Raw genomic sequence first — 51,663 nt, 5'->3', positions numbered from 1 at the left:
GTCCCCGAGACCCGGTCCCCGCGCCGCGGAGCGCGTACACGAAAAGGGGCCCGGGACCGCCACTGGCGGCTTGGGTTCCAGGGGTCCTTGCAACACTGCCTGGTTTCAGGTGGTGAGTAGATCACGTAGACGCTCGGCTGGAGTATCCCAGCCGAGCGTCTTGCGTGGGCGGCCGTTGGGTTCCTGGGAGACGTGTTCGAGGTCTTCAGGACTGAAGACACTCAGGTCGGTGCCCTTGGGGAAGTGCTGACGGAGCAGGCCGTTGGTGTTTTCGTTGGTGCCGCGTTGCCAGGGTGAGGCGGGGTCGCAGAAGTAGACCAGGGTGTAGCGGGTGCTGCGCTCGACGAGGGTCGCGATCGCGGAGCGGCTGTTGGCGCCGATGATCAGGTCGCCTTCCCAGTGACCGGGCACGGCCCGGTCCTCGATATCGGCGGGGCGCTCGCTGATCATCACCATCGGGTCGATGAACCGTGGTGTGCGCCGGTCTGGGTCCCGGCGTGGTTTGCGGCGGGTGCGGCCGGTCCGGATCGCTGCCTGCACTTCCCGTTTCAGGCCGCCACGGGCCTGGAAATACAGTGCCTGGTAGATCGTTTCCACGCTCACCCGCATGCTCCGGTCGTCAGGATGTTCCCTGCGTAGAGCGTGGCAGATCTGCTCCGGTGACCACCGTCCGCGCAGTCCGTCCTGCACGACTTCTTGACGCCCTGGTCCCAGTCCCTGGCCGTACGCTCGTTCACCCCGACACGCCTGGCCGCCACGGACTGCGGAACACCCCTGGCCCTCAGCGCTCGTACTCATCGCGCCGCAGATGCCGTCGCGGCAGGCGCACCGACCCACGACCGGCTTTCCGGGCCCAACCGAACGCCGTGTTCTGGTTGACGCCCAGCTCGCGCGCCACCACCGTCACGCTCCCCACGACATCCAGCCGCGCAAGGAAACGCTCCCTCAACCCCGCAAGACCAGCCCTTCCAACGCCCACGGTCCTCGCAACTCCCACAGATCGCGGGTGTTGCGAGGACCGTTAGAACCCAAGGAACCCAAGCGGTCCCGGGCCCCTTTTCGTGTCCGCTCAGTTCTCCGGGTCTCCCCGGCGCACCGACAACAGGTCCTCCAACTGCTCCTCGCGCGCCTGGGCCGCCACGAACAGCAGCTCGTCACCGGCCTCCAGGCTCTCCTCCGTGCTCGGCGTCAGAACCCGCTGTCCGCGGATGATCGTCACCAGCGAGGTGTCCTCGGGCCACGCCACCTCGCCGACCCGGGTACCGGCCAGCGCCGACTCCGGGGGCAGCGTCAGCTCGACCAGGTTGGCGTCGCCGTGGCTGAAGCGCAGCAGCCGGACCAGATCGCCGACGCTCACCGCCTCCTCGACCAGGGCCGACATCAGCCGCGGCGTGGAGACCGCCACATCGACGCCCCAGGACTCGTTGAACAGCCACTCGTTCTTCGGGTTGTTCACCCGGGCGACGACCCGCGGCACGCCGTACTCCGTCTTGGCGAGCAGCGAGACGACCAGGTTCACCTTGTCGTCGCCGGTCGCGGCGATCACGACGTTGCAGCGCTGAAGCGCCGCCTCGTCCAGCGAGGTGATCTCGCAGGCGTCCGCCAGCAGCCACTCGGCCATCGGCACCCGCTCCACCGAGATGGCGGTCGGCGCCTTGTCGACGAGCAGCACCTCGTGGCCGTTCTCCAGCAGTTCGGCCGCGATGGAACGGCCCACCGCACCGGCCCCGGCAATCGCGACACGCATCAGTGACCGCCCTCCTCAGGGCCCTCGGCGAAGGCCGCCTCGACCTTCGCGATCTCGTCCGTACGCATCATCACGTGGACCAGGTCACCCTCCTGCAGCACCGTCTGCGACGACGGCAGTATGGCTTCGCCCAACCGGGTGAGGAACGCCACGCGGACGCCCGTCTCCTCCTGCAGCGTGCTGATCTTGTGGCCGATCCAGGACGGCGTGGTGTGCACCTCGGCGAGCTGGACACCGCCGCTCGGGTCCCGCCACAGCGGCTCGGCGCCCGAGGGCAGCAGCCGGCGCAGCATCTGGTCCGCGGTCCAGCGCACGGTGGCGACCGTGGGGATGCCGAGGCGCTGGTAGACCTCGGCACGCCGGGGGTCGTAGATCCTGGCCGCGACGTTCTCGATGCCGAACATCTCGCGCGCCACCCGGGCCGCGATGATGTTCGAGTTGTCGCCGCTGCTCACCGCCGCGAACGCACCGGCCTCCTCGATCCCCGCCTCGCGGAGGGTGTCCTGGTCGAAACCGACGCCGGTGACCCGACGGCCGCCGAATCCGGAGCCGAGGCGCCGGAACGCGGTGGGGTCCTGATCGATGACGGCGACCGTGTGCCCCTGCTGCTCCAGGGTCTGCGCGAGAGCGGCTCCCACTCGCCCGCAGCCCATGATGACGATGTGCACCTTGCGCCTACCTCGCAGTTCTGGTCGTCCGGCTGACCTGCGAAAACACCCTGCTCACACTCTTTTCTCGGCTGGCCGGGCAAACAATGGGGCAACGGTTCGTCCCCGTTGCCCAGGATGAGCTTATGCGGCGCCGGCTGCGTTGCCTCATTCGAGTGTCCTTTCGCCGGGGCCGCGATGGCAAAGGGGCCGCCGACCGAAGTGTTCCGGTGCCATTCGGGGGGCCGCGGTGCAAGGATTCCGTTAAGGATTTCGTGGCTTTTCCGTCCGAGTGCAGGAGATTCAAGTGATACGGGGGTGGTGCGTGGGCGGGCTCCATACGGAACCCTTACGATCCTCAGCGTGTCCAAACTGACCGACGTGCCCAAACGGATCCTGATCGGACGGGCCCTGCGCAGCGACAAGCTGGGGGAGACACTCCTCCCCAAACGCATCGCCCTGCCCGTCTTCGCATCCGATCCGCTGTCCTCGGTGGCGTACGCCCCCGGAGAAGTCCTCCTGGTGCTGTCCATCGCAGGCGTGTCGGCGTACCACTTCAGCCCGTGGATCGCAGTCGCTGTCGTGGTCCTGATGTTCACCGTCGTCGCCTCCTACCGGCAGAACGTGCACGCGTACCCGAGCGGCGGCGGCGACTACGAGGTCGCGACCACCAACCTCGGCCCGAAGGCCGGTCTGACCGTCGCCAGCGCCCTGCTGGTCGACTACGTCCTCACCGTCGCCGTGTCGATCGCCTCCGGGGTGGAGAACCTCGGCTCCGCGATCCCGTTCGTCGTCGAGCACAAGACGGCCTGTGCCGTCGCGGCCATCGTGCTGCTGACGGTGATGAACCTGCGTGGCGTGAAGGAGTCGGGGAAGCTCTTCGCCATCCCCACGTACCTCTTCGTGGCCGGCGTCTTCATCATGATCGCGTGGGGTGCCTTCCGCGGGCTGGTCCTCGGCGACACCATGCACGCCCCGACCTCGGACTACACGATCAAGGCCGAGCACGAGGGCCTGTCGGGCTTCGCCCTGGTCTTCCTGCTGCTGCGGGCGTTCTCCTCCGGCTGCGCCGCCCTCACCGGCGTCGAGGCGATCAGCAACGGCGTCCCCGCCTTCCGCAAGCCGAAGAGCAAGAACGCCGCCACCACCCTCGCGGCGATGGGCCTGCTGGCCGTCACGATGTTCTGCGGCATCATCGGGCTGGCCATGGCCACCGATGTGAAGATGGCCGAGAACCCGGCGAAGGACCTGATCAACAACGGCACCCCGGTCGGTTCGAGCTTCGTCCAGGACCCGGTGATCTCCCAGGTCGCGGCCGCCGTGTTCGGTGACGGGACGTTCTTCTTCGTCATCCTCGCCGGGGCCACCGCACTCGTCCTCTTCCTGGCCGCGAACACCGCGTACAACGGCTTCCCGCTGCTCGGCTCGATCCTGGCCCAGGACCGCTACCTGCCGCGCCAGCTGCACACCCGCGGCGACCGCCTCGCCTTCTCCAACGGCATCGTGCTGCTGGCCGGCGCCGCGATCCTGCTGGTCGTCATCTACGGGGCGGACTCGACCCGGCTGATCCAGCTCTACATCGTCGGTGTGTTCGTCTCCTTCACCCTCAGCCAGACCGGCATGGTCCGGCACTGGAACCGCCACCTGCGGGCCGAGAAGGACCCGCTCAAGCGCCGTCACATGATCCGCTCCCGCGCGATCAACACCTTCGGCGCCTTCTTCACCGGCCTGGTGCTCGTCGTCGTCCTGGCCACCAAGTTCACCCACGGCGCCTGGGTCGCGCTGCTCGGCATGGTGATCTTCTACGGCACGATGACCGCGATCCGTAAGCACTACGACCGGGTCGCCGAGGAGATCGCCGCCGACGAGACCCCGTCCGACGAGAGCGTCCGGCCCTCCCGGGTCCACTCGATCGTCCTGGTCTCCAAGCTCCACCGCCCCACCCTGCGCGCGCTCGCGTACGCGAAGCTGATCCGCTCGGACCAGCTGGAGGCGCTCTCCATCAGCGTCGACCCGGCCGAGACGAAGGCGCTCAGGGAGGACTGGGAGCGGCGCGGCATCAACGTGCCGCTGAAGATCCTCGACTCGCCGTACCGCGAAGTGACCCGCCCGGTCATCGAGTACGTCAAGGGCCTGCGCCGGGAGAGCCCGCGCGACGTCGTGAGCGTCTACATCCCGGAGTACGTCGTCGGCCACTGGTACGAGCACCTGCTGCACAACCAGAGCGCCCTGCGGCTCAAGGGCCGGCTGCTCTTCACCCCCGGCGTGATGGTCACCTCCGTGCCGTACCAGCTGGAGTCCTCCGAGGCGGCCAAGAAGCGGGCCAGGAAGCGCGCGGACTGGAGCGCCCCGGGCATGGTGCGACGCGGCCCGGTGGAGCGCAGGCCCAAGGAGCCCACCCACAAGAGCTGACACACGGCAGCGGTCCATTCCGCAGCCCGGTCCCGCTCGTGGTAAGCGGCCGGACGACACCCACGTACACTCGTAGGTTGTTGTCCGGCCGCTTTCACGTCGCGTTCGTTCCCCCTGTTTCCCCTGATCTCTGGAGCCACCCCCTCATGCAGAACGAATCCACGTCGCCGCAGACCGGGGAAACGCAGGCCGCAGACCCGCAGGCGGAAGAAACGCAGGCCGTGGAATCGCTGGTGGGGCAGGAGTACGAGGTCGAGGTCGGCCCCGTCGCACACGGCGGCCACTGCATCGCCCGGACCTCGCAGGGCCAGGTCCTGTTCGTACGCCACACGCTCCCCGGCGAGACGGTTGTCGCCCGGGTCACCGACGGCGCGGCCGACTCCCGCTTCCTGCGCGCCGACGCGGTGCGGATCATCGAGGCGTCCAAGGACCGCGTGAAGGCCCCCTGCCCGTTCGCGGGTCCCGGCAAGTGCGGCGGCTGCGACTGGCAGCACGCCAAGCCCGGCGCCCAGCGACGGCTCAAGGGCGAAGTGATCGCCGAACAGCTCCAGCACCTCGCGGGCCTCACCCCGGAGGAGGCCGGCTGGGACGGCACCGTCATGCCGGCCGAGGGCGACAAGCTCCCGCCGGGCGAGGTGCCCGCCTGGCGCACCCGGGTCCAGTACGCCATCGACGAGGACGGCCGGGTCGGCCTGCGCAAGCACCGCTCGCACGACATCGAGATCATCGACCACTGCCTGATCGCCGCCCCCGGCGTCACCGAACTCGGCATCGAGAAGCAGGACTGGCCCCAGATGGCCACGGTGGAGGCCATCGCCGCCACCGGTTCCAACGACCGTCAGGTCATCCTCACCCCCCGCTCCGGCGGCCGCCTCCCGCTGGTCGAGCTCGACAAGCCCGTCTCGGTCCTGCGCGTCGACGAGCACGACGGCGGAGTGCACCGCGTCCACGGCCGCGGCTTCGTCCGCGAACGCGCCGATGACCGCACCTACCGCGTGGGCTCCGGCGGCTTCTGGCAGGTCCACCCCCAGGCCGCCTACACCCTGGTCAAGGCCGTCATGCAGGGCCTTATGCCGCGCAAGGGCGAAATGGCCCTCGACCTGTACTGCGGCGTCGGCCTGTTCGCCGGCTCCCTCGCCGAACGCCTCGGCGACAAGGGCGCGGTCCTCGGCATCGAGTCCGGCAAGCGCGCGGTGGAGGACGCCCGCCACAACCTCAAGGACCTGGAGCGGGTCCGCATCGAGCACGGCAAGGTCGACCAGATCCTGCCCCGCACCGGCATCACCGAGGCCGACCTGATCGTCCTCGACCCGCCCCGCGCCGGAGCCGGCAAGCAGACGGTCAAGCGCCTCGCCGCCCTCGGCGCCCGCCGCATCGCCTACGTGGCATGCGACCCGGCGGCGCTGGCGCGGGACCTGGCGTACTTCCGCGAGGGCGGGTACAAGGTGCGGACGCTGCGGGCGTTCGATCTGTTCCCGATGACGTCGCACGTGGAGTGCGTGGCGATTTTGGAGCCTACTGCAAAGGGGCTCTGACCTGCGGCTTTCTTGTGTTTTTCAGATGTGGCCGGTGGTGCTCGACCTGTTTCCCGAAGTGCAGTGGGTCGAGCAGACGGATCGACTGAAGGCTTCCTGACCTGCGAATTTATGAGGGAGGCGCTGGCATCGTCGACGCCTTCAGGGTCGCGTTCGGAGAGTCCTGACGCGCGTATGACGCTCGAATTGGGACTCTCAACCTCGTGGACCTCTCCTGCTGGGGTCGTGTGGGCCGGATCCTCGGCACGGGGCAACGGACTCCGGTACGGGGGTCCGTTGCACCCGGCCTTGGGTCAAGGCCCCTTCGACGTCCCACCGCTAATCGTGCACGAGCTCGTTAGGGCCCGCAGAAGAACAACACGCGGGCGAGCGGCGGCTTGACCTGCGAGGTCAAGCACCAAAACCACCAAGTTAATTCTCTGCGGGCCCTAGGCCTGATGCGTCCGGTTTTACTGGGGTCGGACGCATCAGCCTGACTCACCCGTCCGTCCCGGGCGCGCGGTCGGTCGTTCGCATGTCGCCGTCGCCGTCGCCGTCCGGGAAAGGGTGCAGATCCAGGGCTCTTCCGGGACGGCTTCAGCCGGTGTGTCAGCGGAGTGTGGCGAACTTGTGGGGGCCGATGGGCGTGAGTTCGTTGGTGCGTCCGTGCAGGATCTTGTCGGCCCAGAGGGGGTCGTTGAGCAGGGCGCGGCCGATCGCGATGAGATCGAACTCGTCGCGCTCCATCCGCTCCAATAGGCCCGTGATGTCGGAGACGCGGCCGGTTCTGCCCTGGAAGACCTCAATGAACTCGTTGTCCAGGCCGACCGAACCGACGCTGATGGTGGCCTTGCCCGTGAGCTTCTTGGCCCAGCCCGCGAGGTTGAGTTCGGAGCCCTCGAACTCCGGCAGCCAGAAGCGGCGTGTGGAGCAGTGGAAGGCGTCGACGCCGGCCGCCGCGAGGGGCGTCAGGAACGCTTCGAGTTCCGCGGGCGATTCGGCGAGCCTGGCCTGGTAGTGGTCGGACTTCCACTGGGACATACGGAAGAGGATCGGGAAGTCGGGCGAGACGGCCTTGCGGCATGCCGCCACGATCTCGGTGGCGAACCGGGTGCGCGAGGTGATGTCACCGCCGTAGGAGTCGTCGCGCCGGTTCGTGTGCGACCAGAGGAACTGGTCGATGAGATAGCCGTGGGCGCCGTGAAGCTCGATGCCGTCGAATCCGCAGGCCTCGGCGGCGGCCGCGGCGGTCGTGAAGGCCGCGATGACGTCATCGATGTCCGAGAGCGTCATGGTGTGGCCCTGCGCCGAGCCGCTCAGGGGGATGCCGGAGGGGCCGACGCGGGGTGCGTCGGCGATTGGCGGCGCACCTGCGGCGCGCGTCATGCCCACATGCCACAGCTGCGGCATGATGGCGCCGTCCGCCGCGTGGACCGCTTCCGCCACCGCGGTCCAGCCGGCGAGCGCGTCCGCACCGTGGAACCGGGGGACACGGTCGCTCGTACCCGCCGAGGCGTGGTCGACATAGGTGCCCTCGGTGATGATCAGTCCCACGCCGCCCGCCGCCCGCCGGGCGTAGTACGCCGCCACATCGGCGCCGGGGACGCCGCCGGGCGAGAACTCACGCGTCATCGGAGCCATGACGATGCGGTTGGGGAGGTCGAGGCCGCCCAGGGAGAAGGGCCGGACGAGGACGTCCGAGGCGCGCGTGGAGGCATTACTGCTGGTCAAGGCTGCACCTTTGATCGATGGTTGCGTGCGCCGGGCGGGTACAGGACGAGCGGGGCCTGGCGACCACCGACAGCTTACCTGCCGGTTAGTTGGTTTGTTCAGGTTAAGGAGATCTCTCGTTCGTCGTCAAGCGGGCGACCGTCGTCGGCGGAATCGGCACGCCCGATGACGTCCGATCGGCCGGGGAGGTCACAATCTTTGGATCGGCGTACGACAGATTCAGGTCAACTTCCTTTGGGTGGACGGATCTTGCTGGTTGCGTGTCGCTGTTCCCGGAGTCCGCAGGGTCAGGCCCTGGGGGCGGGGCCGCACTTCAGACAGATTGGTATCCGGAATGATGACAACGACGCGACGTAGATTCCTCGGTTCCGTGGTGGTCGTGGCGGGGGCCGCGGCAGGCCTGACCCAGGGGGCGCCGACCGCGTGGGCGCAGACGGCCGAGGGCCGGGCCGGCCGGGTGGCCCCCGAGGTGATCGTGCGCCCCGGTGACGCGCGGTACGCCGCCCTTGCCGCGCGCGGCAACAACACCCGCTTCGTTTCCACGCCCGACGAGATATGGCTGGTCCACTCGCCGGCTCAGGTGGAGAAGGCGGTGAACCAGGCGGTCGCCGAGGGCCAGCGGATCACGGTGCGCGGGGGCGGGCACTGCTTCGACGGCCTGGTCGGCGATCCGGAGTACCGCCTCCTGGTCGACACCTCGGAGATGAAGGCGGTCTACTTCGATCCCGCCATGAACGCGTTCGCCGTCGAATCGGGCGCACTCCTCGGCGAGGTGTACCGCACGCTGTACGAAGGCTGGGGCGTGACGGTGCCCGGCGGTGTCTGCCCCGAGGTCGGCGTCGGAGGGCATGTGGTCGGCGGCGGATACGGTCCGCTTTCTCGTCGCTACGGTCTGTCGGTCGACCACCTGTGCGCGGTCGAGGTGGTCGTCCCGGGATCGTGCGGCGAGGCCAGGACCGTGGTGGCCACGAGCCGCCGGGACGACCCGAACCGTGAACTGTGGTGGGCGCACACGGGCGCCGGAGGCGGCCAGTTCGGCATTATCACGAAGTACTGGTTCAGGACGCCCGGTGCCGCGGGCGGCCCCTCTTCGCTCCTGCCGAAGCCTCCGCAGACGGTGCGCAAGGCGTTGGTGACCTGGCCCTGGCCGCAGTTCAACGAAACCAACTTCACCCGCCTCGTGATGAATCACGGTGCCTGGCACGCGGCCAACAGCGCCGCCGACTCGCCGTACGCCACCATGCACAGCTCGTTGCAAATCAGCTCGTGGTTCGCCGGCACCATCGTGCTCGACGTGACCATGGACGCGACGCGGGCCGACACCCAGCAGCTCCTCGACGACTACGTCAGCGCGCTGTCGGCGGGCGTCGGCGTCGAACCGACGGTCGAGAGCAAGGACGTGCCCTTCCTTGAGGCCGCCCTGACGCCCACGATCGGATACGGCAAGTACTCCCGTCACAAGTCCATGGGCGGACACCTCCGCAAGCCATTCGACGCGAACCAGGTCAGCACGCTCTACCGGGCGTTGAGCGACCCCGAGCACTGGGGGATCGGCCTCGTGTACCTGGCGGCGTACGGCGGGAAGATCAACACCGTCTCGCCGCAGGCGACCGCGGTGGCGGCGCGCGACTCCGTCATCAAGTTCTGGTTCTCGTGCAACTGGGAGCTGCCGGAGCAGGACGAGGCCGAGGTGAACTGGGTGCGCAAGCTCCACGGTGACGTCTGGGCGGAGACGGGCGGCTATCCGGTGCCGAACGACAAGTACGACGGCTGCTACATCAACTATCCGGACGCCGACGCCGAGAACCCGTATGTGAACACGTCCGGTGTGCCCTGGTCGACGCTGTACCACAAGGCGAACTACCCGAGGCTTCAGCGGGTCAAGGCCACGTACGACCCGAAGAACGTCTTCCGGCACGCGCTGTCGGTGAAGCCCGCCTGACGGTGAAGCAGCCCGCCTGACGGCCTGACGGCATCGCTCGACTGCCTGTGGCCCGGCCCCGATGAACGAGGGGCGGGGCCACAGGCAGTAGCGTTTTTGCCGGGCGTGTCGGGCGTGTCAGGCGGGCCGGGCGGGCCTGTCGAGAGTCTCCCGCACGTCGGCGTCGTGGTAAAAGGTGCGGCCCGACCGGCTCCGCCGGCGCCAGCTCTGCTGGCTGGCGTGGCGGTAGACGCTGCCGGGCGCGATCCCCCACAGGCGGGCGATGTCGGCCGCGCTCAGCCAGCGCGTGTCCTCCCGGGCGAGGCGGCGGCTCAACCGCAGCCAGTCGTGGCCGAGCCACTGGTGGGCCGGGTCGGCGGAGCAGACGATCTCCGCGGGACGGTGCGCCTGCCGGGACCGGACCATGGCGGTCAGCTCGCCGGAGCAGGCAGCCTCGACGCACTCGCCGATCGCCACCCGACTCAGAGGCTCGGGGTCGATCACCCGGCGGGTCCTGCGCACCAGGCCGGTGAACTCCTCGCAGATATCGGCCGCCGCCGGGTGCGCCGCCAGCCAGTCCACGTGCCGGACGAGGAAACCGGCGAGCACTGGAACCGTGTCCCGTGCTGTGCCCGCGCGCCTGGCGTCGACGACCACCCCCGCCCATGAGCGCAGTACGCCGAAGATTGCCGAACGCGCCTCGGAAGCCGTCGTGTTGAAGAGCATGCCGGGCAGCGGGCCCCCGGACGTGCGTTCGCGCGGCTGGTCGGTGCCGCCGAGCAGGAGGCCGCACTCCTCGTAGAGCTGCGGAAGCAGACGAAGCTCCCCCGCCAGCCGGTCCCGGCACACCGGGCACAGCCTCGATCTCCGCGCCGCGACCCGGACGGGCCGGCTGTCGGCCGCCCCGGCGCGGCAGGCGCTCCCCTCGCACGAGACCGCCACTGGCGACCCGCGCATGCCGTCCTGGCCCATGCTCATCCCCCTTGCCTCTGCTGCTTCTCCGAGCACCGAGAAGCTATTTCGGGGCTTCGGGCCGGGGCAAGGAGAACCGTGCCATTTGTAGCTCCCCTGACGGTGCGATGTCGTCGTTCTGTCGCCGTGCACGACGGCTGACACAAGTTGACGGAAGCCTGGACGGGAGGGGGTTGACTCTGCTTGGCCCGGCGAAGAAGCTATTCATTAGCTTCCGCCGAACTGTGTTGCAGTCCAGTCGGCTTGACGGGGGAGCCGCCATTGAGTGCCATTGAATTTCCCTCGTCGGATTCGCAGGACCCATGGAATTCCCGGATTCTCTCCCGGTCTTTCCTCCGACCTATCCAAGGAGTGGAAAATGGACGCTGCGGTGATCATCGCGGGCGCCGGTCCCGCCGGGCTCATGCTGGCCGGTGAACTGCGGCTCGCGGGGGTCGGCGTCATCGTGCTGGAGCGCCTCGCGGAGCGGACCGGCGAGTCCCGCGGTCTCGGATTCACCGCGCGCACGATGGAGGTGTTCGACCAGCGGGGCCTGCTGCCGCGCTTCGGTGACATCGAGACCAGCGCGCTGGGGCACTTCGGCGGCATCCCCCTGGACTTTGGGTTGCTGGAGGGCGCCTGGAAGGCCGCCAAGACCGTGCCCCAGGGGGTGACGGAGGCCAGGCTGGAGGAGTGGGCGGCCGATCTGGGCGCGGACATCCGGCGCGGCCACGAACTGCTCGCTCTGCGGGAGGACGCGGACGGGGTCGAGGTCGAGGTTCGCGGTCCCGAAGGCCCGCGCCCGCTGCGCGCCGCCTATCTTGTCGGCTGCGACGGCGGTCGCAGCACGGTCCGCAAGGCCGCGGGATTCGCCTTCCCCGGCACGGAGGCCACGCTGGAGATGTTCCTCGCCGATGTGAAGGGGCTCGACCTGGAGCCGCGCATGATCGGCGAGAAGCTGCCCGGCGGCATGGTGATGGTCGCCAAGCTGCCCGGCGGCATCACCCGCATCATCGCGGGAGAGTACGGGACCACGCCCCGGAGGCGCCCGGCTCCACCGGCGTACGAGGAGGTCGCGGCCGTCTGGAGGAGGCTGACCGGGGGCGACATCACACACGGCGAACCGGTGTGGCTGAGCGCCTTCGGCGACGCCGCGCGCCAGGCGTCCGAGTACCGCAGGGGCCGCGTGCTGCTGGCCGGCGACTCCGCGCACATCCATCTGCCGGCCGGTGGCCAGGGCATGAACACCAGCATCCAGGACTCGGTGAACCTCGGCTGGAAGCTGGCCGCCGTCATCAACGGCTGGGCGGGGCCCGGATTGCTGGACACCTACCACAGCGAACGGCATCCGGTCGGCGAGCGGCTCCTGATGAACACCCGCGCGCAGGGGCTGCTCCTGCTCAGCGGCCCGGAGGTGCAGCCCCTGCGCGAGGTGCTCGCCGAGCTGGTCGGCTTCGAGGAGGTCAACCGCCACCTCGCCGGCATGGTCAGTGGTCTGCTGATCACGTATGACGTGGGCGCCGGGACCAACCCGCTCCTCGGCAAGCGCATGCCCCACCTCGAACTGGTCGGCGAGCGCGCCAAGTCCAGCAGCACCGAGCTGCTGCACCCCGGCCGGGGCGTGCTGCTCGACCTGGCGGACAACGCACGGCTGCGCGAGCGCGCCGCGCCCTGGTCGGCGCATGTGGACATCGTCACGGCACAGCCGCACGCGGTGCCCGAGGACAGCGCGCTGCACGGCACGTCTGCCGTGCTGATCCGGCCCGACGGCCATGTCGCCTGGGCCGCCCCGGGCAGCTGTCACGACCTGCCCATGGCCCTGACGCGCTGGTTCGGCACACCGCGGGCCGGACGCGTCTTCTGAGGCCGTGGCGGGCCCCTCCGCGCCCGCGTGGTGGCGCGGCCCCGAATCCACTCAACTTCTGTCTTCCTGAGGAGAGAAACGGAATGCACAGCACGCTGATCGTGGCGAAGATGGACCCCGCATCGATTTCCGATGTGGCTAAGCTCTTCGGTGATTTCGACGGTACCGAAATGCCCCATCGCATGGGCACGAGGCGCCGCCAGCTCTTTTCGTTCCGGGGCCTGTATTTCCATCTGCAGGACTTCGACGAGAACAACGGCGGTGAACTCATAGAGGAAGCGAAGACCGATCCGCGATTCATTGGCATCAGCCAGGAGCTGAAGCCGTTCATTCAGGCGTACGACCCGAAGACCTGGCGCTCCCCGGCCGACGCCATGGCCACCCGCTTCTACGACTGGACCGCTTCCTCGTGACCGCGTTGACCGACAGGAAGGGAGGTGGCCTCGGATGGCACGTCGTGTAGTGGTCACCGGAATCGGAGTCCTCGCTCCGGGGGGCATAGGGGCCAAGAACTTCTGGAGTCTGCTCAGCGAGGGCCGTACGGCGACGCGGGGGATCACCTTCTTCGATCCCTCCTCGTTCCGTTCGCAGATCGCCGCCGAGGCGGACTTCGACGCCGAGCTGGCCGGCCTGAGCCCGCAGGAGATCCGGCGGATGGACCGTGCCGCGCAGTTCGGGGTCGTCACCGCGCGCGAGGCGCTGGCCGACAGCGGCCTGGACCTGGCCGGGACGGACCCGCACCGCACCGGGGTCACCATCGGAAGCGCGGTCGGCGCGACCATGGGCCTCGACGAGGAGTACCGGGTGGTCAGCGACGGCGGCCGACTCGACCTCGTCGACCACACGTATACGCCGCAGCACCTGTACAACCACTTCGTGCCGAGCTCCTTCTCGGTCGAGGTGGCCTGGGCCGTGGGCGCGGAGGGACCCAACAGCGTGGTGTCCACCGGCTGCACCTCGGGGATCGACTCGGTCGGCCATGCCGTCGAGCTGATCCGTGAGGGCACCGTCGACGTGATGATCGCCGGTGCGACGGACGCGCCGATCTCGCCGATCACCATGGCGTGCTTCGACGCGATCAAGGCGACCACGCCCCGCAACGACGAGCCCGAGAGTGCCTCGCGGCCCTTCGATGGCACCCGCAACGGCTTCGTGCTCGGCGAGGGCTCGGCGGTCTTCGTCCTGGAGGAGATGTCCGCCGCCCGCGCCCGAGGGGCACACATCTACGCGGAGATCGCGGGCTACGCCTCGCGGTGCAACGCCTTCCACATGACCGGACTGCGCCCTGACGGACGTGAGATGGGGGAGGCGATCCGGGCCGCGCTGGACGAGGCCCGGATCAACCCCGAGGCCATCGACTACATCAACGCTCATGGTTCGGGCACCAAGCAGAACGACCGGCACGAGACGGCGGCGTTCAAGCTGAGTCTCGGCGACCACGCGTACCGCGTCCCGGTCAGCTCCATCAAGTCGATGGTGGGCCACTCACTGGGGGCGATCGGCTCGATCGAGATCGCGGCCTCCCTGCTCGCCATGGAGAACCACGTGGTGCCGCCCACTGCGAACCTGCACACCCCGGACCCGGAGTGCGACCTCGACTACGTCCCGCTCGTTTCCCGGGAGCACACCACGGACACGGTTCTGACGGTCGGCAGCGGATTCGGCGGATTCCAGAGCGCGATGGTGCTGGCCCGTCCGGAGAGGAGCAGGGAATGACCGCCCGAGTCGTCATCACCGGCATCGGTATCGCCGCGCCCAACGGGTTCGGCGTGGAGGACTACTGGGCCGCGACCCGGGTCGGCAAGAGCGCGATCGGCCGCATCACTCGATTCGACGCCACGCAGTACCCGGCCCGGCTGGCCGGTGAGATCCAGGGCTTCGAGGCACGGGACCACTTGCCGGGCCGGTTGATCCCGCAGACCGACCGGATGACCCAGCTCGCTCTGGCCGCCACCGACTCGGCGTTCGCGGATGCCGGGGTCCGTCCCGGTGACATCCCTGAGTACGACATGGGTGTCGTCACCGCCAGCACGGCGGGTGGCTTCGAGTTCGGCCAGAACGAGCTTCAGGCGCTGTGGAGCAAGGGCAGCCGCTATGTGAGCGCGTACCAGTCGTTCGCCTGGTTCTACGCGGTCAACAGCGGACAGATCTCCATCCGCAACGGCATGCGCGGGCACAGTGCGGTGGTCGTCAGCGAGCAGGCCGGAGGACTCGACGCGATCGCCCAGGCGCGCCGGCAGATCCGCAAGGGCAGCAAGCTGATCTGCTCCGGCGGCTTCGACGCCTCGATCTGCCCGTGGGGCTGGGTGGCACAGCTCAGCAACGGCCGCATCAGCACCAGCGACAACCCCGAGCGGGCCTATGTGCCCTTCGACGCGGAAGCCTCGGGCTACGTTCCGGGCGAGGGCGGCGCGCTGCTCATCCTGGAGGACGCCGAAGCCGCACGGCGGCGCGGAGCGGAGAACGTCTACGGTGAGCTCGCCGGGTACGGCTCGACCTTCGACCCGAAGCCCGGCAGCGGACGCGAACCCGGGCTGCGGCGCGCGATCGAGCTGGCCCTCACCGACGCCGGCGTCGACGCCGGTGGCATCGACGTGGTGTTCGCGGACGCCGCGGGCACCCGCGCACTCGACCGTGCCGAGGCCGAGGCGCTCATCGGGGTCTTCGGAGCGGCCGGCGTGCCGGTCACAGCGCCCAAGACGACGACCGGGCGGCTGTACTCGGGAGCCGCTCCGGTGGATGTGGCTGCCGCGCTCCTCGCGATGCGTGAGGGCCTGATTCCGCCCACCGTGAACGTCACGCTCTCCTCCGAGTACGCCATCGACCTGGTCACCGGGCAGCCGCGCCCGGCGCCCCTGCGCCACGCGCTTGTCGTGGCCCGCGGCTACGGCGGCTTCAACTCCGCGGTGGTCGTACGCGGCACGGACTGACGCCGCCGGTCACCCGCACCGAGAACCACATACCCCTGTCGACCACCATGAAAGGCATGAACATGTCCAAGACCGAGTGCACCGTCGAGGACCTCAAGCGCATCCTGCTGGAGGGTGCGGGGGCCGACGAGGACGTGGACCTCGACGCCGACATCCTCGACACCGACTTCGAGAGCCTCGGCTACGAGTCGCTGGCCCTTCTGGAGACCGCGGGGCGGATCGAGCGGGAGTTCGGCATCACCCTCGACGACGAGGTCTTCGTCGACAACCCCACCCCGCGTGCGCTGGTGGCCGCCGTCAATGCGCAGCTGCTCGGCTCCGTCGCCGCCTGACCTCCACCTTTCCTTTCGTCTGGAGAAGAGATACAGATGTCGCAGCAGGACCAGCGGGTCGCCCTCGTCACCGGAGCCACCAGCGGGATCGGCCTCGCGGCCGCCCGGCTGCTCGCCACCCAGGGACACCGGGTGTTCATCGGAGCGCGGAGCGCGGAGAACGTCGCGGAAACCGTCGAGCAGCTCCAGGCCGAAGGCCTCGATGTCGACGGCGCCACGCTGGACGTGCGCTCCCCGGACGGCGTGCGTGCCTTCGTGGCGGCGGCGGTGGACCGGTTCGGGACGGTTGACGTGCTGGTGAACAACGCGGGCCGGTCCGGTGGCGGGGTCACCGCGGACATTGAGGACGAGCTGTGGGACGACGTGATCGCCACCAACCTCACCAGCGTCTTCCGGATCACCCGCGAGGTGCTCAACACCGGTGGGATGCGCGGGAAGTCCCGCGGCCGGATCATCAACATCGCCTCCACGGCGGGTAAGCAGGGCGTCGTGCTCGGCGCCCCGTACTCGGCCTCCAAGCACGGCGTCGTCGGCTTCACCAAGGCCCTGGGCAACGAGCTCGCGCCGACCGGCATCACCGTCAACGCCGTCTGCCCCGGCTATGTCGAGACACCGATGGCCCAGCGGGTGCGCCAGGGATACGCGGCCGCCTACAACGTCACCGAGGAAGCGATCCTGGAGAAGTTCCAGGCGAAGATCCCGCTCGGCCGCTACTCCGCGCCCGAGGAGGTCGCCGGCCTGGTCGGCTACCTGGCCTCGGACACCGCCGCCTCCATCACCGCGCAGGCGCTCAACGTCTGCGGCGGACTCGGCAACTTCTGATCCCCGCCCCCACCCGTACTCCCGCAACTGTGAATGGAGATCATCATGACGGTCCGTGAGGTCGAGCACGAGATCACCGTGCAGGCCCCCGCCGCCGAGGTCTACCGCCTGATCGCCGAGGTGGAGAACTGGCCCCGCATCTTCCCGCCGACCATCTACGTCGACCAGGTCGAGCGGGGTGTACCGGGCGCCGACGGCGTGAGCGAGGAACGCATCCGCATCTGGGCCACCGCCAACAGCACGGCCAAGAGCTGGTCCTCGCGCCGCACCCTCGACCCGAAGGCCCTGCGCATAACCTTCCGGCAGGAGGCGTCCGCGCCGCCGGTCGCTGCTATGGGCGGCACCTGGATCATCGACCCGATCTCCGCCGACGAGTCCAGGGTCCGGCTGCTGCACGACTACCGGGCCGTCGACGACGACCCCGAGTCCCTGAAGTGGATCGACGAGGCCGTCGACCGCAACTCCCGGTCGGAGCTCGCCGCTCTGAAGACCAACGTCGAACTCGTCCACGCCACCGCGGAAGTGACGTTCTCCTTCGACGACACGGTACGGATCAACGGCTTGGCGAAGGACGTCTACGACTTCATCAACGAGGGGGAGAAGTGGGAGGAGCGGCTGCCCCACGTGGCGTCCGTACGCCTTGAGGAGGTCTCCCCGGGCCTGCAGATCCTGGAGATGGACACCCGCACCAAGGACGGCCACACGCACACCACTAAGTCTTACCGCGTGTGCTTCCCGCACCGGAGGATCGCGTACAAGCAGGTCACTCTGCCCGCGCTGATGACCCTGCACGCCGGCTACTGGACGTTCACGGAGGACGAGGGCGGCGTCCTCGCCTCCTCGCAGCACACCGTCGTGCTGAACACCGAGAACATCACCAAGTACCTAGGCCCGGACGCCGGGATCCCCGAGGCCAAGGAGCACGTCCGGTCGGCCCTGAGCACCAACAGCCGGGCGACCCTGGAGCTGGCCAAGGACCACGCCGAGCGATCGCCGCGCTGACCATGGCAGCGACCCCCACGGAATCCCAGGTGATCGTGGTCGGGGCGGGTCCGGTCGGGCTGATGCTCGCCGGCGAGCTGCGGCTCGGCGGGGCCCGGGTGCTGGTCGTCGAGCGTCTGGCCACCCCCACCACGGAGTCCAGGGCGTCCACCCTGCACGCCCGCACCATGGAGATCCTCGACAGCAGGGGCCTGCTCGACGGCCTGGTCCCCGTGCCGAACGACGTCATGGGCCACTTCGGCGGGATTCCGCTCGATCTCACTCTTCCCTCAGCCCACCCGGGCCAGTGGAAGGTCCCGCAGACTCGCGTTGAGGAACTGCTCCAGGACTGGGCGACGGGCCTCGGCGCCGTCGTCCTGCGCGGTCACGAACTGCGCGGCATCACCGTCGGCGAGGACCATGTCGCGGCGGACGTGCTCGGCCCGAACGGGCCGGTGCGGATGCGCGCGCGGTACGTCGTCGGGTGCGACGGCGAGCAGAGCGCGGTGCGCCGCCTCGGCGGCATCGCCTTCCCCGGCGAGGACGCCTCCCGCGAGCTCATCCGCGCGGACGTGGCGGGTCTCGATATCCCGCCGCGCCGCTTCCAGCGCCTGGAACACGGACTCGCCATCTCCGCGCGCCGTCCCGACGGAGTGACCCGCGTGATGGTGCACGAGTTCGGCCGCATCGCGAAACCCCGTTCCTCGGAACCGGAGTTCAATGAGGTCGCCGAGGGCTGGAAGCGCGTCACCGGCGAGGACATCAGCGGCGGCGACCCGCTGTGGGTCAATGCCTTCGGCAATGCGTCACGGCTGGCCGAGCGGTACCGCGACGGCCGGATCCTGCTCGCGGGCGACGCTGCCCACCAGCAGATGCCGGTCGGCGGCCAGGCACTCAACCTGGGCCTGCAGGACGCCGTCAACCTCGGCTGGAAGCTGGCCGCGCAGGTCGCCGGCCGGTCGCCGGACAGGCTCCTGGACAGCTATCACGCCGAGCGGCACGCCGTGGGACGGCGCACGCTGAACAACATCAGAGCGCAATCCCTCCTGCTGCTCGGCGGCGGCGAAGTGGAGGGCTTCCGGCGGGTGTTCGGCGAGCTCGTCGCCGGGGAGGGCGTCCGTGCCCGGCTGGCTGGCATGATCTCCGGTCTGGAGGTCCGCCACGACGTGGGACCGAGCGGCCATTTCCTTCTCGGCGGCCGTGTCCCGCACGTGGAACTCGCCGGGGAGGAGGGCACGGTCACCACCACCGCCCTCCTCAGGCCGGGGCACGCTGTTCTGATCGGTCTCTCCGGTGATCCGCGCCACGGGGCGCGACTGCGCGCCCTGGCCGGGGCGTGGCACCCGCGGGTCGGCGTGACCCTCGCCGCACCCGTCCACGACGGCACCGCGTTGGCCGGCCTCGACGCCGTACTCGTACGACCGGACGGCCATGTCGTGTGGACCGGCGGGGCGGAAGAAGCGGAACTCCACGTTGTGCTGCGCCGCTGGTTCGGCGAGCCGGAACCCGCCGGTACGGCCGGGACCACCCGGGACCTGGCCCACGGGACCTCCGCGAGCGAGTCCGTACTCGCCGACAGGACCGCCCTGGTCACGCACGCGAGCGTGGGAGCGGGCCGGGCGGTTGCCCTGCGCCTCGCGGGCAGGGGAGCCCTCGTCGCCGTGCACCACAACGGTGACCAGGAGGCGGCCGACGACGTCGTCCGCGCGATCGAGCGGCAGGGCGGACGGGCCTTCACACTCGGCGGGGACCTCGGCGGGTACAAAAACGTCCAGCGTCTCTTCGCCGACCTGGAGACGGAGCTGACGGACCGCACCGGCGGTCCCGCACTCGACATCCTGGTCAGCGGTGCCGGTGCCGTCCGCGCCGCCGCCCCCGGGGACGCGACGGCGGAGGACTTCGACCGGCTGGTGGCGGCGGGTGCCAAGGAGCCGTACTTCGTCATCCAGCGGGCCCTGAAGAGCCTCGCCGACGGGGGCCGCGTCATCCGCATCACGCCCGGCGCGGCCGAGCCGGGGGAGCCGAAGGCGGTCGCGTACGCGGTTGCCGGGGGCGCCGTCGAGACACTCGTCCGGCACTACGCCGCGGCGCTGGCACCGCGCGGCATCACAGTCAACAGCGTCGCGGGCGACGCCGGGCGGGTCGCCACGCTGGCGGCCTTCCTCGCAAGCGACGACACGGCCGGTATCACCGGCGCCGTGCTCGACGCCGGCGGCGGCCCGGTCCCCGGGCTACCGGCCGCCTGACCCCGCCGCGCCCGAAGCGGCGGACGCACTGCCACCGCAAGGCGTCGGCCGCGGAGCCTGGAGCTCCGCGGCCGCCGTTCCCTCCTTTTCATCCCGTTCCACCTCATCGAAGGGACACTCATGTCGCAGGACCGCCTCCGCCTTGCGTTGATCGTCGGCAGCAACCGCGAAGCCCGCTTCGGCAAGGTCATCGGCGATTGGATCGCCGGCGTGGCGAAGCGGCGCGGTGACGTCACGGTTGACGTGATCGACCTCGTGGACCACGAGCTGCCCACCGCGCTGTCGCGGAACCCGGCGCCCGAGGTCGCCGCCGAGCTGGCCAAGGTCTCGCCGCGCCTCGCCGAAGCGGACGCGTTCGTCGTGGTGACACCGGAGTACAACCACAGTTACCCCGCAGGGCTGAAGAACCTCATCGACTGGCACCACACCCAGTGGCAGGCCAAGCCGGTCGGCTTCGTCTCCTACGGCGGGCTCTCGGGCGGCCTGCGAGCCGTGGAGCACCTGCGTCCGGTCTTCGCCGAGCTGCACACGGTGACCGTCCGCGATGTGGTCAGCCTCCACATGGCGTGGGACCAGTTCGGCCCGGACGGCGCCCCCGCGGACGAGGGTCCTGCCCAGGCCGCGAAGGTGCTGCTCGACCAGATCAGCTGGTGGGGCAACGCCCTGCGGGAGGCGCGCGCCAAGACCCCTTACGGAAGCTGACCATGACCACCGCCGAAGAGACCGTTCCCAGCATCATGGACCGCCTCGACGAGCTGCGGTCGCTCAAGGAGCAGGCCCGGGAGGGGCTGGATCCGGCCGCCACCGACCGCCAGCACGCAAAGGGCAAGCTCACCGCCCATGAACGCATCGAGCTGCTCCTGGACGAGGGATCGTTCAACGAGGTGGAGCCGCTGCGCCGGCACCGGGCGACCGGCTTCGGCCTGGAGGCCAAACGTCCGTACACGGACGGCGTCGTCACCGGCTGGGGCACCGTCCACGGCCGCACGGTCTTCGTCTACGCGCACGACTTCCGGATCTTCGGCGGGGCGCTCGGTGAGGCACACGCCACCAAGATCCACAAGATTATGGACATGGCCATCTCGGCCGGTGCCCCGCTGGTCTCGCTCAACGACGGCGCCGGCGCCCGTATCCAGGAGGGCGTCACCGCCCTGGCCGGCTACGGCGGCATCTTCCAGCGCAACACCCGCGCCTCGGGCGTCATCCCGCAGATCTCGGTGATGCTCGGCCCCTGTGCGGGCGGCGCCGCCTACAGCCCGGCCCTCACCGACTTCGTCTTCATGGTCCGTGAGATCTCGCAGATGTTCATCACCGGACCGGACGTCGTCAAGGCGGTCACCGGCGAGGAGATCACCCAGAACGGCCTCGGCGGCGCCGACGTCCACGCGGGGATCTCGGGCGTGGCGCACTTCGTGTACGACGACGAGGAGAGCTGCCTGGAGGAGGTCCGCTTTCTCCTGGCGCTGCTGCCCGCCAACAACCGCGAGCTCGCGCCCGTCGAGGACGCGGGTGACCCTGCCGACCGTCCCACCGAAGCCCTTCGGGGGCTGGTCCCCGCGGACCCGGGGCAGTCGTACGACATCCGAGCGGTGATTGAGGAACTCGTCGACTCCGGTGAGCACTTCGAAGTGCACCCCGTCTGGGGGGCCAACCTCGTGTGCTCGCTGGCCCGGCTGGACGGGCATGTCGTCGGGATCGTCGCCAACCAGCCCGCCGTGATGGCCGGTGTCCTGGACATCGAGTCGTCCGAGAAGGGTGCGCGGTTCGTACAGTTCTGCGACGCGTTCAACATCCCCCTGGTGACCCTGGTGGACGTGCCCGGCTTCCTGCCGGGCGTCGCCCAGGAGCACAACGGCATCATCCGACGCGGCGCCAAGCTCCTGTACGCGTACTGCAATGCCACCGTGCCCCGGATCTCGCTCGTCCTGCGCAAGGCCTACGGCGGCGCCTACATCGTCATGGACTCCCGTTCCATCGGTGCCGACCTGGCACTGGCCTGGCCCACCAACGAAATCGCGGTGATGGGAGCGGAAGGCGCGGCGAACGTCATCTTCCGCCGCGAGATCAACGCCGCCCCCGACCCGGAGTCCGTACGCAGCCAGCGGATCAAGGACTACCGGTCCGAGCTCATGCACCCCTACTACGGGGCGGAGCGCGGACTCATAGACGATGTCATCGATCCGAGGGACACCCGCGGCGCGCTTGCCCGGTCGCTGGCCATGCTCCGCGCCAAGCACGCGGACCTGCCCTCGCGCAAGCACGGGAACCCTCCGCAGTGAGCGGGCGAGAAGCAGCCTCCGTGCCCCTGATCCGGGTGGAGAAGGGCACCCCGCAGGCCGAGGATCTCGTCGCGCTCACTGCGGTGCTCCTCAGCCGGGGCAGAGCCGCACTGGGGCCGGACGCGGACCGGAGGCGGACCTTCGTGCCCTGGAGCCGCGCCGGGAACCCGACGGCGTGCCCCACTCCCCGCAGCTGGCGCACCTGAACGCGGAACGCCGGCCGCGCTTTCTCGACGTGACCACCTCGTCAGCACACATCAGCAAAGGAAACGACATGAAGGCTTTGGTCCTGTCGGGCGGGTCGGGTACCCGGCTGCGCCCCTTCAGCTACTCGATGCCGAAACAGCTCATACCGATTGCGAACAAGCCGGTCCTGGAGCACGTCCTGTGCAACGTCAGGGACCTCGGCGTGACGGAGATCGGTGTCATCGTCGGCGACCGCGCCGCGCAGATCGAGGCGGTCATCGGCGACGGCTCCGCGCTCGGCGTGGAGATCGTCTACATCCCTCAGGAGGAGCCCCTCGGCCTCGCCCACTGCGTCGAGCTCGCCCGGCCCTTCCTGGGCGACGATGACTTCGTGATGTACCTCGGCGACAACATGCTGCCCGAAGGCGTGGAGCGGATCGCCGAGCAGTTCGCGTCCGAGCGTCCGGTGGCCCAGGTCGTGGTCCACAAGGTGTCGGATCCGCGCGCCTTCGGGGTCGCCGAGCTGGCCCCGGACGGCAGGGTCGAGCGCCTGGTGGAGAAGCCGCAGGAGCCCAAGAGTGATCTCGCGCTCATCGGCGTCTACTTCTTCACCCCGGCGATCCACAAGGCCGTCGCCGCCATCGAGCCGAGCGCGCGCGGTGAACTGGAGATCACCGACGCCATCCAGTGGCTCGTCGCCAATGGGGACGAGGTCAAGGCCAGCGAGTACGAGGGCTACTGGAAGGACACCGGCCGCATCGAGGACGTCCTGGAGTGCAACCAGAAGCTCCTCGGCGACCTGAAGTCGGCCGTCAAGGGCGAGGTCGATGCGGCCAGCACGCTCATCGGCACGGTCGTCGTGGAGGCAGGCGCCAAGGTCATCGGCTCCCGTATCGAGGGCCCCGCCGTGATCGGTGCCGGGTCGGTGGTGACGGGCAGCCTCATCGGCCCGTACACCTCCATCGGCAAGGGCGTCCGGCTGACCGGTGCGAGCATCGAGTACTCGATCGCGCTGGACGGCGCCACGGTCTCCCACGTACGCAGCCTGCACAGTTCCATCATCGGACGCTCCGCCACGGTCGGATCGTCCGAACGGAACACCCGTCATCACCGGCTCGTTGTCGGTGACCACGCGCGAGTCGAGGTAGCGGCATGAAGAAGATCCTGATCACCGGCGGCGCGGGCTTCATCGGCTCGCATTATGTGCGCACCCTCCTGAACGACGGCTACGAGAACTGGAAGGGCGCCCACGTCACCGTCCTCGATAAGCTCACCTACGCCGGCAACCACCAGAACCTGCCCTCGACGCACCCGCGCCTCACGTTCGTCCAGGGAGACATCTGCGATTCCGGGCTGCTGCGCGAACTGCTGCCGGGACACGACGCGGTTGTCCACTTCGCCGCCGAGTCACACGTGGACCGGTCCCTGGAGTCCGCCGAGGAGTTCGTCCACACCAACGTCACCGGCACTCAGCGACTGCTCGACGCAGTGCTCGCCGCGCGCGTGCAGCGCGTCGTCCACGTCTCCACCGACGAGGTCTACGGTTCCATCGACGAGGGTTCCTGGACCGAGGAGTGGCCGCTCGCGCCCAACTCCCCGTACTCCGCGTCCAAGGCCGCCTCCGACCTGCTGGCCCGGTCGTACTGGCGCACGCACGGGCTGAACCTTTCCATCACCCGGTGCTCCAACAATTACGGCCCGTACCAGCACCCGGAGAAGCTCATCCCGCTGTTCGTCACCAACCTGCTGGAGGGCGAGCAGGTGCCGCTCTACGGCGACGGCGGCAACATCCGCGAGTGGCTGCACGTGGACGACCACTGCCGCGCGATCGACCTGGTCCTCAACGAGGGCCGGGCCGGCGAGATCTACAACATCGGCGGCGGCAACGAGCAGACCAACCGGGCCATCACCGAACGCCTCATCGCACTGACCCGTCAGGACTGGTCCATGGTCCGCCACGTCCCCGACCGCAAGGCGCATGATTTGCGCTACTCCCTCGACGAGTCGAAGATCCGCGACGAGCTCGGCTACGCCCCCCGCATCACCTTCGAGCAGGGCCTGGCCGACACCGTCGCCTGGTACAACGACAACCCCGGCTGGTGGAAGGGCACCAAGCACAACAAGCAGGGATGAAAGCCGCCCGCTCCGTGCGGCGTTCCCCGACCGCGCCGCACGGAGCGGGTCGGCCCCACCACTGGCTACGACGGAGGACACCATGAGTGTGCACAAGAAGATTGTGCTCGACGAGGTTCGCAAGTACCACCAGGACGACCAGGGCGACGGAGTGTTCGTGCCCGGCGTTACCGAGATCTGGCCGTCCGGGGCCGTGCTCGACGAGGAGGACCGGACCGCTCTCGTCGAGGCTGCCCTGGAGATGCGCATCGCGGCCGGCCGCAGCTGCCGCAAGTTCGAGTCGTCCTTCGCCCGTAGGATGAAACGCCGCAAGGCCCATCTGACCAACTCCGGCTCGTCCGCGAACCTGCTCGCGACGACGGCCCTGACCTCGCACCTTCTGGAGGACAGCCGGCTGCGGCCCGGCGACGAGGTCATCACCGTGGCGGCGGGCTTCCCCACCACCGTCAACCCGATCCTGCAGAACGGCCTGATACCGGTCTTCGTCGACGTCGAACTCGGCACGTACAACACGACCGCGGACCGGGTGGCCCAGGCAATCGGACCCAAGACCCGGGCGATCATCATCGCGCACGCGCTCGGCAACCCCTTCGAGGTCGCCGAGATCGCGCAACTCGCCCACGACCACAACCTGTTCCTCATCGAGGACAACTGCGACGCGGTCGGTTCGACGTACAACGGCCAGCTCACCGGCACCTTCGGCGACCTGACCACCGTCAGCTTCTACCCGGCCCACCACCTGACGATGGGCGAGGGCGGCTGCGTCCTGACGGCCGACCTGGCGCTCGCCAGGATCGTCGAGTCCCTGCGCGACTGGGGCCGCGACTGCTGGTGCGAGCCGGGCGAGAGCGACAAGTGCCTTAAGCGATTCAAGTACCAGATGGGCACCCTGCCGGAGGGCTACGACCACAAGTACATCTTCTCGCACGTCGGTTACAACCTGAAGGCCACCGACCTCCAGGCGGCGCTCGGCCTCACCCAGCTCACCAAGCTCGACGACTTCGTCGAGGCGCGCAAGCGCAACTGGCGACGGCTGCGCGAGGGCCTGGAGGGCGTCCCGCACCTGCTGCTGCCCCGGGCGACGCCGGGCAGCGACCCGAGCTGGTTCGGCTTCGTGCTCACCGTCAGCCCCGACGCCCCGTTCAAACGCGCCGAGCTGGTGGACTTCCTGGAGGGCCGCAAGATCGGCACCCGGCGGCTCTTCGCCGGCAATCTCACCCGGCACCCCGCCTACATCGACCAGCCCCACCGCGTCGTCGGCAACCTCGACAACAGCGACGTCATCACCGCGCAGACCTTCTGGGTCGGGGTCTACCCGGGCCTGACCGACGAGATGATCGATTACGTCGTCTCCTCCGTGAAGGAATTCGTGGAGGCACGCGGATGACCATGGAGATCGTGGGAAACGGCTTTCTGGCCAGGAACCTGCGCCCCTTCGCGCACCGCTACCCGGACACCGTCGCCGTGGCGGCCGGCGTCTCCTGGGCGAGCGGTACCTCGGACGCCGACTTCGCCCGCGAGGCGGCGTTGCTCGCCGATGTCGCCGACCGCTGCCGCGCCACCGGACGGCGCCTGCTCTTCTTCTCCACCGCCGCCACCGGCATGTACGGCGCGGTGGACGGTCCCGGCCGCGAGGACAGCTTCATCGAACCCTGCACGCCGTACGGCGCGCACAAGCTGGCACTGGAACAGCAGCTGCGGACCAGCGGCGCCGACCATCTGATCCTGCGCCTCGGCCACCTGGTCGGCCCCGGTCAGCCCGCGCACCAGCTGATCCCCGCACTGATCCGGCAGATGCGCGAAGGCGACGTGCGCGTACAGCGCGACGCGGCCCGCGACCTCATCGACGTACGCGACGTCGTCACCGTCATCGACCGGCTGCTCGCCCAGGACCTGCGCGGCGAGATCGTCAACGTCGCCTCCGGCGTGGCGGTCCCCGTGGGCCGGATCGTCGACCACCTGGAGGAGCGGCTCGGCTTACGGGTCCGCAGGGAGTACCACGACGCGGGTGCCCAGCACGTCATCTCCATCGACAAGCTGCGCTCCCTGGTCCCGGAGACCGCCGCGATGGACTTCGGCCCCCTCTACCACCGTCAGGTCCTCGACGCGTTCCTCGCGTCGGAGGGCGCACCGTCCGGGGCCTGAGCTCCGAACACCCCTCCGATCAGAGGAGTCACGTACATGCTTTCCTCGCTTGTCCAGCCCGAATCCGGCACCGGCCGGTTGCGGCCGCGCCGCGACCCCTCGGCCGCCGAGCGCATCGCCCGGTCGGCCGCCACCACCGGGGCGTCCCTGCGCACCGAGGACTTCCCGCAGTGGTTCGAAGAGCGCGGCAGGGCCCACCGGTTCACCGTGGACCGGATCCCCTTTCAGGAGCTCGACGGCTGGTCCTTCGATGCCGCCACCGGCAACCTGGTGCACCGCAGCGGCCGGTTCTTCTCCGTCGAGGGACTGCGCGTCACCCAGGACGAGGGACCGCACCGCGAGTGGTTCCAGCCCATCATCAAGCAGCCCGAGATAGGCATCCTCGGCATCCTCGTCAAAGAGTTCGACGGGGTCCTGCACTTCCTCATGCAGGCCAAGATGGAGCCCGGCAACCGCAATCTGCTCCAGCTTTCGCCGACCGTTCAGGCCACCCGGAGCAACTACACCAAGGTCCACAAGGGCGCCGATGTGAAGTACATCGAGTACTTCACCCGCCCCGGCCGCGGCCGGGTCATCGCCGATGTGCTGCAGTCCGAGCACGGTTCGTGGTTCTTCCGGAAGAGCAACCGCAACATGATCGTCGAAGCCGTCGGCGATGTGCCGGTCGACGACGACTTCTGCTGGCTCACCCTCGGCCAGATCGGCGAGCTCCTGCTCCGGGACAACGTCGTGAACATGGACTCGCGCACGGTCCTCGCCTGTGCGCCGTTCCCCGACAACGGCGCCGACGCCCTGCTCTCGGACACCGAACTCGTCTCGTGGTTCACCGCCGAGCGCTCCCGGCACGACGTGCGCGTCGAGCGTCTGCCGCTCCGCTCGATACCCGGCTGGGCACGCGGGGATTCGACCATCGATCACGAACTCGGCCGGTACTTCCGCGTGGTCGCCGTCTCCGTGGAGGCGGGCAGTCGCGAGGTCACCGGCTGGACCCAGCCCCTGTTCGAGCCCCTGGGCGTGGGCGTCACGGCCTTCCTCACCCGGCGGATCGGGGGTGTGCCGCACTTCCTGGTGCACGCGCGTGTGGAGGGCGGCTTCCTGGACACCGTCGAGCTCGGACCCACCGTCCAGTACACCCCGGACAACTACGCCCATCTGACCGGCGAGGACCGGCCGCCCTTTCTCGACCTGGTGCTCGACGCCCGTCCGGACCGCATCCGGTACGAGGCCCTCCACTCGGAGGAGGGCGGCCGCTTCCTCAACGCGGAGAGCCGCTACCTCGTGATCGAGGCCGACGAGGAGCAGGCCCCGCTGGTGCCGCCCGCCGGATTCCAGTGGGCCACCGCCGCCCAGCTCACTTCCCTGGTCCGGCACGGTCACTACGTGAACGTCCAGGCACGGACCCTGCTCGCCTGCCTCAACGCGACGGCGGTGCGCTCCTGATGAAGACCGTGCGGATCGGAGTCCTCGGCTGCGCGGACATCGCACGCCGACGCCTGCTGCCCGCCATCGCGGCGGAGCCCGGCACCACCGTCGCGGCCGTATCCAGCCGCGACGGCGTCAGGGCACGCGAACTGGCGGGGCGGTTCGGTGCCCGGCCCGTGACGGGGTATGCCGAGCTTCTGGAGCGGGACGACATCGACGCGGTGTACCTGCCGCTGCCCGCCGCGCTGCACGCCCGGTGGACCGAAGCGGCCCTGCGCGCAGGCAAACACGTCCTCGCCGAGAAGCCGCTCACCACCTCCCTGGCTCAGAGCCGTCGGCTGATTGACCTGGCACGGGAGTCGGGCCTCGCCCTGATGGAGAACATCATGTTCGTCCATCACTCCCAGCACGACGCCGTACGGAAACTCGTGGCGGACGGTGCGATCGGGGACCCACGCGCCTTCCACGCCGCCTTCACCGTCCCCCGGCTGCCCGACGACGACATCCGGTACAGCCCCGAGCTCGGCGGCGGCACGCTGTGGGACACGGGCGTTTACCCCCTGCGTGCCGCGCTGTACTTCCTCGGCCAGAACCTCGAAGTGCTCGGTGCCCTGCTCACCGAAGGCCCTGGCCGACGGGTGGACACCGCGGGTTCGGCACTGCTGCGCACGCCCGAAGGCGTCGGTGTGCAGCTGACCTTCGGGCTCGATCACGGATACCGTTCCGCCTACGAGATCTGGGGCAGCCAGGGACGCATCACGGTGGAGCGGGCCTTCACACCGCCCGCTGACCATCGGCCCCTGGTCCGGATCGAGCGCCGCGGCGGCGTGGAGGAGGTCTCGCTGAGCCCCGACGACCAGGTGGCCGCCACGGTCCGGGCGTTCGCCTCGGCGGTACGCGACCGTTCGGCGACCGACCCGGCCTGCCTGCGCCAGGCCGAGCTGCTGCACGAGCTGCGCGAGCAGGCGCTGCCGAGTCGGCCATGACGGACCGCCCCCTGCCGCGAGGGAACGGCCGTGTGGCGGGCGCGCCGGGAGCGGACCCCTCGCCGGTCCGCGAGATCACCCTGGACGCCGGGGACGTCACCCTGTCGGCCCTGCTGGCCGAGCCGGCGGGCGACGTACCGCCACGCGCCGTCGTGGTCGCCGTGCACGGCAGCGGCATGCGGGCCGGCTATTTCGACAGCCGTGCCCTGCCGGGGCTCTCACTGCTGCGCCTGGGGGCGGCACTCGGCTACACCGTGCTCGCTGTGGACCGTCCGGGATACGGGCGGTCCACGGCGAGCCTGCCCCTGGGGCTGCCTCTCGCCGAGCAGGCCACGACTCTGCACACCGCGCTGGCCGACTTTGCCGCGCGCCACCGGACCGGGGCGGGCTGCTTCGTGGTCGCCCACTCCAACGGCGGCAAACTGGCTCTCGCGGCAGCTGCTGAGCAGGGCGGCGACGCGCTCATCGGCCTCGATATCTCGGGACTCGGACACCGTCTGGCCGTGGCCCCGCCCCAGTTCCCGGGCGTGCACGGCCACGGCGAGTGGCGCCGCCACTGGGGCGCGCTGCGGTTCTATCCGCCCGGCGCGTTCCAGCAGGGCAGGGCGTTGGTGGCCCCGGTGCCCGAACGGGAGGCACTGGAGGGGGCGTTGTGGGCCGATATGTATCCCGGGATCGCCGACCGGGTGCGCATTCCGGTCCGCTTCACCTTCGCCGAGCAGGAGCAGTGGTGGCGGCACGACGAGGAGACCACGTCGGATCTGACGGGCCGGTTGCGGGCGTCGCCGCGCACCCGGGTCGCCCGGCTGCCCGAAGCCGGTCACAACATCAGCCTCGGCTGGGCGGCACGCACCTACCACCTGAGGGCGCTCGCCTTCCTTGAGGAATGCCTGCTGACGCGTGAGGCCGCCGCGCCGGCTCGGCCCGCGCGGCCCGGAGACCCCGTCGCCGAACTCGCATGTCAGAGCGCGGTTCGCTGAAAGTCAATTCCCGGTGAACGGCATTGCCCTACCGTTCGAGGCCGAAGAGGCTGGTCATCAGTCTCCGCCGAGCCGCATCTCTTCCGTAGGCCTTTCCGGGACACCTTCCACCACCGACAGGAGAGAAAACCATGGGCAATCTCACCGGAAAGACGGCACTGGTCACCGGTTCGAGCCGGGGAATCGGCCGGGCCATAGCCGAACGGCTCGGACGGGAAGGCGCTCTCGTCGCCGTGCACTACTCGACCGGAGCCGATGCCGCCGAACAGGTCGTCGAATCCATTGAGAAGGAAGGCGGTCGGGCCTTCGCGGTGAAAGCCGAACTCGGTGTTCCCGGAGATGCCGACACACTGTTCGGAGGTCTTGAGCCCCGCCTCAAGGACCGCACGGGTACGACCGACCTGAACATTCTGGTGAACAACGCCGGCGTCATGGCCATGGGGGCGCCAGAAGAGGTCACCCCCGACATGTTCGACCGCATGATCGCGGTGAATGCCAAGGCGCCCTTTTTCATCGTGCAGCGCGCCCTGCGACTCATCCCCGACGGCGGCCGCATCATCAACATCTCGTCCGGCCTCACTCGGGTCGCGAGCCCGGACCAAGTGGCGTACGGAATGGCCAAGGGTGCCCTCGAACAGATCGCGCTGCATTTCTCCCGGCATCTGGGAAAGCGGCGGATCACCGTCAATAGCGTGGCTCCCGGCAGCACGGACAACGGCAGTGCGCTGTTCCAGATCTCCGAAGTCCGCGAGACGCTGTCGCAGCTCAGCACCTTCGGCGAGGTTGCCGAACCGGCAGCCGTCGCCGATGTGGTGGCATTTCTGGCCTCCGAGGACGCCCGCTGGATCACCGGTGCTTTCATCGACGCCAGCGGCGGCACACTGCTCGGCTGAGCCGCCCGAGGAAGCCGATCGACTGAGAACGGGAGGTGCCGTCATGTTCGGGTCGCTCTCTGCGGTTCTGATCAAGTGTGACAACTTCGAGGAAATGAAAGCCTTTTACCGGGACCGCCTGAAAATGGGCACGGTGAAGGAAGGCGAGGGATGGATCGTCCTGGACACCGGTGCTGGTGGCGAACTGGTCCTGGGCGGTGACACCGGCGGCGAGACGATGGCCATCGCCTTCACCGGGGCGGAACTCGGTGCCGCCAGGGAAGAGCTGCGGGACGCCGGTGCCATGGAGATCGAAAAGCATTCCGACATGTGGCGGTTCTTCGTGAAGGACCCAGACGGAAACACGGTTCTGATCATCGACTGAATCCGGCCGCCATCTCATCATTCAGACGCAGCTAGGAGTATCCGTGAGAATCCTCTTCGTCGCGAGCGGCAGCCCAGCGACGGTGTTCGCCCTCGCGCCGCTGGCCACGGCGGCGCGCAATGCGGGTCACGACGTGTTCATGGGCGCCGTGGAGGACATGGTTCCTTACATCGCGGCGGCAGGAATTCCGGCGCTTTCCATCGCGCCGTCCTCGATCAGGCGATTCGCCACCATGGACCGTGCAGGCAATCCGGTCATCATGCCCGAGACCCCGGAGGAGGAGTTGGACTTCGCCGGACACTGGTTCGGGCGGATGGCTGCGGGCAGCATGGACGCGCTGCGAGAGGTCGCCGCGAACTGGCGCCCCGACCTGGTGGTCGGTGGTTCGATGTCCTTCGCTGCCGCGCTGATCGCCGCCGAGCGGGGCGTTCCCTACGTACGACAGGCCTGGGACACGGGTGACGCCTGGCGCACGGACCCGGCCGCGAGCGACGAACTCCAGCCGGAACTGAGGGCGCTGGGGCTTGAACGGCTGCCCGAGCCGGATCTCTTCGTCGACATCTGCCCTCCGAGCCTGCGGCCCGCGGACGCACCGCCCGCGCAGATGATGCGCTGGGTCCCGGCCAACGGGCAGCGGCGGCTGGAGCCGTGGATGTACACCAAGGGAGACCGGCCGCGCGTGCTCGTCACCTCAGGCAGCCGGCTGGTGTTCGCGAAGAAGACCGGGTTCCTGCGGGGGCTGGCCGCCGACATGGCCGCACTCGACACGGAGGTGGTCATCGCGACGCTGGACGAGGTCGCGGACGAACTGAGGGCGGAACTGCCCGGCGTACGGGCCGGGTGGGTCCCGCTCGACGTGGTGGTGCGGACCTGCGATGTCGTCGTACACCACGCGGGCGGGGTGACCGCGCTGACGGCGATGAACGCCGGTGTCCCGCAGCTGATCGTGCCGCAGGGCGGGAACTTCGTCGAGGCGGGCGTGCGCATCTCCGACTTCGGAGCGGCCGTCACCGTCGACGAGAACACCCCGGAGGCCGTCGAGAAGGCGTGCCGGGAGCTGATCGGGAACCCCTCGTACGCCGAGCGGGCGCGGGAGCTCTCTGCAGAGATCGCGGCACTGCCGCTTCCCGCCGACGTGGTGGGAGCGCTGGAGCGGCTGGTCTGACGCTCCGTACCGGGGAACGGGCCGGCGAAAGCCGGCCGAAGGCAGACAACGAACAGATCGAGAAAGGGAGAGCACGGCATGAGTGAGTCGGATCCGATCCGCGTGGTGATGGCCAAGCCCGAGGCGGGAGGTAAGGGGGCGGCCGCACCGCCGACCCTTGTTGAGGCCTTCACCGGGGCGGGCCTCGAAGTGATCCAGGCCGGCGACGACCAGAGCCCGGTGGGCCTGGTCGACACCGTGGTCCGCGAAGGCGCCGCGGTCATCTGCATCTCCAGCCTGCTGGGCGATCACGAGGCGCTGTTCGGCGGCGTCCTCGACCTCCTCGCCGAGCGCGGCGCGGGGAAGGTCACCGTCATCGGCGGCGGCATCATCCCGACCAACGACGTCACGGGGCTCAAGGCGCGCGGCGTCGCGGAGATCTTCTCCTCCGGCACCCCGGCGTGGGCCGCGGCGGAGTGGGTGCGCGACCACGTCCGTCAGTCGTCCGGCGTCTGACACCAGCCGATTCCCGGGCCGGGCACCGAAGCGGTGCCCGGCCCGGGGCGGCTCCCGGCTATTCCCTCGACTTCATCTCGGCAGGATCGGCAGGAGACGACGATGCGCGTCCTCATGATCAACACCCCCGTTTCGACCCACTTCACCCCGCTGGTCCCGCTGGCGTGGGCGCTGCGCGCCGCAGGCCACGAGGTGCTGCTCGTCGGCCGCGAGGACGTTCTCGGCGCGGCCGCGTCGGCCGGCCTGAACGCCGTGGGCATCGGTGACCGGCTCAAGCTGGACGACATGCTCGTTGAGCGACTCGGCGGCAAGCGGCCACTCCAGTCCTGGGGCAGGCCCGCCCTGGAGCAGCTCTCCAACGTCGGCTCCCTGTGGATGCCCCAGACCCTGGACGTGCTGCCGGCCTATCTGGACCTGGCCCGCGACTTCCGCCCCGACCTGGTCCTCTCCGACCCGATCGAGTTCATCTCGGCGATCGTGGGGGAGGAACTCGGCGTCCCCGTCGTGCAGCAGCGCTGGGGCGTCGATCCCCTCTCGGACCAGGTCCGCGGCGCCGCCGAGACATGGTTCGAGGGCATCCTCGCGGAGCGCGGCCTGACAGGGCTGCCGCGCCCGGCGGTCCTGCTCGACCCGTGCCCGCCCAGCCTTCAGCTGGCCGGCACGACTCCCGGTACCCCGATGCGCTACGTCCCCTTCAACGGCAACGGCCGGGTGCCCGAGTGGCTCCGGCGCGATGCCAGGGAGCGCGGCACGGCCCGGCGCGTCGCCGTCTCACTGGGCGGCCGCACCCTCGCGTACAACGGCGTCCCCCTCATGAGAAACATTCTGGACGCGCTCGGCGCACTGCCGGACACCGAAGTGTTCGCGACCGTGGAGGAGGAGTACCGAGAGGCCCTGGGCGAGGTCCCCGGCAACGTACGGGTCATCGATCCCGTCCCGCTGCACCTGCTCCTGGGCTCGTGCGGTGCCGTCGTCCACCACGGCGGTTCGGGTACGGCGATGACCGCGAGCGTCTTCGGCCTGCCGCAGCTCGTCCTGCCTCAGCTGGCGGACCAGTTCTGGCACGGCGACGCGCTCGCCCGGGTGGGCGCGGGCATCGCCATCGAGGAGGCCGCGCGCCAGGACGAGCCGGAGCCGGTGCGCGAGGCCGTGGCCGCGCTGCTCGACGAGCCGTCCTACGCGAAGGCGGCGGGGGAACTGCGCGAGGAGATCGCCGCGATGCCCGCACCGTCCCGGGTGGTGGCGGACCTGGAGGAGCTGGTCGCGGCCGGCTGAGTTCGCGGCCCCGGGCTCACAGGTCTTCCTCGGCCGACGAGTCCAGGGTCTCCAGTGCGGATTCGAGCAGCGCTTTCCGCTTCTCCTCCGGGTCGCCCTCGATGGCCGGCAGAAAGAAGGCGCCGAAGTGCACGCTCGCCAGCGCGTCGGAGATGCGGACCTGGCTGCGGACGGATGCGCCGTGCTCGTACATCAGCTCACCGATGGCGGCGACCCGGTCGTTGAGGGTCTGGCCGATCCCGAGGGCGCGTAGTGCCGCCCCGCTCTCCTGCATGATGCGGAACAGCGGGGCGGCACTCATGAGCACCTCGCTGTAGCGGCGCAGTACCTCCCGCTTGGTCTCCAGCGTCCGTGGCTGCGTCCGCGCCCACGCGACCAGCTCGTCGACGGGTCCGCCGAGGCCCTGGGAGATGGCCACGAGGATGTCTTCCTTGGCCTTGAAGTGGTAGTAGAGCGCCGCCTTGGTGATGCCGAGTACTTCGGCGATCTCGCGCATCGTCGTCTTCTCGTAGCCGAGCTCGACGAAGAGATCGAGGGCGACGGACTGGATCTTGTTGCGGGTGTTGGCCCCGCGTACGTGCGGTGTGCCGCCCATACGTTCTCTCCTGTGCTCGTCGGCCGCCCCCTAAGACGATTCTACTTGACGGCCGGTTAGTTGGTGCTCTAGCTTCTCCATTGTATTAACTTACCGTGCGGTTGGTAAGTAGGGCTGCTCGACCGCCCTGCCGCACTTTCGGCTCATGTCACCGGGCCTGCCCGCCCGACTTGATCAAGGGAGCAGACCATGGCGCACGACTCGACCGCGGGAGGGGCGACCGTCGGGGTACCGCCGAATCGCCGATTGTTCGCCGTGATGATCGCGGCCGTGGTGGCCATGCTGCTCGCGGCACTGGACAGCCTCATTCTGGGCACCGCGATGCCGACCATCGTCGGCGAGCTGGGCGGGCTGGTGCACCTCTCGTGGGTCGCCTCCGCGTACATGCTCGCGACCGCCGCCACGACGCCCATTTGGGGCAAGCTCGGCGACATGTACGGCCGCAAGGGCGTCTTCCTGGCCTCGATCGGCATCTTCCTCGCGGGCTCCATGGTGTCCGGCCTCGCCCAGTCCATGGGGCAGCTCATCGGATTCCGGGTCCTGCAGGGTCTCGGCTCCGGCGGTTTGATGGTCGGTGCGCTCTCCCTCATCGGCGAGCTGGTCACCCCGCGTGAACGCGGCAAGTTCCAGGCCATGGCATCGGCCGTGATGGGCGTCGCGATGGTCGGCGGGCCGCTGGCCGGGGGCTTCCTCACCGACCACCTGGGCTGGCGCTACTGCTTCTACCTCAACGTGCCGCTCGGCCTCGCCGCCTTCGTGACGATCGCGGTGGCGCTGAAGCTGCCGAAGAAGCGCTCCCAGGCTCCCATCGACTACCTGGGCGCCGCCCTGGTCGCCGTGGTGATCACCTCGCTGGTGCTGGTCACCACTTGGGGCGGCACGCGGTACCACTGGATCTCGCCGGTGGTCATCGGCCTGATCGCGGTCGCCGTGGCGGGGGCCTTCGCCCTGATGGCGGTGGAACGCCGCGCGGTCGCCCCGGTGCTGCCGCTGACCGTCTTTCGCAGCGCCAACTTCAGCTGGGCCAACGTCGTCTCCTTCCTCTTCGGCTTCGTGATGGTCGCCGCGATGACCTTCCTGCCGATCTATCAGCAGACCGTGCAGGGCGCCTCGGCCTCCAGCGCGGGACTGCTCATGCTCCCGCTCCTGCTCGGCATGGTCGGCACGAACGCCTTCGTCGGCCAGCTCATCTCCAAGCAGGGCGACTTCAAGCTGTACGCGATCACCGGCGGCATCCTCCTCCTCGGCGGCATCCTTCTGCTCTCCACGATGGACACCACCACCGGACGCCTGGAGACCGGCATCTACATGGCGGTCTTCGGAGTCGGCCTCGGCCTCCTGATGCAGGTGACCCTGTCCGTGGCGATGGAGAGCGTCGAGATGAAGGACTTGGGCGTGGCCTCCTCCACGGTCACGCTGACCCGGACGATCGGCGGCGCCTTCGGCGTCTCGCTCGCCGGCATCATCTTCAGCGACCGGATCACCGCGAGCATGGGAGCCGCGGGCGGCGCCGTCAACAGGCTGAGCGCGGAGAGCCTGCTGAAGCTGCCGGACCCGGTGCGCGAGGCCTATGAGAAGGCCGTCTCCGACGGCACGCACTGGGCCTTCCTCACTGTCTCGGCGGTCGCCGCGGCCACACTCGCGGCCTCCTGGTTTATCAAGGCCAGGCCCAAGCCCCCCGCTGCCCCGTCGGCCGTGACCACGTCGGCCGGTCGCATGGGCGCCGGCGGCTGAGCCGCCGCACACCACCCATCACACTCACACGCCCGACATCGACGAGAAAGCGGGGGACGCGCCGTGCAGGCAACTGAGGCGAAGGTGCCCGGTGTCCACGTCCTGACACCACGACAGATCAGGGACGAGCGCGGGGCCTTCTTCGAGTCCTTGCGCACGGACCTCATCGAGGACATCGTTGGGCAGCCCTTCGAGGTCAAGCAGATCAACTACTCCGTGTCGCACCGCAACACCCTGCGGGGGATACACAGCGTCACCATCCCGCCCGGGCAGGCCAAGTACGTCTCGTGTGTCCGCGGCGCGTTCCGCGACTTTGTCGTCGACCTCCGCGTAGGGTCCCCGACCTTCGGGGAGAACGACAGCAACATCCTCGACGCCGATTCGGGCCGCGCCGTCTACATCCCCGAGGGCGTCGGGCACGGCTTCCTCACGCTCACCGACGACACCTGCATCTGCTACGTCCTGTCGAGCACGTACGTCCCCGGCACACAGATCGACATCGACCCCCTCGACTCCGATCTCGCCCTGCCGTGGGGCTTCTCCGAGTTGCCGTTAATCTCGAAGAAGGACAGGAGGGCGCGCTCACTGGCCGCGACCCTGAAGGCCGGACTGCTCTCCGAATGGACCGACGGCGGCTGATCGCGGGCCCGTTCCCGGTGCCCTCTGTCCCACGCGCCTGCTCGCACATGTGCCCTTCCTCCCCTCGGGGGCGGCCCGGGCGGGGCGCGTGCTCTCTTCCCGAAGGAACATGATGCGCGTCCTCTTCGTCATCACGCCCGTCGCCGGCCATCTCTCTCCGCTGACGCCGCTGGCCTGGGCACTCCGCGACGCGGGGCACGAGGTGCTGGTGGCGGGACAGCCAGACATCGTGCCCACAGCCCGTGCCGCGGGCCTGCACGCCGCAACCGTCGGTGAGCCCTTCCGCATGGACCAGATGCTGCTCGGCCGACTCCCTGCCGGGCAGCGGCTGCTCCAGTCCTGGGGGCGCTTCCCGGACCTGGCGCAGGCCGCCGACTTTGCCCGCTCCTGGGCCGACCACAACAGGACAGTCCTGCCCGGGTATCTGGAGCTGGCCCGTGCCTTCGGCCCGGACCTGCTGGTCGGCGACATCCTCGAATTCAGCGCACTGATCGTCGGCGGTGCCCTCGGCGTCCCGGTCGTGCAGCACCGCTGGGGCGTCGACCCGCTGTCGGAGCCCACCCGGATCCAGGCCCGCGAGGCCCACGCGGACCTCTGCGCGGCGCAGGGCCTGCCCGGTCTGCCCGACCCGGTCGCCGTACTCGATCCGTGCCCGCCCAGCCTCCAACTTCCCGGCGTGGCCATAGGAATGCCGATCCGGCATGTCCACGCGCACGGCAACGGCACGCTGCCCGACTGGATACGGAACGAGTGGGCGGCCGAGGCGTCCGAGCCCCGGCCCCATTGGCCCCGGCGCGTGATCGTCTCCCTCGGGCGCAGCACTCTCGCACTCAACGGAGTGCCCCTCGTCCGCGGCATCCTGCGGGCGTTCGCCGATCTGCCCGGAGTGGAGGCAGTCGCGACGGTCGAGGCGGAATACCGTACGGAGCTGGGCGCCCTGCCGGCCGGGGTACGGCTGGTCGACCCCGCGCCGTTGCACATGCTGTTCCGCACCGCCGACGTGGTCGTCCACCACGGGGGAGCGGGGACCACGATGTCTGCCAGCTACGCGGGGCTCCCGCAGCTCGCCCTGCCGCAGCTGGCCGACATGTTCGCCTGTGCCGAGCAGCTCGTCCGCACCGGAGCCGGCCTCGCCCTGGAAACTGCCGCCGAGCAGGACGACCCCGCTCGGATCAGCGCCGCCCTGGCCGAACTCCTCGCCGAACCCCGGTACACGAAGGCCGCCTCATCGCTCGGCCGGGAAATGGCCGCGATGCCCGCGCCGTCCCGGGTCGTCGCGGATCTGGAGCGGCTGGTCCGGCACCCGGCCTGATCCCGCCGGTCACGGCCCGCTCCAGTCCGCGCCCGCACACTCCTCCGGCTCGTTCTTTCCCTCGTTCATGAGAAGAGGCACGTAGATGAAGGCACTGGTGTTGTCGGGCGGCACGGGAGCCCGCCTGTGGCCCGGCACCCACTCCCTGCCCAAGCAGCTGATCCCGCTCGCGGGCAGGCCCGTCGTGGCCCATGTGCTCGACAGCGTCCGGAGCCTCGGCGTACGCGAGGCCGGCATCGTCGTCGGGGAGGGCGGCGAGCAGATCGAGCGGGTGCTCGGCGACGGCTCCCGGTTCGGCCTCTCCCTGACCTGGCTCCGGCAGGACGCGCCCCGAGGCTTCGGCGATGCCCTCTCGCTCGCGCGCGACTTCCTCGGGGACGACGACCTCGTCGTGTACCGCGGTGACACCCTCGTCACTGGGAGCGTCACCGACCCGGCCGCCGCGTTCGCCGCGGCGCGCCCCGCCGCGGGCGTCGTCGTCCCGGAGGCGGCCCCGGACGTGGAACTCGTCCACTACTTCACTCCCGCGGTCCACGAGGCGGTGGCCGGGCTCACGGCGGCCCGCTCCGGTGGCGCGTCGACCCCGAACAACGCCGTTCGGTGGCTCCGCGCGCACGGCGGCGACGTACGGACCGACACCTGCACCGGGTACTGGCGCCGCATCGAGACCGCCGACGACGTGCTGGCCGCTCACCGCACCCTGCTCGACGCGCTGACGCCCTCGGTCGACGGCGACGTCGACGAGCGGAGCCGGATCACCGGCCGGGTGGTCATTGAGCCCGGCGCCAAGGTCGTGCGGTCCTGGATCGAGGGCCCCGCGGTCATCGCGGCGGGCTCGGTGGTGGAGGAGTCCCACATAGGCCCGCACGCCACCATCGGCCGGGAATGCTCGGTGCATGGCACGCACATCGACGACTCACTCGTTCTCGACGACGCCACGGTCTGGTCCGTCGGCCGTCTCCACGGCTCACTCATCGGCCGCCACGCGCACGTCAGCGCCGCCCGGCAGGACGGCACACCGCGTCGGCGCCTCGTCGTGGGCGACCACACCCGGATCGAGGTGGCGGAGTGACCGGGAAGCGGCGGCGCGTGGTGGTGCTCGGCGGCACGGGATTCCTCGGCAGGCACCTGCGGGCCGCGTTCCGGGCGAAAGGGGACCACGTGGTGTGCGTCTCACGGACGTTGCCAGGCAGGTTGGCCGGCACCGACGCGGACGAACACTTCGTCGCACTCGACCTGCTGACCGCGAGCCACCAGGAGCTGCGCTCCCTCCTCACCGGCGCCGACCCCGACATCGTGGTCAACGCCGCGGGCGCCGTGTGGAAAGTGACGGAAAAACAGATGATGGCCGCCAACGCCGAGTTGGTGACCACCTTGATCGCCGCACTGCGCGAGATGCCCCACCGGCCCTGGCTGCTCCAGCTGGGCAGCGTGCACGAGTACGGCGCGGGCACCCGCGACAGCGGCCTCGCCGAGAACGGCGTGGAGGCCCCCGTCACGCCCTACGGACGCTCGAAGCTGGCCGCGTCGCGCAGTGTCCTCGACGCGGCGGACTCCGGCGCACTCGACGGGGTCGTCCTGCGCATGGCCAACATCGTCGGCCCCGGAGTCCCCGCCGGCAGCCTCCTCGGCGACGTCGCCGCGCACCTGGAGCGCTACGCCGAGAACCCCGGTGCCATCGATGCCGAGCTGGTCTGTCCACCGCTGCGGGCGGAGCGGGACTTCGTCGACCTGCGCGACGTCGTCGACGCCGTGGTCGCGGCGGCCGGCGCGACCCGGGCCGAGGTCTGCGGCCGCGTCATCAACGTCGGCAGCGGACGCGCCGTCCGGGCCGGCGAGGTGGTCGAGCGGCTGCTCGCGCTGAGCGGGCTACCGGTCCGCCTGGTGGAGCGGCCGGCCGTTGGCGGCGCGGACGGCGTCGACTGCCAGAAGCTGGACATCTCCCGGGCCCGGAGGCTGCTCGGTTGGGAGCCGTGCCGGGACCTGGACGCCGCCCTGTTGGGGCTGCTGTCCGGCCTCTCCCTCGTGTGAGGCCGGACGCGACGTCCGACGAGTGACGCCCCGAACGATCCGAAGCCTAGCCCCCGCCGGCACCACCGCCGCAATCCACAACGGAGAACCTGATGCGTGTCCTGTTCGCAGTCTTTCCCGCCGTTGCCCATGTGCACCCCATCGTTCCGCTGGCCTGGGCCCTGCAGAACGCGGGTCACGACGTACGGGTCGCCATCCACCCCGATGCCGTCGGCCTCGTCACGGACGCGGGCCTCGCGGCCGTGCCGCTGGGCGCCCGCCACAAGCTCGCCGGAGTCATCGAGTTCAACTCCAACCTCGACCGGCTCGACTCGCTCGACGACGCGCTCTCGCTGGACACCGGGGACGACAGCGGCCGCTGGGAGACCCAGTGGGAGATGATGCGCAACGTCCTCTCGGTCTACACGCCGGTCATGCCCGACCTGGTGGACTTCGTCCAGGGCTGGAAGCCCGACCTGGTCGTCTGGGACCCGTTCTGTGTCCCCGCCGCCGTTGCCGCCAAGGTCGGCGGCGCCGCGCAGGCCCGCTTCCTGTGGGGGCGGGACAACATCGGCTGGCTGCGGGCAAAGTCCCTGGCGCGGCTCGCGGCCGGCGGCGCGGCGCCGGCCGACGACCCGCTGCGGTCTCTCATGGACGGCATGCTTGCACCCTACGGCCTGGAGTACGAGGAGGAGTTCCTCACCGGCCAGTGGAGCATCGACCCGATGCCGCAGGGTATGCGGCTCCCCGTCGATCTGCCGTACACCTCCCTGCGCCGTGTGCCCTACAACGGAACCGCCGCGCTGCCCGCCTGGGTCCACCAGCGGCCCGAACGCCCCCGGGTGGTCCTGACACTCGGCATCGGCGGCCGGGGGCGGCAGCTCTTCCGCCAGAGCGGTGTCTCGTTCCCCGAGGTGGTCCAAGCGGTGGCCGGGCTCGACGTGGAGCTGATCGCCACCGTCGGTGCCGCCGAGCGGGAGGCGGTCGGGGCGGCTCCGGACAATGTCCGGCTGATCGATTACGTTCCCCTCAACCACCTGCTGCCGACCTGCTCGGCGATCATCCACCACGGTGGCGGCGGCACGTTCGCGGCGTCCGTGGCGCACCAGGTGCCGCAACTCGTCACGCCGATGCCGTTCTGGGGCGAGGCCGCCACGGCCCAGTACGTCGCCGACAACGGTGCCGGACTGGTGGTCGACAGCGCGCAGTTCACCACGGAAACGCTGCGCAAGTCGCTCACCCGGCTCCTTGAGGACCGTTCCTTCCGGGACGGTGCCGCCCGGCTTTATCAGGAGATGCGCGAAGCACCCGCCCCCAGTGACGTGGTGCCGCTGCTCGAAGAACTGACCGCACGCCATCGCGGCTGAGCCGTCGACTCTCCCGACCGACCGACCGACCGACCGACCGACCGACCGACCGACCGACCGACCGACCGGACAGGAAGGATCACCGTGGCAGCGGCGACCGTTGTGCCGTTGGCGTCACCTCGTCTCGCGCTCCTCGTGGGCAGCACCCGCTCGGGTGGTGCCGACAGCACCGTGGCGCCGTGGTTCCTCGACCGCGCCGAGGCATACGGCTTGGGTGACGTCGACGTGATCGACCTGGCTGCGGTCGAGCTGCCGGTGGTGACGGGCGCCGTTCCCGGGGAGGGACCGCCGCGGGTCGTGGCGGACCTCGCCCGGCGCATCGAGGCAGCGGAGGCATTCGTCGTGGTGACTCCGGAGCACAACCACAGCTTCCCCGCACCGTTGAAGAACGCCATCGACTGGTTTCGGCAGGAGTGGTACGCCAAGCCGGTCTCCTTCGTCTCCTACGGCGGCGTCTCCGGCGGGCTGCGCGCGGTGGAACAACTCCGGCCGGTTTGCGGTGAGTTGCACGGCGTGCCGATTCGGGGCTCCGTCAGCTCTCCTGGTGGGCGCAGTCGCTGACCGAGGCCCGCGTCAAGCGGCCCTACACAGCATGAGTACGAACAACGGCATGGGACAGCGGAGGAAACAGTGACGTCATCACAGAACGCAGGGGCTCTGCTGAGCGCGGCCGAGCACGTCGCCGCCCTGGCGGGCGACCAGGCGGCCCGCGCGGACGAGACGCGCCGCCTCGACCCGGATCTCATGAAGGCCGTGCTCGACGCGGGCTTCGCCCGGCACTTCGTCCCGCTCCAACACGGCGGTGCGGGGGGCACGTTCGCCGAGCTCACCGAGGCACTCCTCAGAGTGGGGTCGTCCTGCGCCGCCTCGTCCTGGAGCGCCTCGATCGTCGCGAGCCTCGGCCGGATGGCGGGCTTCCTGCCCGCCGAGGGGCGTGCGGAGGTATGGCAGGACGGCCCGGACGCCGTGGTGGTCGGCTCGCTCGCGCCGCTGGGCAGGGCCAGGGCCGTTCCGGGCGGTTGGCGGCTGACCGGTACATGGCCGTCCATCAGCGTCGTCGACTTCTCCGACTGGGCCCTGGTGCGTGGAGTGGTTCCGGACGGCAAGGGCCAGGCGCTGCGCGTCTTCGTAGTCCCGCGTCGCGCCTACGAGATCCAGGACACCTGGGACAACGCCGGTATGCGCGCGACCGGCAGCAACACACTGGTCGTCGACGACGTCTTCGTCCCCGAGACGCGGTCCTTCGAGGGCGACGACCTGTTCCAGGGGCGTCCGCGCAGTTCGTCGGCCACCTGCCACACCGTTCCGCTGCAAGCCGTCAACGGTCTGTCCTTCGCCGCCCCGGCTCTGGGCGCCGCGCGCGGGGCACTCGCCGTGTGGTCGGACTACGCCATGGCGAAGTTCGGCAGCGCTCCCAGGGAGCCGGGTGGCCCAGGAATCAGTCGCGGCTTCTACGCGTCCGTACTAGCACGCGCGGCCGGGGAGATCGACGCGGCGTACCTGCTGCTCGACAGGGCCGGCCGGGTCGCCGACCGCGGTGCGGCGGTGACACCGCTGGAGGCGGCCCGCAACACACGTGACTGTGCCCTGGCCGTCGAGGGTTCGGTGACCGCGGTGAACCGGATATTCGGTGCGGCCGGCACTAGCGGTCACTCCACGGCGAGCTCGCTCCAGCGCTTCTGGCGGGACGTCAACGCCGCAGCCACCCATATCGGGCTTCAGTTCGAACCCGCCGCGATCGCCTACGCGACGGCCCTTGCGGCTCGCGCCTCCGACACCGAGTAGCGCCTTCGGGGCATGGGGCGGCGTGTACACGAATCAGGGCTCGATCCCTCGTCATGACAGAGAGTGGGACCAAATGCTCGGCAGTGTGCTGCCGTCGGCGGTGGCCTGGGCGGAGGAGTTCGGTGACTTCGCCCCCGTCGAGCTATTCCCGGAGGAGAGAGCTTGGGTGCGCGACGCGGTACCGCGTCGCGTCAGGGAGTTCGGGACGGTCCGTGACTGTGCGAGACGGTCCATGGGAAAGCTCGGAGTGGCGCCCGTACCCATTCTGCCGGGAACGAGGGGGGAGCCCCGATGGCCCCCGGGCATCGTTGGCAGCATGACGCACTGTGAGGGATTCCGTGCGGCGGCGGTTGCCCGCAGCGGGGACATCGCCTCGCTCGGAATCGACGCCGAGCCGGATTCCCCCCTTTCCGAAGTCTTGCTGCCCAAGGTCGCGCGCCCCGAGGAACGGTCGCGGATCACGGAATTGGAGCGAAGCGACCCCACCGTTCACTGGGACCGTCTGACGTTCAGCGCCAAGGAGTCCGTCTACAAGGCGTGGTTTCCACTGGCTCGATGTCGACTGGGATTCCTTGATGTTTCCCTTTCGTTCAACCCACTGGCCCGAACGTTTCGGGCCCGGTTGTACGCGACCGGTCTCTTCCGCGAGGGGAAGCCAGTTTCGACCGTTACCGGCAACTGGATCAGCGAAACAGGCTTGATGTGTACGGCAGTTGTGATCCAAACCGAAGTGGACGTGCGTTATGCTGCGTCAAGCAGATTCTGATGGCAGGAACAGGCAATGGAACGCCGTCCGCCAAGAGGAATGACAGCAACTTTCTCTGCGGCGAACGACCGGAATGCCAGATTTCCTCAGGTGTTCCCCGCGCGACGGGCTGCGTATACAACGTGGCCGACCATCCCGTATTCAATTGGAGTATCTTCATGTCCGCAGAAACCAACTCCGTAGGCCAGGCCTCCGCAGGCTCTCGGGTGCGGAACCGGCTCATCGCCCTTGTCGCCGCCGTGGCAGCGGCAGGGGTAATCTGGCTGATCGGTAACGCGGCCGGCGCTGCACTCGTCGTGAAGCAGAATGGTGTAACGGAAATTACTCTCGCGGGAGCTCTCGTCAGCACGCTTATGGCCGGCCTTGCCGGATGGGGGCTGCTCGCGCTCCTTGAGCGCTTCACCACACAGGATCGGAAGATCTGGACGTATGTCGCCGGCGCGGTCCTGTTGTTGTCCCTTTTCCCCACGGTCTTTGCTGATGCCACCAACGGAACGCGCGTGACGCTCACCGCGATGCACCTGGCGGTGGGTGCTGTCCTCATCCTGCTCTTCCGCCGATCCGCGCGCGAGGCCTGAGTATCTCTCGCGGATAGTTCCGGGTGGCGGGCGAACGGGGCATGGCAACGGGACCCGGTTCCGGCGTGCGGTGGTCGACATCCACAACACGTCTGGAAACAGGTCCCGTTGGTGGTGTCTCCGACCTGATCACCGAGACCGGTGAACACACCGAGAGACTTGGCGAACTCCATGCGAGTGCTTACGGCCGCCCCAGGATCAGGGCGGCATCAGGAACATGAGGAGAAAGGCCTGGTGACAGCCCTGCCCTACTGGCTGCCGAGTCGGAACCCGACCCCGCGAACGGTGACGATCCAGCTGCTGGATCCGAGCTTGCTGCGCAGGCTGCTGACATGCGTGTCGATGGTCCGTCCGCGCAGCGGCATGGACTCACCCCACACCTGAGCTGCCAGTTGCTGCCGTGGGATGACCGTATCGGGCCAGGAAGCGAGCAGATGGAGCAGGTCGAATTCCTTGCGGGTCACCTCGATCGGTCTTCCGCCGAGTCGTATCTCTCGCGAGTTCACATCGATCCGCAGAGGGCCGTGCTCGATCACCTGCTCCAGGGGCCACTGCGGCTGGGTCCTGCGCATGACCGCTTCCATGCGGGCCATCAGCTCGCGGAAGCCGTACGGCTTGGTCATGCAGTCGTCGGCGCCGGCCTGCAGGGCCAGTACGCGGTCGAGTTCGGACTCGCGCGCCGTGACCGCGATCAACGGAGTCTGGCAGGACGCCCGGATACTCCGGCACACCTCAAGTCCGTCCAAGTCGGGCAGGTCGAGGTCCAGCAGGATGAGGTCGGCGTTCTGGTGCAAGTGCAACGCCCTGGCGCCGGTGGCAGCGCTCTCCACTCGGTAGCCGTGTCGGCGTAGTCCTTGCGCGAGTTCATTCGTGGCGCTCTCCTCGCTTCCGACCGCGAGGATCGCCAGAACGCCCTCCCGCTGTTGCTCTGCCGGCTGTGAGGCGGTGGCGCGGCGGGGCTGGTGGATCGGCGGATTCACGTGAAGACGTTTTAATTTTCCGTGCTGCATTGTGCTTGTCGAGATCTGCCCCACTTGCTCCCCCTTGGTGATTAGAATGCCCGCTCTATGTGAGAGGTCATTGCAGAAACATGGGCCGTGATACGCCGTGCGGCCGCTGCGGCTTCTCGACCCGCAGCGGTGGTGACGACGGCGGAATTACAACATACCGCCCCAGGGTGAGGGGTGGTGGGTGTATTCCTCGTTCTCGCATCCTGGTGCGCCGCCCTCGCGGAGGTGCATTCCCAAGAAGTGAAAGCGATGGCTCGAAGTGATGGGGGACAGGTCTGTCATGAGCGGTCCGGGGTAACGCGCATTCATGATCCTTCTTATGGATCAAGCGTAACAATCGCTTTCCGTTGAGGCAAGAGACATCTTTTGCGTCACGGTGCGTTACTGCTCACGGAGAGTAGTCCGCGACACTCGAGGGGGGATTAGATGATGGCTCAATGGTTTCGAACCCAGGCTCATTTATGACGTTTCGGTGAATTGGCGGCCAGGACGGGCGGGGATGCTCCGAGCGAGCTGCCATGAGCGCATGGACTCGCAACGTAACCGTAGGTGGTTGCCAGTTCCGCGCGATAGTGACGAAGCTTCCCGGGTTGATCCCGCCGATCAATATGCAATCTCGACCAAACCGGCCCATCGTTCAGTGGCCACTCTGCGAGATGCCGTGCGGTCTGGGTGTCGTATCGCGAGGGGCGCCCCCAGTTCCCGATGCCTCTAACTCAATAAGCGGAGTGCTGTATTTCGTATCCGAGGTAACCGAAAGCCACTCGTCGGGGCCGGATCGATGCCAAGTTTCTGCTCCGGATCGATCCATGGAGCCGGAACTGGATCATGGGAGTCCGCTCAGCAGGGCGCGACCCGGCAGAGATACAGAGGGCAGTGCGTTGGTTGTCAATTCTCTGTCAACTGCTTGCCTCGCCTCGGACGGTCGAAGAAGCTGTGAAGCGGTCTCCGGAACGGATTTTTGGTCGGAGTGCCCATTCGCCACCGATGGCGAGGAAATACGAAGGGTCATGTGTGAAACCCCATGGGTCACAGGACCGATCGGTGATCGGCGGGGATGTTTTCCAGCGCCCTGGGCGTGACGGCGAACCCGTCGCCGTTCTTCGAGCCTGCCGCCCACGCCTGAACGCATGGGAACCACGGGCCGTCCGGGCCCAGCCGGTTCTCACTTCTTCCATTCCAGTAGAGAGCGGTTCTCATGAGAATGCCCAGGACGCTGACCAGCCGCGCGCGTGCCGGCACCTCCGCTGCCGTAGTGACGATGCTGCTGGGTACCGCGATCGGTACCTCGGGTGGCACCGCCACCGCGGCGGAGGCCACGAAGGGCAAGGACAACGTCGTCCTCCAGTGGAATCAGACGACTTACGATGCCCTGGTGAAGAAGGCCGCGGAGGTCAACGGCCTACAGCGCCCGCCGCTGGGCAGTCGCTCGCTCGCGATCGTCCATACCTGCATGTACGACGCGTGGTCCGCGTACGACGCGCGGGCGGTCGGGACCCAGTTGGGCGACGACTTGCGCCAGCCGTACCACAAGCGCACGCTCGCCAACCGGAAGACCGCCATCAACTACGCGGCGTACGACGCTCTCAACTACCTCTACCCCGAGTTCAAGAGTGACTTCGACGCCAAGATGATGGCGCTCGGCATGGACCCGGCCAACACGTCGCGGGACACCAGGACTTCTGCCGGGGTGGCGCACACGGCCTGCGACGCGGTGATCGCCGACCGGAGGACGGACGGCTCCAATCAGGAGAACGCCTTCGCCGACACCACGGGCTACACCGCGTTCAACCCGCCCCAGGACTTGGCCGCGCTGGACAAGTCGACCGTCCTGGACCCGGTGCGCTGGACCCCGCTCAGCACCAACGGGGTCGTCCCGCCGTTCGTCACCCCCCAGTGGGGCGGGATGAAGCCGTTCGCGATCAAGGACCCGGCGGCCTTCCAGCCGCCGCCTCCGCCGGCGTACGGAAGCGCCAAGCTCAAGGCGGACATCAAGACGATGATGGACTACAACGCCAATCTGACCGATCGCCGGAAGGTCGTTTCGGAGTACTGGCTGGAGAACCGGGAGACGCCCGCCGGCCACCAGAACAAGTGGGCGCAGTACATCTCCCGCCGCGACCACAACACGCTGGACGAGGACGTGAAGATGTTCTTCACGCTCAACCTGGCCATGGCAGACGCCGGCATCGTGGCCTGGAAGAGCAAGGTGCGCTACGACTACGCGCGCCCGATCACGGTGATCCGCTACAGCCGGTCGGGGCATCAGGTGAGTGGATACGCTGGTCGTGGCAAGGGCACGCAGACGATCGCCGGTGAGACCTGGCTGCCATACGTCACGACGCCGCCGTTCGCCTCGTACGTTTCTGGTCACGCGATGTGGGGCGGCACGGCGGCCGAGTCGCTGAAGCTGTGGACCGGCAGTGACAAGTTCGGTGCCTCCTTCACGGCCAAGGCCGGTTCGTCCGTCTACGAGCCCGGCCTTACCCCGGCCTCGGACGTGACGCTCAAGTGGGACACGCTGAGTCAGGCCGCGACCGAGGACGGCATGTCCCGCGTCTACGGCGGCGGCCACTGGACGTTTGACGTCGTGGAGGGCCAGAAGCTCGGCCGGACCGTGGCCAAGACCGCGTTCGGAGCGGCCATGAAGTACATCAACGGCACCGCCTGAGGCCTGCGCGCTCCGCTGATCTCCTCGGGAGGGGACCACCTGCACGGGAGCTCCCTGGCGGTGGTCCCGTGGCGGCCGGGTGACGGTCACGGGCTCGCGGCCGTCGAGGCGGGTGCACGTATCGTCGGCTCATGTCTGCGTAAGGCTCACTCACCACTCGGTCCGGTGGCATGGAGTGATGGCACTGCAACGCATCATTACGATTGTGGTGTCGGTGCGGCGTTCAGGGGGCGTCGCGGTTCAGACGCAACCGATCGTCCGGCCGCCAATCGTCATGACTCACCTTCAAGGAGTGATTCGTGAAGTCCTCCCTCCACCCCGTTCGCGCCGCCCAGGCCGCGGCGGTCGGGCGCCGCGCTGTTCATGGTGGCCTTCCCGGGCCCGGCTCGCGCCGAGTTCGAGCGCGGTCCGCACGTGCGCCGCGCGGGAGCGGCCTCTTCCGTTCCGTGCGGCTTCTTCCGGTATAGCGTCCGTGAGTCCCGCTTCGCCGCGTACAGTCACTGCGGCACGACGACGACGGTGCGGTTGCATGTCGACGTTTCTTCCTCGGTCTGTCGCCGACCTCACCGTCCTCCCATGGTCGCTCGCTGAACTTTTACCTGGTCAGAGCGACGATGAAGCTACCGCGCACACCACGTAAAAACTGGTTCCCCAGTCCGCAGGACGGCTCCTGCGTAAGGAGGCAGGCCCATGCTGAAGGAAGGCGTCCTCAAGGCCTACCGGCACTACGCATATCTGCTGCGGTGGTAGGAGAAGAGCTGGTCGTTGAGGTCAAGCGATTTGAGGACGATGGTAAGTCTGCGCTCCGTGGCCAAGCCGTTTGGGATCAGCTTGCAGAGAATGGCCGCGCGACACGGTGAGGCGGGCTCGGTCATGAATATTTGGCTGCACTCCTATAAAACTTCGATCGTGAGCTCGTACGCCTCGCGAAGTCGTCCAGGCTTTCTGTAAGAATCCTACATTTCCCCTCGTCACGTCTATTGACGAGGTTCGGCATGTAATCTTCTAACTCATCGAAAACGGCTGGGAGCTTGCCGATGGCAGCGGATCTGCTATTTCGGTGCAGTCCCCCGGGCAGAGTTCCGCAAGGTGCAGGTCGGCCGACGCCCTGTCGGCAGACCTGGTCGAAGCGGCTAACCTCAATACCAGTGACTTAAGGGTCTCGGCTGGTACCGTGGCATCCAGGAGGTGCCTGGATGCCACGCCCTGGGCAGGTCAAGCCGGAGACGGATGAGCGGCTGTCGGACCGGATCGCGGTCGGGCTGCTGACACGCACGTTTCCGCCAGAGCTGGTGGACCGGGTGGTCGCTGAGTGCGGCCGTTCTGGTCTGCGCACTCGGCTGCTGCCGCCGCGGGTGGTGGTCTATTTCGTGCTGGCGATGTGCCTGTTCTCGGGGCAGGGCTATGAGGAGGTCGCGCGGCTGCTCACGCAGGGTCTGACCTGGGCGAAGCGTTGGTCGGGCTCGTGGCAGGTGCCGAGTACGGCGGCGATCTCGCGGGCGCGGGTGAAGCTGGGGCCGGAGCCTTTGAGGGCGCTGTTCACCGAGGTTGCCCGGCCGTTGGCGACCGAGGAGACCCGAGGTGCCAGGTATGGGCGGTGGCGGCTGGTAGCGATCGACGGCACGGTCTTCGATGTACCTGACAGTGAGCAGAACGCGGCGTACTTCGGGCGGCCGAAGACGCATCGCACCGAGCGGTGCGCGTATCCGCAGGTGCGGATGGTGGCGCTGGCCGAGTGTGGCACCCACGCCATCACGGCCGCCACGCTGGGGCCACTGTCGTCCTCCGAACCAGCCCTGGCCCGTGGGCTGTTCAGCCATCTCGGCGAAGGGGATCTGTTGCTGGCCGACCGTGGGTTCACCGGGGTGGAACTGTGGCGGGCAGCCTCGGCCGGCGGCGCGGACCTGCTGTGGCGGATTCGCTCGCATCAGATCCTGCCGGTACGCGAGGAACTTCCCGACGGCTCTTACGTGTCGGAGATCGTCGTCGCGAAGGACCGTAAGCGCGCCGACCCCACGCCCGTGCGGGTCGTCGAGTACACACTTCACGGCACAGGCTTTCCCGAACAGGACACCCCCTACCGACTGATCACCACGATCCTCGACCCCGAGGCCGCCCCGGCCGCCGACCTGGCCGCCCTCTATCACGAGCGGTGGGAGATCGAGACCACACTGGACGAGCTGAAGACCCACCAGCGCGGCCCCGCCCAGGTCCTGCGCTCCCGCTCACCCGACGGCGTCGAGCAGGAAGTCTGGGGCCACCTGCTGGTCCACTACGCCATTCGCAGCCTGATGCACGACACTGCGGACGCATCCCAACTCGACGCCGACCGGCTCTCCTTCACCCGCAGTCTCCGCCTCGCCCGCCGCCAGGTCACCGCGCAGGCGGCCTTTTCCCCCTGACCGCCTGGCCACAGCCCTCACCGAAGGTCTGCAGGAGATAACCCGACACCTGCTGCCCGCCCGCCGCAGACGCTTCAACCCTCGCGTCATCAAACGCAAGATGTCCGGTTTCGGCGTCAAACGCGACGAACACCGACACCCTCTGCAACCCGACCGGAGCCCGGCCGAGGCCGTCGCCATCGCCCCGCACTGGCGCACAGCCTCAATCAACCCACCAAAGAAGGTCCCACGAAGCTGGGACCTGATCCCTTAAGTCACTGGTATTGTCCCTAACCTCGATCTTTCATGACGGCCCATCAGGTGAACTGGTGGGTCATTTCGGTTTGTTGTGCCGGGTGCGGGCAGGCTCAGTGCCCGGCTGTCGCGTCGGGTG

At 69.0% G+C, this 51,663-nt stretch carries 45 protein-coding genes and 1 pseudogene; 39 read left to right on the top strand and 7 right to left on the bottom strand.

The window, feature by feature from the left end:
• Nucleotides 1–105: 105 nt before the first annotated feature.
• From J1C73_RS05425 to J1C73_RS05415, 3 genes and pseudogenes are all read right to left on the bottom strand, one after another.
• Nucleotides 106–708, bottom strand: a pseudogene (locus tag J1C73_RS05425) (IS30 family transposase); the annotation flags it as partial.
• Between the two features lie 361 nt (nucleotides 709–1,069).
• The gene (locus J1C73_RS05420; protein WP_207315331.1) at nucleotides 1,070–1,747 is read right to left on the bottom strand and encodes a potassium channel family protein; all 678 of its coding nucleotides are present in this window, start codon (nucleotides 1,745–1,747) and stop codon (nucleotides 1,070–1,072) included.
• Nucleotides 1,747–2,415, bottom strand: a complete 669-nt coding sequence (locus J1C73_RS05415; RefSeq protein ID WP_026242838.1) for a potassium channel family protein — start codon at nucleotides 2,413–2,415, stop codon at nucleotides 1,747–1,749. The genes J1C73_RS05420 and J1C73_RS05415 overlap by 1 nt, the downstream gene beginning before the upstream one ends.
• Before the next feature lie 342 nt (nucleotides 2,416–2,757).
• On the opposite strand from J1C73_RS05415, the gene J1C73_RS05410 reads away from it, so the two are divergent.
• Together J1C73_RS05410 and J1C73_RS05405 are read left to right on the top strand one after the other, a co-directional pair.
• Nucleotides 2,758–4,806, top strand: coding sequence for an APC family permease (locus tag J1C73_RS05410; protein ID WP_207315330.1), 2,049 nt, complete (start codon nucleotides 2,758–2,760; stop codon nucleotides 4,804–4,806).
• A gap of 146 nt (nucleotides 4,807–4,952) precedes the next feature.
• Nucleotides 4,953–6,341 carry a class I SAM-dependent RNA methyltransferase gene (locus J1C73_RS05405; protein WP_207315329.1) on the top strand — a complete coding sequence of 463 codons (1,389 nt, stop codon included), beginning with the start codon at nucleotides 4,953–4,955 and terminating at the stop codon, nucleotides 6,339–6,341.
• Between the two features lie 588 nt (nucleotides 6,342–6,929).
• Here J1C73_RS05405 and J1C73_RS05400 read toward each other — a convergent pair.
• Nucleotides 6,930–8,051, bottom strand: a complete 1,122-nt coding sequence (locus J1C73_RS05400) for an NADH:flavin oxidoreductase (RefSeq protein WP_207315328.1) — start codon at nucleotides 8,049–8,051, stop codon at nucleotides 6,930–6,932.
• Between the two features lie 337 nt (nucleotides 8,052–8,388).
• Here J1C73_RS05400 and J1C73_RS05395 point away from each other — a divergent pair, with 337 nt between their 5' ends.
• Complete coding sequence (locus tag J1C73_RS05395; RefSeq protein WP_307797610.1) at nucleotides 8,389–9,993, top strand: FAD-binding oxidoreductase; 1,605 nt, start codon at nucleotides 8,389–8,391, stop codon at nucleotides 9,991–9,993.
• A 117-nt stretch (nucleotides 9,994–10,110) separates the two neighbouring features.
• On the opposite strand, the gene J1C73_RS05390 is transcribed toward J1C73_RS05395, so the two are convergent.
• Nucleotides 10,111–10,944 (bottom strand): hypothetical protein, encoded by an 834-nt coding sequence (locus J1C73_RS05390; RefSeq protein ID WP_207315326.1) that lies wholly within the window; start codon nucleotides 10,942–10,944, stop codon nucleotides 10,111–10,113.
• A 358-nt stretch (nucleotides 10,945–11,302) separates the two neighbouring features.
• On the opposite strand from J1C73_RS05390, the gene J1C73_RS05385 reads away from it, so the two are divergent.
• From J1C73_RS05385 to J1C73_RS05275, 23 genes are all read left to right on the top strand, one after another.
• Entirely contained in the window at nucleotides 11,303–12,787 is a 1,485-nt protein-coding gene (locus J1C73_RS05385; protein ID WP_207315325.1) for an FAD-dependent monooxygenase, read from the top strand.
• Between the two features lie 83 nt (nucleotides 12,788–12,870).
• Nucleotides 12,871–13,200 (top strand): TcmI family type II polyketide cyclase, encoded by a 330-nt coding sequence (locus J1C73_RS05380; protein WP_207315324.1) that lies wholly within the window; start codon nucleotides 12,871–12,873, stop codon nucleotides 13,198–13,200.
• Nucleotides 13,201–13,234: 34 nt separating this feature from the next.
• Complete coding sequence (locus J1C73_RS05375; protein ID WP_207315323.1) at nucleotides 13,235–14,503, top strand: beta-ketoacyl-[acyl-carrier-protein] synthase family protein; 1,269 nt, start codon at nucleotides 13,235–13,237, stop codon at nucleotides 14,501–14,503.
• The gene (locus J1C73_RS05370) at nucleotides 14,500–15,717 is read left to right on the top strand and encodes a ketosynthase chain-length factor (RefSeq protein ID WP_207315322.1); all 1,218 of its coding nucleotides are present in this window, start codon (nucleotides 14,500–14,502) and stop codon (nucleotides 15,715–15,717) included. Before J1C73_RS05375 ends, J1C73_RS05370 begins: the two co-directional genes overlap by 4 nt.
• A gap of 62 nt (nucleotides 15,718–15,779) precedes the next feature.
• On the top strand, nucleotides 15,780–16,049 hold the full coding sequence (locus J1C73_RS05365; RefSeq protein WP_207315336.1) for an acyl carrier protein: 270 nt from the start codon (nucleotides 15,780–15,782) through the stop codon (nucleotides 16,047–16,049).
• Nucleotides 16,050–16,085: 36 nt separating this feature from the next.
• On the top strand, nucleotides 16,086–16,871 hold the full coding sequence (gene fabG, locus J1C73_RS05360) for a 3-oxoacyl-ACP reductase FabG (protein ID WP_207315321.1): 786 nt from the start codon (nucleotides 16,086–16,088) through the stop codon (nucleotides 16,869–16,871).
• A 45-nt stretch (nucleotides 16,872–16,916) separates the two neighbouring features.
• Entirely contained in the window at nucleotides 16,917–17,873 is a 957-nt protein-coding gene (locus tag J1C73_RS05355; protein ID WP_207315320.1) for an aromatase/cyclase, read from the top strand.
• A 2-nt stretch (nucleotides 17,874–17,875) separates the two neighbouring features.
• Entirely contained in the window at nucleotides 17,876–20,098 is a 2,223-nt protein-coding gene (locus tag J1C73_RS05350) for an SDR family oxidoreductase (RefSeq protein ID WP_207315319.1), read from the top strand.
• Between the two features lie 120 nt (nucleotides 20,099–20,218).
• A complete protein-coding gene (locus tag J1C73_RS05345) occupies nucleotides 20,219–20,800 on the top strand; it encodes an NADPH-dependent FMN reductase (RefSeq protein WP_207315318.1) in 582 nt (193 codons plus the stop codon).
• A gap of 2 nt (nucleotides 20,801–20,802) precedes the next feature.
• Nucleotides 20,803–22,377, top strand: a complete 1,575-nt coding sequence (locus J1C73_RS05340) for an acyl-CoA carboxylase subunit beta (protein WP_207315317.1) — start codon at nucleotides 20,803–20,805, stop codon at nucleotides 22,375–22,377.
• Nucleotides 22,378–22,397: 20 nt separating this feature from the next.
• Entirely contained in the window at nucleotides 22,398–22,583 is a 186-nt protein-coding gene (locus J1C73_RS05335) for an acyl-CoA carboxylase subunit epsilon (protein ID WP_207315316.1), read from the top strand.
• A 68-nt stretch (nucleotides 22,584–22,651) separates the two neighbouring features.
• On the top strand, nucleotides 22,652–23,719 hold the full coding sequence (locus J1C73_RS05330) for a glucose-1-phosphate thymidylyltransferase (RefSeq protein ID WP_207315315.1): 1,068 nt from the start codon (nucleotides 22,652–22,654) through the stop codon (nucleotides 23,717–23,719).
• Nucleotides 23,716–24,696: a dTDP-glucose 4,6-dehydratase gene (rfbB, locus tag J1C73_RS05325; protein ID WP_207315314.1), complete on the top strand. Its 981-nt coding sequence runs from the start codon at nucleotides 23,716–23,718 to the stop codon at nucleotides 24,694–24,696. The genes J1C73_RS05330 and rfbB overlap by 4 nt, the downstream gene beginning before the upstream one ends.
• Nucleotides 24,697–24,778: 82 nt before the next feature.
• The gene (gene rfbH, locus J1C73_RS05320; RefSeq protein ID WP_207315313.1) at nucleotides 24,779–26,083 is read left to right on the top strand and encodes a lipopolysaccharide biosynthesis protein RfbH; all 1,305 of its coding nucleotides are present in this window, start codon (nucleotides 24,779–24,781) and stop codon (nucleotides 26,081–26,083) included.
• Entirely contained in the window at nucleotides 26,080–26,841 is a 762-nt protein-coding gene (locus tag J1C73_RS05315) for an NAD-dependent epimerase/dehydratase family protein (protein WP_242643754.1), read from the top strand. Before rfbH ends, J1C73_RS05315 begins: the two co-directional genes overlap by 4 nt.
• 36 nt (nucleotides 26,842–26,877) lie before the next feature.
• Nucleotides 26,878–28,281 carry an NDP-hexose 2,3-dehydratase family protein gene (locus tag J1C73_RS05310; RefSeq protein ID WP_207315312.1) on the top strand — a complete coding sequence of 468 codons (1,404 nt, stop codon included), beginning with the start codon at nucleotides 26,878–26,880 and terminating at the stop codon, nucleotides 28,279–28,281.
• Entirely contained in the window at nucleotides 28,281–29,249 is a 969-nt protein-coding gene (locus J1C73_RS05305; RefSeq protein WP_207315311.1) for a Gfo/Idh/MocA family protein, read from the top strand. Before J1C73_RS05310 ends, J1C73_RS05305 begins: the two co-directional genes overlap by 1 nt.
• Nucleotides 29,246–30,229 carry an alpha/beta hydrolase gene (locus J1C73_RS05300; RefSeq protein WP_207315310.1) on the top strand — a complete coding sequence of 328 codons (984 nt, stop codon included), beginning with the start codon at nucleotides 29,246–29,248 and terminating at the stop codon, nucleotides 30,227–30,229. Before J1C73_RS05305 ends, J1C73_RS05300 begins: the two co-directional genes overlap by 4 nt.
• Before the next feature lie 131 nt (nucleotides 30,230–30,360).
• Complete coding sequence (locus tag J1C73_RS05295) at nucleotides 30,361–31,122, top strand: SDR family oxidoreductase (protein WP_207315309.1); 762 nt, start codon at nucleotides 30,361–30,363, stop codon at nucleotides 31,120–31,122.
• Nucleotides 31,123–31,165: 43 nt separating this feature from the next.
• Nucleotides 31,166–31,486 carry a VOC family protein gene (locus J1C73_RS05290; RefSeq protein ID WP_207315308.1) on the top strand — a complete coding sequence of 107 codons (321 nt, stop codon included), beginning with the start codon at nucleotides 31,166–31,168 and terminating at the stop codon, nucleotides 31,484–31,486.
• 43 nt (nucleotides 31,487–31,529) lie between these two features.
• Nucleotides 31,530–32,651, top strand: coding sequence for a glycosyltransferase (locus J1C73_RS05285; RefSeq protein ID WP_207315307.1), 1,122 nt, complete (start codon nucleotides 31,530–31,532; stop codon nucleotides 32,649–32,651).
• Between the two features lie 78 nt (nucleotides 32,652–32,729).
• Nucleotides 32,730–33,146 (top strand): cobalamin B12-binding domain-containing protein, encoded by a 417-nt coding sequence (locus J1C73_RS05280; protein WP_207315306.1) that lies wholly within the window; start codon nucleotides 32,730–32,732, stop codon nucleotides 33,144–33,146.
• Nucleotides 33,147–33,248: 102 nt separating this feature from the next.
• Nucleotides 33,249–34,421, top strand: a complete 1,173-nt coding sequence (locus J1C73_RS05275; protein ID WP_207315305.1) for a nucleotide disphospho-sugar-binding domain-containing protein — start codon at nucleotides 33,249–33,251, stop codon at nucleotides 34,419–34,421.
• A gap of 16 nt (nucleotides 34,422–34,437) precedes the next feature.
• Here J1C73_RS05275 and J1C73_RS05270 read toward each other — a convergent pair whose 3' ends face one another.
• Nucleotides 34,438–35,016: a TetR/AcrR family transcriptional regulator gene (locus tag J1C73_RS05270; RefSeq protein WP_207315304.1), complete on the bottom strand. Its 579-nt coding sequence runs from the start codon at nucleotides 35,014–35,016 to the stop codon at nucleotides 34,438–34,440.
• 189 nt (nucleotides 35,017–35,205) lie between these two features.
• On the opposite strand from J1C73_RS05270, the gene J1C73_RS05265 reads away from it, so the two are divergent.
• The 10 genes from J1C73_RS05265 (at nucleotide 35,206) to J1C73_RS05220 (ending at nucleotide 45,207) form a co-directional block, all read left to right on the top strand.
• Nucleotides 35,206–36,750 carry an MDR family MFS transporter gene (locus J1C73_RS05265; protein ID WP_207315303.1) on the top strand — a complete coding sequence of 515 codons (1,545 nt, stop codon included), beginning with the start codon at nucleotides 35,206–35,208 and terminating at the stop codon, nucleotides 36,748–36,750.
• 63 nt (nucleotides 36,751–36,813) lie between these two features.
• Nucleotides 36,814–37,389: a dTDP-4-dehydrorhamnose 3,5-epimerase family protein gene (locus J1C73_RS05260; RefSeq protein WP_207315302.1), complete on the top strand. Its 576-nt coding sequence runs from the start codon at nucleotides 36,814–36,816 to the stop codon at nucleotides 37,387–37,389.
• Between the two features lie 112 nt (nucleotides 37,390–37,501).
• Nucleotides 37,502–38,701: a nucleotide disphospho-sugar-binding domain-containing protein gene (locus tag J1C73_RS05255; RefSeq protein ID WP_207315301.1), complete on the top strand. Its 1,200-nt coding sequence runs from the start codon at nucleotides 37,502–37,504 to the stop codon at nucleotides 38,699–38,701.
• Between the two features lie 85 nt (nucleotides 38,702–38,786).
• Nucleotides 38,787–39,773, top strand: a complete 987-nt coding sequence (locus tag J1C73_RS05250; protein ID WP_207315300.1) for a sugar phosphate nucleotidyltransferase — start codon at nucleotides 38,787–38,789, stop codon at nucleotides 39,771–39,773.
• Nucleotides 39,770–40,732 carry an NAD-dependent epimerase/dehydratase family protein gene (locus J1C73_RS05245; RefSeq protein WP_207315299.1) on the top strand — a complete coding sequence of 321 codons (963 nt, stop codon included), beginning with the start codon at nucleotides 39,770–39,772 and terminating at the stop codon, nucleotides 40,730–40,732. The genes J1C73_RS05250 and J1C73_RS05245 overlap by 4 nt, the downstream gene beginning before the upstream one ends.
• Before the next feature lie 92 nt (nucleotides 40,733–40,824).
• Entirely contained in the window at nucleotides 40,825–42,078 is a 1,254-nt protein-coding gene (locus J1C73_RS05240; protein ID WP_207315298.1) for an activator-dependent family glycosyltransferase, read from the top strand.
• Nucleotides 42,079–42,186: 108 nt separating this feature from the next.
• Nucleotides 42,187–42,639 (top strand): NADPH-dependent FMN reductase, encoded by a 453-nt coding sequence (locus J1C73_RS05235; RefSeq protein WP_307797608.1) that lies wholly within the window; start codon nucleotides 42,187–42,189, stop codon nucleotides 42,637–42,639.
• Nucleotides 42,640–42,708: 69 nt separating this feature from the next.
• Nucleotides 42,709–43,863 carry an acyl-CoA dehydrogenase family protein gene (locus J1C73_RS05230; protein WP_306086592.1) on the top strand — a complete coding sequence of 385 codons (1,155 nt, stop codon included), beginning with the start codon at nucleotides 42,709–42,711 and terminating at the stop codon, nucleotides 43,861–43,863.
• A 73-nt stretch (nucleotides 43,864–43,936) separates the two neighbouring features.
• Nucleotides 43,937–44,629 carry a 4'-phosphopantetheinyl transferase family protein gene (locus J1C73_RS35410; protein ID WP_207315297.1) on the top strand — a complete coding sequence of 231 codons (693 nt, stop codon included), beginning with the start codon at nucleotides 43,937–43,939 and terminating at the stop codon, nucleotides 44,627–44,629.
• Nucleotides 44,629–45,207, top strand: a complete 579-nt coding sequence (locus tag J1C73_RS05220; protein WP_242643753.1) for a DUF6069 family protein — start codon at nucleotides 44,629–44,631, stop codon at nucleotides 45,205–45,207. The genes J1C73_RS35410 and J1C73_RS05220 overlap by 1 nt, the downstream gene beginning before the upstream one ends.
• Nucleotides 45,208–45,455: 248 nt before the next feature.
• Here J1C73_RS05220 and J1C73_RS05215 read toward each other — a convergent pair whose 3' ends face one another.
• Entirely contained in the window at nucleotides 45,456–46,241 is a 786-nt protein-coding gene (locus J1C73_RS05215) for a response regulator transcription factor (RefSeq protein WP_306086590.1), read from the bottom strand.
• 1,174 nt (nucleotides 46,242–47,415) lie between these two features.
• Here J1C73_RS05215 and J1C73_RS05210 point away from each other — a divergent pair.
• The 3 genes from J1C73_RS05210 to J1C73_RS05205 all read left to right on the top strand — a co-directional run bounded on the left by J1C73_RS05210 (nucleotide 47,416) and on the right by J1C73_RS05205 (nucleotide 51,290).
• A complete protein-coding gene (locus tag J1C73_RS05210) occupies nucleotides 47,416–48,888 on the top strand; it encodes a vanadium-dependent haloperoxidase (RefSeq protein ID WP_207315296.1) in 1,473 nt (490 codons plus the stop codon).
• Nucleotides 48,889–49,251: 363 nt separating this feature from the next.
• Nucleotides 49,252–49,479 carry a DUF6355 family natural product biosynthesis protein gene (locus J1C73_RS35890; RefSeq protein WP_372446653.1) on the top strand — a complete coding sequence of 76 codons (228 nt, stop codon included), beginning with the start codon at nucleotides 49,252–49,254 and terminating at the stop codon, nucleotides 49,477–49,479.
• 605 nt (nucleotides 49,480–50,084) lie between these two features.
• A complete protein-coding gene (locus J1C73_RS05205; protein WP_207315295.1) occupies nucleotides 50,085–51,290 on the top strand; it encodes an IS4 family transposase in 1,206 nt (401 codons plus the stop codon).
• The last annotated feature ends 373 nt before the right edge of the window (nucleotides 51,291–51,663 follow it).

Source organism: Streptomyces laculatispora (assembly GCF_017353455.1).
GTDB lineage: Bacteria > Actinomycetota > Actinomycetes > Streptomycetales > Streptomycetaceae > Streptomyces > Streptomyces laculatispora.
This window is presented reverse-complemented; position numbering and strand designations above follow the sequence as displayed.

Excerpts from the sequence above, each read along its gene's own strand:
- J1C73_RS05300 (WP_207315310.1), top strand. The coding sequence starts at position 29,246 with ATGACGGACCGCCCCCTGCCGCGAGGGAACGGCCGTGTGGCGGGCGCG.
- J1C73_RS05340 (WP_207315317.1), top strand. The coding sequence starts at position 20,803 with ATGACCACCGCCGAAGAGACCGTTCCCAGCATCATGGACCGCCTCGAC.
- J1C73_RS05255 (WP_207315301.1), top strand. The coding sequence starts at position 37,502 with ATGCGCGTCCTCTTCGTCATCACGCCCGTCGCCGGCCATCTCTCTCCG.
- J1C73_RS05205 (WP_207315295.1), top strand. The coding sequence starts at position 50,085 with ATGCCACGCCCTGGGCAGGTCAAGCCGGAGACGGATGAGCGGCTGTCG.
- J1C73_RS05370 (WP_207315322.1), top strand. The coding sequence starts at position 14,500 with ATGACCGCCCGAGTCGTCATCACCGGCATCGGTATCGCCGCGCCCAAC.
- J1C73_RS05275 (WP_207315305.1), top strand. The coding sequence starts at position 33,249 with ATGCGCGTCCTCATGATCAACACCCCCGTTTCGACCCACTTCACCCCG.
- J1C73_RS35890 (WP_372446653.1), top strand. The coding sequence starts at position 49,252 with ATGGTGGCCTTCCCGGGCCCGGCTCGCGCCGAGTTCGAGCGCGGTCCG.
- J1C73_RS05375 (WP_207315323.1), top strand. The coding sequence starts at position 13,235 with ATGGCACGTCGTGTAGTGGTCACCGGAATCGGAGTCCTCGCTCCGGGG.
- rfbH (WP_207315313.1), top strand. The coding sequence starts at position 24,779 with ATGAGTGTGCACAAGAAGATTGTGCTCGACGAGGTTCGCAAGTACCAC.
- J1C73_RS05280 (WP_207315306.1), top strand. The coding sequence starts at position 32,730 with ATGAGTGAGTCGGATCCGATCCGCGTGGTGATGGCCAAGCCCGAGGCG.
- J1C73_RS05310 (WP_207315312.1), top strand. The coding sequence starts at position 26,878 with ATGCTTTCCTCGCTTGTCCAGCCCGAATCCGGCACCGGCCGGTTGCGG.
- J1C73_RS05220 (WP_242643753.1), top strand. The coding sequence starts at position 44,629 with ATGGCAGGAACAGGCAATGGAACGCCGTCCGCCAAGAGGAATGACAGC.
- J1C73_RS05210 (WP_207315296.1), top strand. The coding sequence starts at position 47,416 with ATGAGAATGCCCAGGACGCTGACCAGCCGCGCGCGTGCCGGCACCTCC.
- J1C73_RS05380 (WP_207315324.1), top strand. The coding sequence starts at position 12,871 with ATGCACAGCACGCTGATCGTGGCGAAGATGGACCCCGCATCGATTTCC.
- J1C73_RS05395 (WP_307797610.1), top strand. The coding sequence starts at position 8,389 with ATGACAACGACGCGACGTAGATTCCTCGGTTCCGTGGTGGTCGTGGCG.
- J1C73_RS05330 (WP_207315315.1), top strand. The coding sequence starts at position 22,652 with ATGAAGGCTTTGGTCCTGTCGGGCGGGTCGGGTACCCGGCTGCGCCCC.
- rfbB (WP_207315314.1), top strand. The coding sequence starts at position 23,716 with ATGAAGAAGATCCTGATCACCGGCGGCGCGGGCTTCATCGGCTCGCAT.
- J1C73_RS05385 (WP_207315325.1), top strand. The coding sequence starts at position 11,303 with ATGGACGCTGCGGTGATCATCGCGGGCGCCGGTCCCGCCGGGCTCATG.
- J1C73_RS05345 (WP_207315318.1), top strand. The coding sequence starts at position 20,219 with ATGTCGCAGGACCGCCTCCGCCTTGCGTTGATCGTCGGCAGCAACCGC.
- J1C73_RS05405 (WP_207315329.1), top strand. The coding sequence starts at position 4,953 with ATGCAGAACGAATCCACGTCGCCGCAGACCGGGGAAACGCAGGCCGCA.
- J1C73_RS05365 (WP_207315336.1), top strand. The coding sequence starts at position 15,780 with ATGTCCAAGACCGAGTGCACCGTCGAGGACCTCAAGCGCATCCTGCTG.
- J1C73_RS05315 (WP_242643754.1), top strand. The coding sequence starts at position 26,080 with ATGACCATGGAGATCGTGGGAAACGGCTTTCTGGCCAGGAACCTGCGC.
- J1C73_RS05290 (WP_207315308.1), top strand. The coding sequence starts at position 31,166 with ATGTTCGGGTCGCTCTCTGCGGTTCTGATCAAGTGTGACAACTTCGAG.
- J1C73_RS05250 (WP_207315300.1), top strand. The coding sequence starts at position 38,787 with ATGAAGGCACTGGTGTTGTCGGGCGGCACGGGAGCCCGCCTGTGGCCC.
- J1C73_RS05305 (WP_207315311.1), top strand. The coding sequence starts at position 28,281 with ATGAAGACCGTGCGGATCGGAGTCCTCGGCTGCGCGGACATCGCACGC.
- fabG (WP_207315321.1), top strand. The coding sequence starts at position 16,086 with ATGTCGCAGCAGGACCAGCGGGTCGCCCTCGTCACCGGAGCCACCAGC.
- J1C73_RS05265 (WP_207315303.1), top strand. The coding sequence starts at position 35,206 with ATGGCGCACGACTCGACCGCGGGAGGGGCGACCGTCGGGGTACCGCCG.
- J1C73_RS05270 (WP_207315304.1), bottom strand. The coding sequence starts at position 35,016 with ATGGGCGGCACACCGCACGTACGCGGGGCCAACACCCGCAACAAGATC.
- J1C73_RS05240 (WP_207315298.1), top strand. The coding sequence starts at position 40,825 with ATGCGTGTCCTGTTCGCAGTCTTTCCCGCCGTTGCCCATGTGCACCCC.
- J1C73_RS05355 (WP_207315320.1), top strand. The coding sequence starts at position 16,917 with ATGACGGTCCGTGAGGTCGAGCACGAGATCACCGTGCAGGCCCCCGCC.
- J1C73_RS35410 (WP_207315297.1), top strand. The coding sequence starts at position 43,937 with ATGCTCGGCAGTGTGCTGCCGTCGGCGGTGGCCTGGGCGGAGGAGTTC.
- J1C73_RS05420 (WP_207315331.1), bottom strand. The coding sequence starts at position 1,747 with ATGCGTGTCGCGATTGCCGGGGCCGGTGCGGTGGGCCGTTCCATCGCG.
- J1C73_RS05295 (WP_207315309.1), top strand. The coding sequence starts at position 30,361 with ATGGGCAATCTCACCGGAAAGACGGCACTGGTCACCGGTTCGAGCCGG.
- J1C73_RS05390 (WP_207315326.1), bottom strand. The coding sequence starts at position 10,944 with ATGGGCCAGGACGGCATGCGCGGGTCGCCAGTGGCGGTCTCGTGCGAG.
- J1C73_RS05350 (WP_207315319.1), top strand. The coding sequence starts at position 17,876 with ATGGCAGCGACCCCCACGGAATCCCAGGTGATCGTGGTCGGGGCGGGT.